Annotated in this window: 48 protein-coding genes and 1 pseudogene (1 of these 49 running past the window's edge); 31 read left to right on the forward strand and 18 right to left on the reverse strand. The window is 52.9% G+C overall.

Going from position 1 to position 57,671, the window contains the following annotated elements; translation table 11 throughout:
* The first annotated feature begins 767 nt into the window (after positions 1-767).
* On the forward strand, positions 768-3,341 hold the full coding sequence (locus tag KVT38_RS24785; protein WP_254639532.1) for an HD domain-containing protein: 2,574 nt from the start codon (positions 768-770) through the stop codon (positions 3,339-3,341).
* A gap of 973 nt (positions 3,342-4,314) precedes the next feature.
* Positions 4,315-6,237, forward strand: coding sequence for an AAA family ATPase (locus tag KVT38_RS24790; RefSeq protein ID WP_217596433.1), 1,923 nt, complete (start codon positions 4,315-4,317; stop codon positions 6,235-6,237).
* A 420-nt stretch (positions 6,238-6,657) separates the two neighbouring features.
* On the opposite strand, the gene purM is transcribed toward KVT38_RS24790, so the two are convergent.
* Positions 6,658-7,710 carry a phosphoribosylformylglycinamidine cyclo-ligase gene (purM, locus tag KVT38_RS24795; protein WP_217596434.1) on the reverse strand — a complete coding sequence of 351 codons (1,053 nt, stop codon included), beginning with the start codon at positions 7,708-7,710 and terminating at the stop codon, positions 6,658-6,660.
* 125 nt (positions 7,711-7,835) lie between these two features.
* Here purM and pdxR point away from each other — a divergent pair, with 125 nt between their 5' ends.
* Positions 7,836-9,275 (forward strand): MocR-like pyridoxine biosynthesis transcription factor PdxR, encoded by a 1,440-nt coding sequence (gene pdxR / locus KVT38_RS24800; protein WP_217596483.1) that lies wholly within the window; start codon positions 7,836-7,838, stop codon positions 9,273-9,275.
* Positions 9,276-9,316: 41 nt separating this feature from the next.
* Positions 9,317-9,439, forward strand: a pseudogene (locus tag KVT38_RS35625) (ATP-binding protein); the annotation flags it as partial.
* A gap of 113 nt (positions 9,440-9,552) precedes the next feature.
* Here the strand turns inward: KVT38_RS35625 and KVT38_RS24805 are convergent.
* Positions 9,553-11,472 carry a serine hydrolase domain-containing protein gene (locus KVT38_RS24805; RefSeq protein WP_217596435.1) on the reverse strand — a complete coding sequence of 640 codons (1,920 nt, stop codon included), beginning with the start codon at positions 11,470-11,472 and terminating at the stop codon, positions 9,553-9,555.
* A gap of 356 nt (positions 11,473-11,828) precedes the next feature.
* On the opposite strand from KVT38_RS24805, the gene KVT38_RS24810 reads away from it, so the two are divergent.
* The 7 genes from KVT38_RS24810 (at position 11,829) to KVT38_RS24840 (ending at position 18,484) form a co-directional block, all read left to right on the forward strand.
* A complete protein-coding gene (locus KVT38_RS24810; RefSeq protein WP_217596436.1) occupies positions 11,829-12,542 on the forward strand; it encodes a vWA domain-containing protein in 714 nt (237 codons plus the stop codon).
* Between the two features lie 22 nt (positions 12,543-12,564).
* Complete coding sequence (locus KVT38_RS24815) at positions 12,565-13,446, forward strand: PP2C family serine/threonine-protein phosphatase (protein ID WP_217596437.1); 882 nt, start codon at positions 12,565-12,567, stop codon at positions 13,444-13,446.
* Positions 13,403-14,737, forward strand: a complete 1,335-nt coding sequence (locus KVT38_RS24820; RefSeq protein WP_217596438.1) for a protein kinase domain-containing protein — start codon at positions 13,403-13,405, stop codon at positions 14,735-14,737. The genes KVT38_RS24815 and KVT38_RS24820 overlap by 44 nt, the downstream gene beginning before the upstream one ends.
* A 24-nt stretch (positions 14,738-14,761) precedes the next feature.
* Positions 14,762-15,850 carry a hypothetical protein gene (locus KVT38_RS24825; protein ID WP_217596439.1) on the forward strand — a complete coding sequence of 363 codons (1,089 nt, stop codon included), beginning with the start codon at positions 14,762-14,764 and terminating at the stop codon, positions 15,848-15,850.
* A gap of 146 nt (positions 15,851-15,996) precedes the next feature.
* The gene (locus tag KVT38_RS24830) at positions 15,997-17,082 is read left to right on the forward strand and encodes an AI-2E family transporter (protein ID WP_217596440.1); all 1,086 of its coding nucleotides are present in this window, start codon (positions 15,997-15,999) and stop codon (positions 17,080-17,082) included.
* A gap of 129 nt (positions 17,083-17,211) precedes the next feature.
* Complete coding sequence (locus tag KVT38_RS24835) at positions 17,212-17,694, forward strand: MarR family winged helix-turn-helix transcriptional regulator (protein ID WP_217596441.1); 483 nt, start codon at positions 17,212-17,214, stop codon at positions 17,692-17,694.
* A gap of 28 nt (positions 17,695-17,722) precedes the next feature.
* Positions 17,723-18,484 (forward strand): SDR family NAD(P)-dependent oxidoreductase, encoded by a 762-nt coding sequence (locus KVT38_RS24840; protein WP_217596442.1) that lies wholly within the window; start codon positions 17,723-17,725, stop codon positions 18,482-18,484.
* Positions 18,485-18,564: 80 nt separating this feature from the next.
* On the opposite strand, the gene KVT38_RS24845 is transcribed toward KVT38_RS24840, so the two are convergent.
* Both KVT38_RS24845 and KVT38_RS24850 read right to left on the reverse strand, forming a co-directional pair.
* Positions 18,565-18,858: a hypothetical protein gene (locus KVT38_RS24845; RefSeq protein WP_217596443.1), complete on the reverse strand. Its 294-nt coding sequence runs from the start codon at positions 18,856-18,858 to the stop codon at positions 18,565-18,567.
* A gap of 271 nt (positions 18,859-19,129) precedes the next feature.
* Positions 19,130-23,080: an Ig-like domain-containing protein gene (locus tag KVT38_RS24850; RefSeq protein ID WP_217596444.1), complete on the reverse strand. Its 3,951-nt coding sequence runs from the start codon at positions 23,078-23,080 to the stop codon at positions 19,130-19,132.
* A gap of 430 nt (positions 23,081-23,510) precedes the next feature.
* Here KVT38_RS24850 and KVT38_RS24855 point away from each other — a divergent pair, with 430 nt between their 5' ends.
* The 11 genes from KVT38_RS24855 (at position 23,511) to KVT38_RS24905 (ending at position 32,655) form a co-directional block, all read left to right on the forward strand.
* Positions 23,511-24,590 carry a BMP family lipoprotein gene (locus KVT38_RS24855; protein WP_217596445.1) on the forward strand — a complete coding sequence of 360 codons (1,080 nt, stop codon included), beginning with the start codon at positions 23,511-23,513 and terminating at the stop codon, positions 24,588-24,590.
* Between the two features lie 89 nt (positions 24,591-24,679).
* Positions 24,680-26,179 carry an ABC transporter ATP-binding protein gene (locus tag KVT38_RS24860; RefSeq protein ID WP_217596446.1) on the forward strand — a complete coding sequence of 500 codons (1,500 nt, stop codon included), beginning with the start codon at positions 24,680-24,682 and terminating at the stop codon, positions 26,177-26,179.
* Positions 26,172-27,239 (forward strand): ABC transporter permease, encoded by a 1,068-nt coding sequence (locus KVT38_RS24865; RefSeq protein ID WP_217596447.1) that lies wholly within the window; start codon positions 26,172-26,174, stop codon positions 27,237-27,239. The genes KVT38_RS24860 and KVT38_RS24865 overlap by 8 nt, the downstream gene beginning before the upstream one ends.
* Entirely contained in the window at positions 27,223-28,146 is a 924-nt protein-coding gene (locus KVT38_RS24870; protein ID WP_217596448.1) for an ABC transporter permease, read from the forward strand. The genes KVT38_RS24865 and KVT38_RS24870 overlap by 17 nt, the downstream gene beginning before the upstream one ends.
* 34 nt (positions 28,147-28,180) lie before the next feature.
* On the forward strand, positions 28,181-28,858 hold the full coding sequence (locus KVT38_RS24875) for a sulfite oxidase-like oxidoreductase (protein ID WP_217596449.1): 678 nt from the start codon (positions 28,181-28,183) through the stop codon (positions 28,856-28,858).
* Positions 28,859-28,860: 2 nt separating this feature from the next.
* Entirely contained in the window at positions 28,861-29,607 is a 747-nt protein-coding gene (locus KVT38_RS24880; RefSeq protein WP_217596450.1) for a nucleoside phosphorylase, read from the forward strand.
* A 486-nt stretch (positions 29,608-30,093) separates the two neighbouring features.
* Positions 30,094-30,402 (forward strand): PadR family transcriptional regulator, encoded by a 309-nt coding sequence (locus KVT38_RS24885; RefSeq protein ID WP_277533018.1) that lies wholly within the window; start codon positions 30,094-30,096, stop codon positions 30,400-30,402.
* Positions 30,399-30,746, forward strand: coding sequence for a DUF1048 domain-containing protein (locus tag KVT38_RS24890; RefSeq protein ID WP_217596452.1), 348 nt, complete (start codon positions 30,399-30,401; stop codon positions 30,744-30,746). Before KVT38_RS24885 ends, KVT38_RS24890 begins: the two co-directional genes overlap by 4 nt.
* An 11-nt stretch (positions 30,747-30,757) precedes the next feature.
* Complete coding sequence (locus KVT38_RS24895; RefSeq protein ID WP_217596453.1) at positions 30,758-31,108, forward strand: DUF1048 domain-containing protein; 351 nt, start codon at positions 30,758-30,760, stop codon at positions 31,106-31,108.
* Positions 31,109-31,122: 14 nt separating this feature from the next.
* Positions 31,123-31,881, forward strand: a complete 759-nt coding sequence (locus KVT38_RS24900) for an ABC transporter ATP-binding protein (protein WP_217596454.1) — start codon at positions 31,123-31,125, stop codon at positions 31,879-31,881.
* Positions 31,882-32,655 carry an ABC transporter permease gene (locus tag KVT38_RS24905; RefSeq protein WP_217596455.1) on the forward strand — a complete coding sequence of 258 codons (774 nt, stop codon included), beginning with the start codon at positions 31,882-31,884 and terminating at the stop codon, positions 32,653-32,655. It abuts the gene before it with no gap.
* A gap of 36 nt (positions 32,656-32,691) precedes the next feature.
* Here the strand turns inward: KVT38_RS24905 and KVT38_RS24910 are convergent, their stop codons facing one another.
* The 3 genes from KVT38_RS24910 to KVT38_RS24920 are packed head-to-tail and all read right to left on the reverse strand — an operon-like array spanning position 32,692 to position 35,699.
* Entirely contained in the window at positions 32,692-34,794 is a 2,103-nt protein-coding gene (locus KVT38_RS24910; protein ID WP_217596456.1) for a carboxypeptidase-like regulatory domain-containing protein, read from the reverse strand.
* On the reverse strand, positions 34,772-35,104 hold the full coding sequence (locus KVT38_RS24915) for a hypothetical protein (RefSeq protein WP_217596457.1): 333 nt from the start codon (positions 35,102-35,104) through the stop codon (positions 34,772-34,774). Before KVT38_RS24915 ends, KVT38_RS24910 begins: the two co-directional genes overlap by 23 nt.
* Entirely contained in the window at positions 35,076-35,699 is a 624-nt protein-coding gene (locus KVT38_RS24920; protein WP_254639531.1) for a sigma-70 family RNA polymerase sigma factor, read from the reverse strand. The genes KVT38_RS24915 and KVT38_RS24920 overlap by 29 nt, the downstream gene beginning before the upstream one ends.
* Before the next feature lie 92 nt (positions 35,700-35,791).
* Between KVT38_RS24920 and KVT38_RS24925 the strand changes: the two genes are divergently transcribed.
* Both KVT38_RS24925 and KVT38_RS24930 read left to right on the forward strand, forming a co-directional pair.
* Entirely contained in the window at positions 35,792-36,187 is a 396-nt protein-coding gene (locus KVT38_RS24925; RefSeq protein WP_217596458.1) for a VOC family protein, read from the forward strand.
* Positions 36,188-36,292: 105 nt separating this feature from the next.
* The gene (locus KVT38_RS24930) at positions 36,293-37,099 is read left to right on the forward strand and encodes a TIM barrel protein (protein ID WP_217596459.1); all 807 of its coding nucleotides are present in this window, start codon (positions 36,293-36,295) and stop codon (positions 37,097-37,099) included.
* 115 nt (positions 37,100-37,214) lie between these two features.
* Here the strand turns inward: KVT38_RS24930 and KVT38_RS24935 are convergent, their stop codons facing one another.
* Positions 37,215-37,769 carry a TetR/AcrR family transcriptional regulator gene (locus KVT38_RS24935; RefSeq protein WP_217596460.1) on the reverse strand — a complete coding sequence of 185 codons (555 nt, stop codon included), beginning with the start codon at positions 37,767-37,769 and terminating at the stop codon, positions 37,215-37,217.
* Between the two features lie 192 nt (positions 37,770-37,961).
* Between KVT38_RS24935 and KVT38_RS24940 the strand changes: the two genes are divergently transcribed.
* Positions 37,962-38,705 carry an SDR family NAD(P)-dependent oxidoreductase gene (locus KVT38_RS24940; protein ID WP_217596461.1) on the forward strand — a complete coding sequence of 248 codons (744 nt, stop codon included), beginning with the start codon at positions 37,962-37,964 and terminating at the stop codon, positions 38,703-38,705.
* Positions 38,706-38,976: 271 nt separating this feature from the next.
* Positions 38,977-40,245: a mechanosensitive ion channel family protein gene (locus KVT38_RS24945; protein ID WP_217596462.1), complete on the forward strand. Its 1,269-nt coding sequence runs from the start codon at positions 38,977-38,979 to the stop codon at positions 40,243-40,245.
* 17 nt (positions 40,246-40,262) lie between these two features.
* Here the strand turns inward: KVT38_RS24945 and KVT38_RS24950 are convergent, their stop codons facing one another.
* The 4 genes from KVT38_RS24950 to KVT38_RS24965 form a co-directional block, all read right to left on the reverse strand.
* On the reverse strand, positions 40,263-41,294 hold the full coding sequence (locus KVT38_RS24950; protein WP_217596463.1) for an ABC transporter substrate-binding protein: 1,032 nt from the start codon (positions 41,292-41,294) through the stop codon (positions 40,263-40,265).
* A 95-nt stretch (positions 41,295-41,389) separates the two neighbouring features.
* Positions 41,390-43,027 carry a helix-turn-helix domain-containing protein gene (locus KVT38_RS24955; protein WP_217596464.1) on the reverse strand — a complete coding sequence of 546 codons (1,638 nt, stop codon included), beginning with the start codon at positions 43,025-43,027 and terminating at the stop codon, positions 41,390-41,392.
* Positions 43,028-43,232: 205 nt separating this feature from the next.
* Positions 43,233-48,917, reverse strand: a complete 5,685-nt coding sequence (locus tag KVT38_RS24960; RefSeq protein WP_217596465.1) for an S-layer homology domain-containing protein — start codon at positions 48,915-48,917, stop codon at positions 43,233-43,235.
* Positions 48,918-49,283: 366 nt separating this feature from the next.
* Positions 49,284-49,643, reverse strand: coding sequence for a MerR family transcriptional regulator (locus tag KVT38_RS24965; RefSeq protein ID WP_217596466.1), 360 nt, complete (start codon positions 49,641-49,643; stop codon positions 49,284-49,286).
* Between the two features lie 105 nt (positions 49,644-49,748).
* Here KVT38_RS24965 and KVT38_RS24970 point away from each other — a divergent pair, with 105 nt between their 5' ends.
* Entirely contained in the window at positions 49,749-50,459 is a 711-nt protein-coding gene (locus KVT38_RS24970; protein WP_217596467.1) for an SDR family NAD(P)-dependent oxidoreductase, read from the forward strand.
* 90 nt (positions 50,460-50,549) lie between these two features.
* Here KVT38_RS24970 and KVT38_RS24975 read toward each other — a convergent pair whose 3' ends face one another.
* On the reverse strand, positions 50,550-50,846 hold the full coding sequence (locus tag KVT38_RS24975; protein WP_217596468.1) for a type II toxin-antitoxin system RelE/ParE family toxin: 297 nt from the start codon (positions 50,844-50,846) through the stop codon (positions 50,550-50,552).
* Positions 50,834-51,016: a hypothetical protein gene (locus tag KVT38_RS24980; protein ID WP_217596469.1), complete on the reverse strand. Its 183-nt coding sequence runs from the start codon at positions 51,014-51,016 to the stop codon at positions 50,834-50,836. The genes KVT38_RS24975 and KVT38_RS24980 overlap by 13 nt, the downstream gene beginning before the upstream one ends.
* A 424-nt stretch (positions 51,017-51,440) precedes the next feature.
* Between KVT38_RS24980 and KVT38_RS24985 the strand changes: the two genes are divergently transcribed.
* Positions 51,441-51,845 carry a hypothetical protein gene (locus KVT38_RS24985; RefSeq protein WP_217596470.1) on the forward strand — a complete coding sequence of 135 codons (405 nt, stop codon included), beginning with the start codon at positions 51,441-51,443 and terminating at the stop codon, positions 51,843-51,845.
* Positions 51,846-52,080: 235 nt separating this feature from the next.
* Positions 52,081-53,232, forward strand: coding sequence for a S1C family serine protease (locus tag KVT38_RS24990; RefSeq protein WP_217596471.1), 1,152 nt, complete (start codon positions 52,081-52,083; stop codon positions 53,230-53,232).
* Positions 53,233-53,327: 95 nt separating this feature from the next.
* Here the strand turns inward: KVT38_RS24990 and KVT38_RS24995 are convergent, their stop codons facing one another.
* From KVT38_RS24995 to KVT38_RS25010, 4 genes are all read right to left on the reverse strand, one after another.
* Positions 53,328-53,912 carry an RDD family protein gene (locus KVT38_RS24995; RefSeq protein ID WP_217596472.1) on the reverse strand — a complete coding sequence of 195 codons (585 nt, stop codon included), beginning with the start codon at positions 53,910-53,912 and terminating at the stop codon, positions 53,328-53,330.
* A gap of 399 nt (positions 53,913-54,311) precedes the next feature.
* Complete coding sequence (locus KVT38_RS25000) at positions 54,312-54,830, reverse strand: hypothetical protein (protein WP_217596473.1); 519 nt, start codon at positions 54,828-54,830, stop codon at positions 54,312-54,314.
* Between the two features lie 563 nt (positions 54,831-55,393).
* Positions 55,394-55,675, reverse strand: coding sequence for a DUF6809 family protein (locus tag KVT38_RS25005; protein WP_217596474.1), 282 nt, complete (start codon positions 55,673-55,675; stop codon positions 55,394-55,396).
* A 179-nt stretch (positions 55,676-55,854) separates the two neighbouring features.
* Entirely contained in the window at positions 55,855-56,661 is an 807-nt protein-coding gene (locus tag KVT38_RS25010; protein WP_217596475.1) for a helix-turn-helix domain-containing protein, read from the reverse strand.
* A 128-nt stretch (positions 56,662-56,789) separates the two neighbouring features.
* Here KVT38_RS25010 and KVT38_RS25015 point away from each other — a divergent pair, with 128 nt between their 5' ends.
* Together KVT38_RS25015 and KVT38_RS25020 are read left to right on the forward strand one after the other, a co-directional pair.
* Entirely contained in the window at positions 56,790-57,611 is an 822-nt protein-coding gene (locus KVT38_RS25015; protein WP_217596476.1) for a phytanoyl-CoA dioxygenase family protein, read from the forward strand.
* Between the two features lie 26 nt (positions 57,612-57,637).
* On the forward strand, positions 57,638-57,671 hold the 5' end (the start) of the coding sequence (locus KVT38_RS25020) for a GrpB family protein (protein ID WP_217596477.1). It continues 485 nt past the right edge of the window; only the first 34 of its 519 coding nucleotides appear in the window; its start codon is at positions 57,638-57,640; its stop codon lies off the right edge, out of view.

The following is a 57,671-nucleotide window of genomic DNA, read 5'->3' on the forward strand; positions in this document are numbered from 1 at the left end:
GACTTGATCCGCTGTATCAGCGAGCGGTCAAAATCATGGTTATCAGATTGGAGTGAGTGGATTAGTTACGAGGGGAATCCGGTGGCAGTAGGGGAAGAGAAGTAGCGGAAAGATGGATAACAGTATTTAATCAAAAAATACATCACCAAGTAGCTCAGATGCCCTGGTGATGTATTTTTTATGCTCCGAAGTCAACACGAGGTTAACAACGGGTCTCTAATAATTTTTACCTGGGACTCCCCATAACGGGTTAGAAACCTGTCCATATCGTATTCATAAATTGACGAGTCAGCGATTGTGATGAATAAAATGTTAGATCAACATATGATCAACAATGAAAATGGTGTACTACTCTATTACGAAAAGCAATCTCCTCTTCGCACGAAGATCTTCCTTCGTCTCTCATATTCATGACGACTTGGTCTCAGGTAGGCCGGGTAGTTTGTCGTCTGAGTGAACCAATGGGCGTAAACCCCGCAACGTGGATGTTATGTGACGATACTCTTCCCTAAAAAACTCCAAAAAATCCCATGTTATTGCAAATATATGTGGTAAAATAGAACCATTCTATTACTTGGAGGTTCAAAATTAGCATTAGTTTGCGGTCTATTTCACCTAAATCGGCGCTCATTTCATTACACATATACTTAGCAAGTACAAATTATTTTATAAAATTTTCTCGGAATGTTATACACCTACTTCTAATGTTTCAACCTGTAAATTACATTTACTTCAAGCTGCAAATACAGGGAGGTCAAAAAGTGACAATGGAAATCGAGGAAGCAAAATTGGGGAAGTCGAAATTTGAACTAAATCCTCCTTCACTCTTTAAATATTTGGAGGAAAAGAAAAGTGAGTTTGTGAATCGAATATTAGAGGTAGCTCGTCTTGCAGAAAAAATGCTCAGCTTGATTCCCTCTACGTTTAAAGAGTACACATTACACGACATAGACCATTCGATACGTATGATTGACTACATGTTTCAGTTGATGCCGAATATAGAAGAATTAAGTGAGCTTGAAATAACAATTCTAATTTATTCAGCGTTACTGCATGACATTGGCATGTATTGCTCTGATGACGAAAGGAACAGGATAACTAACAATGACTATTCCTACTCTGAACTGCATTTCTCCTCAATCCTTCATAAGTATGGGGGGGATGAAACGGAAGCAATAAAATATTTTGTAAGAGTAAATCATGCCAAGCGGTCCGCAATTTATATTAAAAATGAATTGGTTAACTTAATGAATGTACCTTCGCACGAAACTTCATATTTTGCAGACGACGTGGCCTTAATTTGCGAGAGCCACAATGAGGGGATAGAGTGGGTATACGAGAACTTACAAACCTATATGGAAAAAGGAAAGTACTCATTTAATCCACAATTCTGTGCTATTTTGCTTAGACTCGCAGATATATTGGACTTTGATGGACAAAGGACGCCTCCCGTTCTGTACCATTTAATAAACCCTAAAGGTTTCAGTATGGGTGAGTGGCAAAAGCATTTTGTCATTGACAATAAAGATAAAGTTAAGCATGATGAACATTTGAAAATAAAGAAAATCACATTAACTGGTCAGTGTTCCGATGTTGAAATACATAGAAAGGTGTTGGATTACATTGGATGGATGAATAAGGAGATAAAAAACGCAAATTTATTCACGGAGGTCTGGAAGGAGAAATATTTACTACATTTTAAACATCCTGTCGAAAATAATATTAAGACTTTTGGGTTTTCGGCTTCTAACTTATCCCTTTCCGTAAATTACAAATCCATAAGCAAGCTTTTGATGGGTGAGAATCTTTATGGAGATAAAAAGTTAGGATTGAGAGAAATAATTCAGAATTCTATTGATGCCTGCCAAGTTAAAAGGGCATTGTACAATACCAAAAAAAGATTTGGAGATGAAGAATATTCGCCTTCAATACGTATAATCCTTGATAGAAATGAGGATACTATAACAATTGAAGACAACGGCATAGGAATGACCAAGAATATTATTGAGGAGTATTTTCTAAGCATAGGCAATTCTTACTATCGTTCTGAAGATTATATTTACAGTGGAATGAATTACACTGCAATAGGCAGTTTTGGTATTGGGTTTTTAGCGACATTCATGCTGTCTCGAGATGTAAAGGTTCATACTAGGCATATGAATGCTAATAAAAAAATTACTCTTTTGTTATCAAGTGATAGCGAGTTTGTCTGTATGGAAGAAACAGTTGACTTGTTATTTACTGGAACTAGAATAGAACTTAATTATCGTGAATTTATGAGGGTTTTTGATAACCGAATAGAAAATTTAAAAATTTTTTTAAGTTCTTATTTTATTACTGATAGTATTTCACTTCGTTTTATTGATCGGGATATATTAGAAGATATTTATATATTGAATGAATTAAAAAAACAAGATATTGATTTAAATCATGCCTGGATAGATGCTTCCAAATATTTAAAATACATTACAGGATTTGTAAAAATCGAGGAAAATAGCATTCAACTCACATGGCCCCAAGTTGTTTCAGGGGATACGTTTTATTTTTTTAATGGTATACAACTGGACTTGGTTGACGTAGACAGTTTCAATTTCCATCAGGTTTACAATAATGAATCAAATGAGATCAACGGTGTAATGATTTACTACTTGACTAAAGAAACATTACCAATTTATCAGGAATTTTTAAAAAGCAATAAGGACGATCAATATTTTCATGAGTCACAACTTGATAAGGTAATGATACTCTTGGATACTGAATGTACTGAAAAGTTCTTCTTTGATTCATATATGACTACTGGATGTATTTCTCAGGATATGCACAATGTTGTCATTAAAGAGTATGCTCCCGATGCTGTTGTATATGAAATGATTCCAGATTTGAAGCAGCGCCATATAAATGAAGTTATTAAATTGGATGGATCGCCGGTATTTATTAAAAGGGTCAAAATGAGACTCATTCTCTCTTCTAATACAAACGAGTTCCTCCCGCTAAGTGAATATCGGTATTATGCAGGGCATAATGAATCTTATGACAATGATTTATATTTAAGAGATATACTTGTAGACAAATGGCGGTTGTCTACGATGCTAGTCAGCTGGCTTGTGATAGAGGACTTTCGACTCAATATTATTAACAAGAGTATTGAACCAGACATATCTCGCAGTCGATTGAGTGACGATTCCGATGCAATATTAGAGGACGCACTATATGCTTTACCTTATGTTTGGTACTTGGATAAAAATCTGAACATCTCCAGTAGCATTAAAGATCTTATTAATAGATTTCTAGATTTCAATTATCCAAAGTATAAAATGCTGATGCGGGATCTTACTTCTTAAGACCTTAATGAATTTGAACTGACGCCGCCTACTGTAGCTTTCATTAATCGAAGTACCGGCGAACAATTCAATAGCAGCTGGTGACGAAGAAGAACGGAAAAACGTATAGCAGTACTTTTCTGCAGTACTTTTCTAATGAATACATCACCATACGGCTTTTACGCCACGGTGATGTATTTTATATTTTCGGCCTCAATTGGAGTCAACTTGCGCTCCATGAAGCTATTTACCGATCGGTTCGGCCAAACGCTCAATCGCATACATCTACAACATATCAAATAAACAGAAAAGATCCGAAATACCTTGCCAACTTGCGACGTTGTAAATTCGATCCCATTACGAATCAAAAAACTATTCAACAAAGAATCCATATATGCATTGAAGGTTCTGGGAGTATTTTGTTGAAATAGAAACTCAAAGATCAAACGTTTGTCCTTTACAGCATGATTAGTTTCCCCTGAAAAAATTAGACAAAAAAGAAAGAGAATTGAGGGACTCAATGGGAATCGTTTTGTCGAGATAACAAACCAATATGAGGGGACTGAATTCCTTAGGTTATGAATTTGGCGTCGCCCCTCAAACTCCTTTTGAGGTGAATAAATGTTGAAAATCGAAAACAACCAATTGACTCTGTGGAAGCCCTGTTGCCTTAACCACTTCGCAAGCTGCAGAAGAGCTGGTCTTCGTTGACGAGTTACTGGATAACCGGCTTTTCTGTCGCCGTTCATTGAAGCTGGTCAGTCCCGCTACTAAATCAACAACGAGCCAACAAGGTTTAAGTCCAACTTTGATCCATTCTGTTTTTATTCATCACATACGTCCGTATAGGCCATGAGACACCTAAAAGATGGATAATTTTTCATTTAAGAAGGAGGAATTAATTTTTAATAGTTTGAAGTTAGTAGGAGGGAATTGGGTGGATAAGCCGAAATAAGTCGAGTGGAAGAACATGGTTGGGAAAGGGGCTTTTTCAATGTTGAAGAAACTTACTTTGAGAAGATTTAAAAAATTTTACGATACAACAATTGACCTACAACCATTTACAATTCTAATGGGAGAAAATAGTTCCGGTAAGACAACCATTATCCAAGCAATTAACCTAGCTCATAATATTTTTGCGCGTACAGATATGTTGTATGTTAAGAATGGGAGAGTAAGCGTTAGAGAAAAAGGGATAGGGATGACAGAACTTCCTGGTGTAAGCATCTCTGATTTCCGTGAGCTTTATTACGCTAAAATTTCGCGTACAAATCAACATACTACTCTTGGTGATGGTAGCATTGGTGCGTATTTAGAACTAACAGATACATTTGATAATTCTTATAAACTTCAAATCTCATCTTTATTTGGTGGCTTCAACTTAAAATGTATTTCTAAACCATCAGAACTCGGTAATAACCCAACATTACAAGATTATAAGCCTTTGTATATTTCTGGGTTTATCGGATTAAGGTCGACAGAAGAACGATCTTTTCCGGTAGCAATCCAGGATAGACTACTTTCCGGTGAAGCGAGTACGATTATAAGAAACTTGTTGCTTGATGCAAAAACATATTCTCCAGACGGGTATTTAAAGCTGAAGAGTCGACTTGAAAGAAATTTTGGTTTTTATCTTGATGATGTAGTATTTAAGGAGGATCAAGATCTACATGTTAAAGCTCAATATAAAGAAACGTGTGAAAAGAATAAGTTAATCTTAGACTTCACCTCTTCTGGAAGCGGGTTTATGCAGATTCTACAAATACTTACACCTATTTATAGGTATTGTCCCGATAAGTGTAAAGTTGTGTTGTTGGATGAACCGGATGCACATTTGCACCCTAATCTTCAGGCTACACTAGCAAAAACACTTAGAGAAATTCAAGAAGAGTTAGGGATTCAGATTATTATATCTACACATTCGACCTCAATAATACGTGCAGCCAATCCTAACGAGGTAATTCCTGTATCATCTAGTAATCCTATAAATTCACCATTAACATCTAAAGCAGACGTCGAACAGGAAATTTCGGGAAAAATAGATACATACGAGCTCGGGAAGACGGTTATTAGTGGCAAGTTAATATTTTTTGAGGACAGTAATGTAGATATCTTTGAAACTTTTGATATGGTTGCGGGAACAAATTGTTTCAATGGAGCTAATACAGTTCCGGTAATTACCGGAAGAAGTAAAGATGATAAAGTTCCATTTCAACTATCCAGAGTATTTGAGAGTTTTCTTGATAAGAAAGTGGAAATTCATTTTATTCGAGATGGGGATGGATTAAACAATCAGTGGAGAGATGAGTTGCGTAAATATTCAGAGGCGCAATTAGTTAAACTACATCATTTACAAAGACATGAGGCTGAAAATTATTTATTAGTTCCTGCTCTGATCGAAAGAACTTTATTTAGGAAGTTTCAAGGAAGGACAATTCCTTCAATTAAGGAAATAGAGACGATGATAATAGAAGCATTGAGAAGTACAATAATCTATTCAAAATACCGTTTTGACGACCTATTAGAAGATAGTATTTATAAAACAGCAATGTTAATGTCCAAGTCCGAATATCGTAATCCTCAAATTTCCAAATCAGAAGCAATAAAAATACGGGAGCAATATGACCAATTAAGTTCTATTGAAGAATTAGTTTTAGTAGGCATGGGGAAGGAATCTTTGAAAATAGTTTTTCAACAGTTGAACGATGACTTTAAGTTAAATATATCTAAAGCTGATTTACTCCGAAATGTTGAAATCGGAGATATTACACCTGAAATGTTAGAGATGTTAAACGTACTGAAATCGAACGCACAGAAGATATCTCCTGAACCATTAGTAACTATGGAAAGTGTATCAGTTACTAGTGAAGAGCAGGCAGGTGATTTAGAAATAATTGGACAGTTAAGGTTATTCTAATTTTCTAATTTCTAATTATTTCCAAGTCGAGGACAACAAAACATACACTCAGTTTTGAAATTCTTTGGCTGGTCTTATTAAATTATTTACCCGGACAACGCCATCGCTACAGGAGACGAGTAACAACCAACCGCGTCGGGCGTGCATTCGTGGGTTTGGTATAGAGCATAAATTCGCATTAATGATGAATACACCGCCAGCATGCACAAAGGCTCTGGCGGTATTTTTTATTGCCTGAAGCCAGAACCGAATCAACAAGTTGTTTTGAATACATAATTTCAAGATAGGTTGAGACAAACGCCTGCTCGAACGCTCTTATACGCTTTAGAACAACAAGAGACCGGGTACGACGGTTGAGATGAGAGCACGGCTAGATAAAAGACGGTGCTCTGTATTTTTTAAGGAATCAACATGCAGCATTCACCATCTCAAATCCCCTACGAACCGCACCGGTTCGCTCCCCCGCTCGATGACACCGATTGGATACCCCTCATAGCCGAGATCGCTGCATGAGGATAGGAATGCAGATTCGGCATCCGGACGGACGACAGCGACCATGCCGACTCCCAGATTGAAGGTGCGAATCATATCCTCATCCGATAGCGAAGCAGCGGACCGTATGATGCGAAAAATCTCAGGTATCCTCAGCGTCGGCAAACTAACCTTCGCGCTTAACCCGTTCGGAATAATACGATTCAAATTCTCTGAAAGTCCCCCGCCCGTAATGTGAGCGAGGCCGGTAATATTCCCGTTGCCTAGCCACGGAACCAATGCGGGAAGGTAACAGCGGTGAGGCAATAATACCGCATTCAGAAAAGTATCGCCGCCCACTTTCCGCTCCGCAAGCTGTGGAACTTGTTGCAAGAGCTTTCTGACGAGCGAGTATCCATTCGTGTGCAGTCCATTCGATTCAAGCGCGAGCACGATGTCGCCAGGCAGGATGGCAGAGCCGTCAATGACGGCCGATCGTTCCACGACGCCGATTGCCGAGGCTGTCAGCAGATAGGTGCCCTCCGGTATTACCCCGGGTTGCTCGCTTGTTTCTCCGCCACTGAGCGTGAACCCGAGTCTCCTGCATCCATCGGCCAACGACCGCACGATTCGAACGACAATCTCACGGTCCAGCTTGCCGCATAGGATAGCATCCTGCATGACGACCGGAACGGCCCCCATAGCCAGCATATCGTTGGCGAGATGGTGCAAGAGATCCTCGCATAACGACTCGATCCGATCATGGGCGAACGCCAACTGCTGCTTCGTTCCGGGCTCCTCCGTTTTGAATGCAAGGATCGGCTCCCGATAACCCGGAAAACTAGGCACGAACAAACTTGCAAAAGCCCCGAGTCCGTTCAGAACCCGAGAATCCCCGCTGTCATTCAGAATGCCGCCCATCTCTTGTTTCGCCAACTCCGATTGGTGTCGATCGACCCCTGCCGATCGATAGGTAAGGGGTATGACATTTTCGCGATCCATCCGGCTTGCCTCCCCGCTATTGTGATACACTCAGTTTAGAGGTTCATTGACATATGAAAAATGTACAGATTCGATATTTTGTTCATGTCAGATCGAACGGATAAGGTGGGATCCTTTTGAAGCTCATGCCGCACCTTAACGAAACGCTGGATATTCCGCTCTATATGCAGCTCTATCAATATATCCGCGACACGATCAGAGACGGCCATCTCGCAAGCGGCGAGAGGCTTCCTTCCATCCGGGAGCTTTCGGGTTTTTTGTCGATTAGCCGTGCCCCCGTCGAAGAAGCCTATCGTCAGCTTCAGGCCGAAGGCTACATCTATTCGCGGCCGAGAAGCGGTGTATTCGTTGCCGAATTGGACGATCTGCAGAGTCGTTCCGCACTACCAGCGGCAGGGAAAGCCTCAAGTTCGGCTCGTTCCACGCCGCACGTAGAAGAAGATCCCCCGCTCGCTCCTTTGATGTACGACTTTGAGTATGAGGGCGTAGACCTGGCTTCTTTTCCGTTCGAAAAATGGCGGCGTCTGTTCGCCGAATGTCTATGGCCGGAAAATCGCAGCTTGTTCATGTACGGCGATCTGCAAGGGGACATCGGACTGAGAGAACAGATTGCGGTTTATTTGCGCCGCATGCGCGGGGTAATCTGCGAACCTTCGCAAATTGTAGTCGGCGCCGGTACCTACCACTCGCTTACGTTCTTGTGTCAGTTACTGCAAGAGGACCACCGTGTTATCGCGACCGAGAGAGCGATGAACGACGGGGTGCGTGCGGTTTTCGATGCCCATGCGATTCGGCTGGAACCGATTCCGCTCGACCAGGACGGCTTATGCGTCTCCGAAATCGATCCTGCCATAGCCAAAGCCGTATATGTAACCCCGGCGCACCAGTTCCCGTACGGCATGATTATGCCTTATAATCGGCGTTCGCAGTTGCTCGCATGGGCCAGCCAGCACGATGCGCTCGTCATTGAGAACGATTATGACGGCGAATTCCGCTACGGAGGGCGACCGATCCCGGCGCTGCAAAGCTTGGATACCGACGATCGGGTTATTTTGATGGGGACGTACTCCAAGGCGCTTCTGCCCGCATTTCGGTTAAGTTATCTCGTCTTGCCGCGGCGATTGCTGGCCCGATTCCATAGCCGCAAGCACGGGTTCGATCAACTGGCTTCCCCTCTTTTTCAGCGAACGCTCGAACGCATGATGGAGAGCGGCGAATTTGAACGCCACATGCGGCGGATGCGGCGAATCTACAACGATAAGTACCAAGCGATGCTAACCGCTATCCAGGAGTTCTGTGGCGACCGAGTGAAAGTTATAGGCGCGGGGTCCGGCTTACACCTTGTGGTTGAAATATGCGGGAAAGAGGAAAGTCGACTTTTGACGGAAGTAGAATATGTGCGTTTAGCCGCAAATGCGGGGATCGGCGTGTATTCGACGCTGAAATATGAACTGGCTCCGCCGCTCGAACGAAATCCGGCCTTGTTGCTCGGTTTCGGGGCTTTATCGAAATCTGCGATTAGGGACGGGATCAAGCTCCTTGGGGAGGTCTGGTTCAATAAATGACAAAGAGGATACGGACATGCTCATCAATGGCGATGAAGATCGGCGCGGGTCTAGGCTTATCCATTGCACGCTGGATAATGGAGCAGCATCATGGGACTATTCTGGTTAGTAGTGAGATGGAGCGGGGTACGATGGTTGAGATGAGGTTTTTGGCGGTGGGTTAGGTAAAGATAATCGTATCCGTACAACAAACAAGCCGTCAAAGCCCTCGGGCTACATGGCGGCTTGTCCTACATCCCCGGAATTCAACATCAGGCCAACCTTTTACCCTGCCTACCTAGCTATAAAACTCCCAGAATACAAGCTGTCCCACCAGAACAACCATCATCGCAGCAGGCAGAATGGCCGACCATTTGTATAGTGCCGTCGAAGCCGCGTGTCTGTTCCTCCAGGATAACAGCAGCGCACCCAGCAAAATGGCAGCCAGCCCAGTCAGACCGTAGTTGACGATAATCTGCGGATAGACTTCGGCATAGGCCCGCTCGTTGTTGCTGAGCATCCGCAACGCGAGAATCAGATTGTTTGCCACAATACCGGTACCCGTCAAGGTGAGGCCGGCCACCAGCTTGCGGCCCACGGTACGAGGCGCCGGGCTGCGTTTTCGGGCTCTCAACGCGTTCAGGACCGCCCGCACCAGCAATACGAGCGGAGCGATTATAAAATAGACGATGGCCAGTACCGCCAGACCGGCGCTCAGAATCAGAACCGGCATGGATTTACTGGCAGGCAGCGGCAAATAATCGGAGGTATAGACCGAGATCGCCTTAACCTCGCCATCTTTGACGGTAGCATACAGCATGGGCCAGGCATCGAGCGCCGAGTCTCCGCTCACTTTCTCATATAGGTAAGGCTGCACCTGCTTGTAGCTTCCGATCCTGCCAGCTAACGTCATCTGGAGCTGATCGGCTCCAAGCGGTTTAAGCTTCATCATCGTCAGATAGGGGAATAGCTTCATGAAGCCATGTTCAGGGCGGCGTGCAGCCACGAACTCGCCTCGAACCTCCGATACATCCGGCAGATTGACCGCTTCCGCCTGCTTTTGCGTGCCCACGATCGCTTTAGTCAGACCATGAACAATGTTGGTTTCGCCAGCCTGATTGGTCATAATGACGATTGCAAACCGATCTTCGGGCACAAGCTGCAGATTGGAGGAAAAAGCAATCGTGTTCCCGCCATGTCCAAGTGTCCGGTGCCGTCCGGGATATTCCCAGAATCCATGGGCAATACCCGGCATGCCTTCAGCAGAGGTATGACTCTGCGTCAGCATCGTACCCAACGTCTCCTGTTTCTCGAACAGAGGGGACTGCTGTCCGGCAGGCGGGAGGAAGGCAATCGCAAACTTGGCCAGATCCTCCGCGGTGCCGTTATTGCCGCCGTTCGGGTACATGGACATATAATTCCACGATCCGGGGGTAAAGGAGCCTTCTCCTTTGAAGAAATAACCTTTTGCTTTATGCTCCAGCAATTCCGGCCGATCCTCTACGATGGAATACGCAATGGAATCGCTCATGCCCAGGGGATCAAAAATATGCTGCTGAACGTATTCGTGAAAGGGCTGACCGCTAATTCTCTCCACGATATACGCAGCCAGCGAGTTACCATAGTTCGAATAGGCCACAACCTCGCCGGGTCTATAAATCTGTGCGGGCTGGGCAAGCTGCAGTCCTTCTTCCAGCGACCGTACTTCCTCCGGGGATTGATAGGCCATATCGAACATATACTCTTCAAACCCGGCATTGTGGTTCATCAGATGGAGCATCGTTATAGGATTATCGTATTTCAGTTTGGTCAGGAAATTCACCGGCAAATAGCTGCGAATATCTTCAGCCAGATCGATTTTCCCTTGTTCAGCCAGCTGCATCACGGACGCCCATACGGCAAGCTTGCTGATGGAGCCCCATTCCATGACCGTATCCGTCGAGACAGGAATCTGCTGCTCCACGTCTGCGTAGCCGTAGCCCTTGGACAGCACCACCCGGCCATCCTTCACGATAACAACCGACGCGCCTACAGTTTGTTGCCCGATATACTTTTCTACATAATCGTCGACAAAAGCTTCCAACCCGGTTAACGGAATCCCGGAAGGGGTTTCTTCACCCGTTCCCTCGCCAGTGTCCTCTGCTGCAAATGCTGCGATACTACTGCAAAGAAACAGTAGCATGGAGAAAACAAGGATACAGCCTCTTCTTAACAACAAAACCTCTCCTCCAGGTAGGTAAATTCCGGCAACCTTCCTATTTTAACAAAAGGGCAAGCAGCTGCATAATTTATATCAACCAAAAATATGCATTTCTTACTATAATAGAAGCGTGAAGCGGTACTTAAATGATGAATACATCGCCCTGCGGCTACCCTGGCGATGTATTTTTCTATTGAGGAATTAACACGGATAAAAATATACATTCTGCATGGCTCGAATTGAGCGTGTGGTTGTAGTGGGAGTTGCTCGTCAATCTGATGGTCGGAATCTGTAGGAACAATTACCCAATCTATGTATAATAGCTATATATGGAAATTTCATTCTATCTCTTCAAAAGCTAAGGAGACCTAACAATGGATATCCCTGTTATGGAAGGCACAATTGCCAAGAGAACACTTCACTTTTTCTGGATTGTTGATTGTTCTGGCTCTATGGAAGGCAAGAAGATTGCGAGTTTGAATCAAGCGATTCGCGAAACGATCCCGGAGATTAAAAAAGTCGTTGCCTCGCATCCAGAGGTACAGATCAAAATGAGAGCCATTCAATTCTCGGACACGGCTAGTTGGCTGATTGGGCCTGACGCAGTGCCCGTCGAGGACTTTATATGGTCCGATGTCACCGCGCACAGCGAGACGGCCACAGCGAAAGCAATTAGAATGCTCGCGGGTGAATTGGAGATTGAAAAAATGAGCAGAAGAGGATATCCCCCCGTCTGCATTCTTCTATCCGACGGCTTCTGTACGGATCCAGTGGAAGAATATGAAGCTGCTATTCAACAACTGAACTCTCTGCCTTGGGGAAGAAAAGCGGTTAGGCTCGTCATCGCCATCGGCAACGAAAGCGAGTATGATGAGGAGCAACTCTTGAAGTTTGTCAGCCATAAAGAGATCGGCGTGCTCCATGCCGATACCCCCGAGAAACTGACAGAATACATCAAGTGGGCGAGTGTGTCCGCTTCGGTAGGCGCCTCCGTCGGCAAGAGTAACACCAACTCCGATCTTGAACAGAACGTTGTCCTTCCCGCTCCTCCGGCAGTGACAACGACAAATCAAACGGATGTCTTCTGACTACTTATACGGCTCTTCCTCAGTGAGCGAATATTATGCATGCAAAGTGACAGGAGCATCACATCTTAGAGATCAAGCGCATTGCCAAGACGCCTACGGAGCCGTTTATTTAAATAAAGCCAATGAAGAAGCAACTTTTCTGGCTGTTGCCGATGGACACGGGTCGGAACGGCATGACTTAAGCGAGCATGGGTCCAAGCTCGCTGCGAGAGCCGCCTTGGAAATTATGCAAGAATTTTATCAGAAGTTTGCTTCCATGCCAATTGAGCTCGCACGGAGCTTTAAAAGGGATCTACCAAGATTAGTAGTCCGTCGTTGGCAAGGCTATGTCAAAGAAGATGCCCTGTCTCGGCAACTGACTGGTATTGAAGATCTTCGCAGCTTGTACTCTCGTTATGGGACAACATTAATCGCTGCCTTGTGTACGCCTCAATTTATCCTGTTCGGTCAGATTGGAGATGGTAACATCGTTCTCATCGATTCGGACGGTCAGATCGACATGCCATTTGTCCGAGCTTCAGATGAACTGATCGGGAACGCTACATATTCCCTGTCGAATGGGCAGGCCCACCTGCTATGGTCCACTGCACAGAGAAGTCTCAGCAAACCATCCCTGTTTATTATGAGCACGGACGGACTGGCGAACAGTTTCGATAGTGACCAATCTTTTCAAGCCTTTTCCCTGAGCTTATGGAATACCATTCGCGAGAACAGTGTGGGTTCTTTTAAAGACTTTTTCCCTGATATGTTGCGCGACTTCACATCTCGCGGAAGCGGGGACGATATTACAATAGCCTTACACTATTCGGTTGAACCAAAAACTACCAGAAGTCCTGGCGTGAAGGAAGGGGACCCCCTAGTTGCTACAGATCGGCCAAACAGTGAGAGCGGAGATTGCGAATGAGCTGGTAACCGTCCTTAAGAAGCTAGGAGAAGGCGGACAGGGCGCGGTCTATTTAGTCGAGAGTAAATCTTATGGACGGAAAGCCTTAAAATGGTACAACCTCAACCAATCCACTCCCTACCAGAAAAAATCCATTATGGAGCTGATTCAACACGGGATTCCCGATGGAGAGGCAGGGCGTCGGTTTATTTGGCCAATAGAACTGGTTACCTCCAATTCCTCCAACCAATTCGGATATCTCATGGACTTGATAGATACCTCGAGATTCGCAGAACTGGGAGAAGTCTGGAGCCGAATCAAGCCGGCTCCTTCTATGAGAACGATGTGTGTGATCTCCAAGCGGGCAGCCGAGTCCTATCGATCGCTGCACTTGGATGGCTTCTGCTACCGGGATATCTCAAAAGGCAATATGATGTTCGACACCCAGAACGGGGATGTCTTGATTTGCGATAATGATAATGTCGGTGTTAATCTTCAGTCTGAGTCGCAGGTATGGGGAACCTTGGAGTATATGGCGCCGGAACTCATTCTTGAAAAAGCGCCACCTTCGACACGCACCGACCTCCATTCGCTGGCTGTGCTGTTGTTCCAGCTCTGGGTTTGGCACCATCCTTTTCATGGACAAATGGAGTACCGGATTCGGTCATGGGATCTTCCAGCCAAAAAACAAATATACGGCGAAGACCCTGTGTTTATTTTCGATCTAAACGATCGAAGAAACGAATTACCCAACGATCCGGAGTATGTCACCCCGCAACGCCGGTGGGACTGTCTCCCTCTGAATCTAAAAGAGATGTTCACCCGGGCTTTCACTGTGGGGCTTCACAGCCCGAACCAACGAGTCACTGAGGGAGAATGGAAAAGGCTATTTGCAGAGCTGGAGGATTGCATCGTGTCCTGTCCTCATGACCGTGCAGAAAATTTCTGGTACGAAGGTGCCGTCTCTCTTCATTGCTGGTACTGTACAAGAGAAATATCTTCGCCACCCAAACTACTGATTCATAATTCCGCTGGCAGAAAATTTATTGTCTTAAACAACGATACCATTGTCCTTAACCACCACTTCAACCCATCCGCCGATCCGGGATCTGCAGAGCAGCTTGTAGCGAAAATTGTTCAGAACCCGAACAATCCAGGCGTATGGGGGCTTCGTAATCTAACCGACCGGCCGTGGATCGCTGAGCATGGACAAGAAGCACCAAAAGAGGTGCCTCCTCAGAAAGCCATCCCGCTAGTGGCTGGGCTGAAGATTGAATTCTCTCCTTCCGTTAAAGGCGAGATTTATGCGTAACGTGGCGAGAGAAGGGAGAAGACAATGCCGGAGACTAAGTTAAGCTGTAGAGATGCCATCAAGTTAATGCTGGAGAAGCGTGGACCACAGCTGCTCGATGACAAACGACTTTTCCGATCCATACTAATGGATTACTTGCCTCAATCCGAGAGAGAAACGAATTTAATCCTATTCGGGCTGCAAATCAATATAATGAAGGAGCTCAGCGGGATTACAGAGGATATCGTTCCTAAAATCATGGTTGAACGGCTTCGTTTCAAGCTCTATAGTGTGTTTGGCGTTGCTGAAGAGCTAGCCCTTTGGATCATTCAGGAATGGGCGGGAGTTTTGGACAAGCAAGTGGAGACTCCAACCCCTGAACAGCCAGAAGAACAACCTATCCAGGTTCAAACGGGTTATGTGCCTGCTCCCGTTCCTCGGGCGCCGAAGCCTCGATATATACGCACTGTCTTTTCGACGCTTCTAGTCGTAGTAGTGATTCTATTTGTGATTTATGAAGGGAAGCCGGATTGGTTAAGGGCAGTTTTAATTAATGATTCGGATGTGAATAACGCTACACCCATCCGGGAAGTCCCCGCCACTCAGCAGGCATCCGCTGCCACTCAGCGAGCATCCGAAGAGCCAGAGCAAGTAGGCAAAATGACTGTTACGATTGGATCAGTCGAAGTAGGGCAGCCTTATGTAGCACAGAACTCGGGCGATTACTTTTCGGATAATCTTGTTAGAACTGTCGAGGTTTTAGACGCTCAATTAAAAAAAACCAAGTCTCTTTACATTTTTCCCGATAGTCTAGTAGAGGACGAAAATGAATCCGATCTGGCCGAACAAATACAACCTCGAGCACAAACCGTCAGAATCTATTTTGAAGATGACAACGGCTATATAACTCTAACTCAACCTTTTTTATTGAAGCTTGTAGAAGACGGTAAACTAGAGACGGTCTTCACCTCACAAAAAAACAAATCTGTTGTAATCTTTAAATCTAGGAAGGTCGACGGACAGAACGCCGTTTATACTTTGTATCAATTCAGCAATAACGAGTTGGTATACATCGATACGTATGAGACTAATTTGTTTTCCGAGGATCTCGTCCCGGATAGAACAAGTAAATGAATAGAAGCCGTCATCAGCTAACTCCTTTTATAAACCACCAATTAAATGTAATTGGTAGCTGTCTTATTTTGGCGTAATTCTCCGGCAGTCCTCCTCGTTTCTGTCCCTTCCTCCGGCGGGTAATAGAGCCAAAAGGAGGAGCTGCCATGCCGCATGCGAAGTTTTTTCGAATCATTCTCAGCGTTATTTTTGTGCTGCTGGCGATCTTTCTTCTCTTCCTTGATCGCTTCATGTTCGCGCCGATCGTTCGAATGTTCGAAATTTTGATTTTGCCGATCTCGCTGTCCGGCTTTCTCTATTACCTCCTCCGCCCGATCGTCGGATTTCTACATAACCGGGGGATGAAGCGTTGGCTTGCCGTCACGCTGCTTTATGTGGTGTTCGCTGGTTTAATCGCCTTGTTCATCTGGCTGGTGTGGCCGTCGTTGCGCGATCAGACGAACAACTTTATCAACAACGCGCCCGAAGTCGTGGAGGACCTGAGCGATCAGGTTCAGGATAAGACGGATGACGGGAGCGTGGTCTCAACGGTCCTGCCGGAGTCGTTTGATTTGGAAACTCGAATGTCGGAGTATGCCCAGAAGGCTGGCGCCTGGGTTTCTACGTATCTGACGAACATCATCTCCGTCATTTCCCGTGCCGTCGTGCTGATCGGGGTTGTGCCGGTCATTCTCTTCTTTATGCTGAAGGACGGGCGCAAGCTTGAGGATTCCCTTTTATATCTGGTGCCGCGCAAGTACAAGGCTGAAGGGCATGCGGCCCTGACGGAGATCGACGAAGCGCTCGGTTCGTTTATCGTCAGCCGGGTCGTGCTGAACATCATTCTAGGCGCTCTCATGTATGTCGGTTTCCTGTTCATCGGGCTTCCGTACGCGCTGCTGCTGGTGCTGATCTCCGTCGTGCTGAACTTTATTCCGTACATCGGCGCCATTATGGCGGCTATCCCGGTCCTCGTTGTCGCTTTTATGGAATCTCCCATGATGGCGCTCTGGTCGCTGCTCATTATTCTGGCTGCGCAGCAGATTCAGGACCATATTCTGACGCCGATCATCTTCGGACGGACGATGGCGATTCATCCTGTGACCGTTATCGTGCTTCTGCTGCTTGGTGGGGATCTTGCCGGCGTGCTGGGCATGCTGCTGAGTATCCCGGCGTATATTGTCGTTAAAATTTTGCTGACGCACATTTACAAGCTGTTCTTCCAGGAGAAGGTGGAGGAGATCGTGGAGTAATGCCGCGGTCTCCGTGCCTTCACAACAATTTAGTGGACGATCTGACTATATGCGTATATACTTAGGTAACCAATTAAATTGGTTACCTATTTATTAGGTTTCCTATGTAAGTCCTGGGGAGTGAGCGGATTGTCCGAGGAGCGGAAGGAAATCGCAAAGCAGTTAATGGAATCGTACTTTCAATCGCAAGTCAGCGGAAATATGATGCAGAATCGCGCGGTGCACAATCAGAAGCCAGGCGAGATCATGGTTCTCTACTTCATCAGCATGAACGTTCAGGATGGCGATTCGGGATTGATGGTGTCGGAGATCAGCGGAAAATTAAATGTGACTTCGCCGACGATTACGCAGCATATCAACAGTCTGGAAGCGCAGGAGCTGGTCAAGCGTCATGCCGATCCTGCCGATCGGCGAATCGTCAGAATCCGGCTTACGGATCAAGGCAAAGCGTATATCCAACGTATTAATGAAGCCCGTCTTAACATGTTCGTTGACTTGGTCAACCATCTTGGAGCGGAAGAAAGCAAGCAATTCGCAGATATGATGAAAAAAGCCTCAGATTATATGCTCAAGCAACAAGCGTTTTACATTCGAAGCTTCTCTGCGGAGTAGTTCAATTGAAGGAAGGGGGAGAACGGATATGAAATATACGGTGATAACGGGGGCAAGCTCGGGAATCGGGTATGAAGCGGCTCTTGCTTTTGCGGCACGCGGAAAGAACTTGATTCTGGCAGCCCGCAGAACCGGGGAATTGGAACGTTTAAAATCAAAGGTGGCCGACCTTAACCCCGGCCTGGATGTTGTCCTGCGAACGGTCGACTTGTCCGTTGCCGCCGAAGTTTATGAATTTTACGAAAGCCTTGCGGATTATCCGATCGAGACCTGGATCAATAATGCGGGAGCCGGAAGCTTCGCCTCCGTCGGAGAGCAAAATTTAAACAAAGTGACGACGATGCTTCACTTGAATATCGAAGCCTTAACTGTGCTTACTACCCTTTATGTTCGCGATTATGCAGATGTCGAAGGGACGCAGATCATCAATGTTTCTTCGGGAGGAGGCTACCAGATTGTCGGCAATTCCGTAGCCTACTGCGCGACAAAGTTCTATGCAAGTGCCTTTACGGAAGGCATCGAGCAGGAATTAAAGGAACGCGGCGCTGCGCTCCGAGCCAAAGTGTTGGCCCCCGCGGCGACTGCGACTGAATTTATAAAAAGCGCTTTGGATTTAGAAGCGTTTCATTATGAAGGCGTCGTTCCGAAGTTTCATACCGCCGAAGAAATGGCCGGGTTTATGTTGGATCTCTACGACAGCGAGAAAGTCGTTGGCATCGTGAACGGAAGTACGTACGACTTCGAATTAAGAGATCCGATCTACCCGTATGTGGGAAGGGTGAGAGGGTAGGCCTCAAACCGGTTCTATTAAGGGGCCCTCCGCCTGTACGGCGGAGAGCCGGTTGCTGGAATGGTGCGCGAGGCTGCAAGCTACAGCTTCGCCTTGATATCCTTCAAATACTTGATGACGACGGCGAGGGCGCCGATATAATAAGCCGTCTTGACGATCCAACCCGTCTCGTCCATCAGCGCGATCCCTGCCAGTATGAGCAGCGGCAGCACATGGACGACGATCCCCCTCAGGTAGACGAGAACCGCTTCGTTCGCGTTAACAAGCTTGTTGCCTTGGAGCGATTGGAAAAGTCCGACCAGGAAGTCGACCGCCATCGAGCCAAGAACGACCCACAGGGCAACCTCCATCCAATGCGTCGGTGAACCAATCATACCGAATCATCCCTTCCTGCATAGAGTAAGGTTCCATTTGCAGGATATTCGGGAGAGGACAGGCGGGTGCGGGCACGGTTAAAAAGCAGGCTTATGAGACGACTCGGGGCGCGATGCCGTTGATGAAGCTGCGGCATGTGGTCGACATGGCGCTTCGGCTATGGCCCGGCTCATCGGAATATACAGGGTAGAATTTAAAACGCCTCCCGCCCACAGCATCGTGGAATAGGAGGCGTTTTTGTTCATGCTTCTTCTGTAAATCGAATTCCCTTTAAATCAAGTCCGCCTGCTTGAGCAGCCGTTCTACGATAACCGCAACCTCGGCTCTCGTGATATTGGCTTTGGGAGCGAGCAAAGATGCGCTTCTGCCCCGTATTACGCCCGCTTGAATGCTGCTGGCGATACCCCTGCGCGCCCAGGGGGCTGCTTCGTCCGCGTCCTTGTAGGAACGCAGCGTCTCTTCTGCCGCGGCTCCCGTAACCGCTGTAGCAGCCGATCCATTCGTAATATTCATAGCTTTGGCGAGAATCGCGATCGCCTGCTCGCGCGTGAGCTTGTCGTTCGGCCGGAATGTCCCGTCCTCGAAGCCGTTGATTAACTGATAGGCGTATGCTGTTTGAACGGCTCCGCTGTACCAGTCGGCCGAATTGACATCGGAGAATGCGCCTTGATCCTGGTTAAGACCGATGCCCAAGCCGCGAACAAGGATGGCAGCGAATTCCGCGCGCGTAATCTCGGTGTCGGGACTGAATCGATCATTGTCCGTTCCGTTGATGACCATCCGCGAGCCCATGTTGTTAACGGACTTTTTGGCCCAATGACCGTTCATATCGGCAAATTCGAGCGGATGCCAGACGATCGCATACGTGCTGTTCGTCAAGCTGCTGATATGCGCGGTGTAGCTCCCGTCGACGACTTCGACTCGGGTCGGCACATGGCGCAACGTTCCGTCCGGCTCGATGACGACGCCTGTCGTCACTTTGTCCGGATCCGTGCCGGCCGGCAGCGCGATCGTCCGTTCGACGTAAGCGCTGAACGTGGTGAGCTCCGTGCTTGTCCCCGCGTACACCGCGCTTACCGTGAAGCTGACCGGGGATGCGACGACGGTAAACGATCCTTGGTCCGCGGCATGCGTCAGCAGCTTCGTCATCTCTGCGGATGGAGCTGCAATCTCGATCAGAATGGCGATGTCCCGCAGGTTGACCGAGCTGCCAAACTTGTTGGATAACGCGTCAACGTTGAGTTGCTTCGCAGACAACGTATACGTCGCTTGTTTGGTTTTAAGCTCTACGACGGCGTTCATCTGCGCCAGGCTTTTAATCATTTGAGCGTTCAGTTGTCCGATCAGAACGTCGGAGTTCGCATTAAACGGCAAGGTAAGTACTGCGCCGGATCCTGCTTCCGCCAGCAGCTTCTCGAGTTCGCGCTGATCGACCGAGAGCGTCGTCGCGGACCGGCCGTCTTTCTGACCGGCGGTCAGCTTGCCGATCTTGCTCGGACGTCCATTGATCAACACATCCACAGTATTGTCGGGCACAGCGACCTGCTCCGTGTATATCGTGATGGAGCGTTCGGCCTGAACCTCGCTGTGATTGCCGGCCGGATCGATCGCATCGACCGTGATGGTGTACGCACCGTCGATCAGTGCGGCGGCTGGCTTGAACGTCCATTTTCCGTCGCTGCCCGCCTGCGCTTCGCTCGCTTCGCCGTTAATGGCGATCTTCACCGTACTGCCGGGCTCGACTGTTCCTTCGATCGTCGGCTGCTTGTCGGTTAATCGCGCATTTTCGATCGGGCTTGCGATAACAGGAACAGGGGGCGTCTTGTCAAAAACAACCGCGCTCGCATCCGTCGTCTGAACGACCGTCACGCCTGCATTCCCCGCCGGATCGCTAAATGCGATTTGCAGCGGGACAGCGCCCTCGGCATCGCTAGCGGTCATCGTATAGACTGCCGTGTATACGCCGTCGGCTTCGACGGCAGCTACAGCGTGTCCTGCGATCGTCACCGCAGGCGAAGCCGCCAGCCGTTCGCTGGCGCTGAAGGTTAACGTCACGGTATCCCCGACTTTGGCAAGGGATGGCGTCGCATTATCGCTCTCGATGCGCACATCGGTCAGTTCGGGCGCCGTCGTGTCATAGACCGTGCTGTAAGGCGTTGCCGCCAAATTGCCGTTGCCCGCCGCATCGGCTGCCGAGCCGGAGGGGAGCGTCACGACAACGGAGCCGTCCGCTGCCGGCGTAATGACAGCGGTATAAACCCTATTGTCGGAAGTGCTAAGGTTGCTCGCGGTCCCGTTTGTGACCGTGAGGTCGCCGACTGCGAATCCGGTGACGGCTTCGCTGAACGTGATCGTGACATCGAACGTAGACTGATTCGTCGGATTCGCTGCAGACGATGAGATGCTCGCCGTCGGCGACGTGCCGTCGTAAACGGTGCTGACCGAAGTAGACGCCGCAGTGTTCGCATTGCCCGCCGCGTCGGTCACGACGTTCGCGTCCAGGCCAACCGTCACCGGCCCGTCCGCTGCCGGTCTGATGACGGCGGTATAGGTCGTGCCGTCTGCGGATTGCAGCTGGCTCGCGGTCCCGTTCGTCACCGTAATATCCGTCGTCGAGAAGTCGAGCGGCGGCTCGTTAAACGCCAACGTTACGATGAACGAGGACTGGTTCGTCGGATTCGCGACCGATGAAGACAGACTCACAGTCGGTCCGGTCGTATCATAGGTGACGATATGCGGCGTTGCAGCCACATTTGGATTGCTATAATTGTCCATCGCTACGCCGGCCGCTACTTCGATGGTCACGGGACCTTCGGCTGTCGCGGTGATGTCCGCGGTGTAGACGAGACTGCTGACCGCCTGAAAATGGTCTAGACTACCGTTAGCGACGCTGACGCCCGCTTCCGTAAATCCAGTTACCGGCTCGCTGAATATAATCGTGATGCCAAAGTTAGCCTGAGCCGTCGGTCTGTTGATGCCCGACGAGATCGAGACGGTCGGCGAAGTGACATCCTGGACGACGACGTGAGCGGTATTGCTGCGCACGCTGGCCGGATGCTGACCTGCGACCGTGTTCGTGACGACGACATAATAATACGAGTCATGGGCTCCGCCTGTCGGCGCCAGATAGGTGTCTTGCGTCTGGCCCGTCAGCATAAAGCCGCCCGCATTGCTGTCCGTCGTATTGCGATACCATTGGTAGCTGAGCGTTCCGCCGCCCGTCACGCTCGCCGCTACGCTTAGTGTCGGGCTGTCGTCGCCCTCGCTAAGATCCGTGTACGATAAGGGCTGCGTGTCGATCGACGGCGCCGGCGCGTCCGGCAACGCGTTCACTTGGACGTGGGCGGTAGCGCTATTCGTGCTTGTCGGATGCTGACCTGCGACCGTATTCGTGACAACGACATAGTAATACGAGTCGTGCGCCGCGCTCGTCGGTACCACGTAGGAGACTCCAGTCTGGCCTTGCAGCATAAAGCCGCCCGCATTGCTGTCCGTCGTATTGCGGTACCATTGGTAGCTGAGCGTTCCGCCGCCCGTCACGCTCGCCGCGACGCCTAGCGTCGGGCTGTCATCGCCCTCGCTAAGATCCGTGTACGATAAGGGCTGCGTGTCGATCGACGGCGCCGGCGCGCTCGGCAGCGCGTTCACTTTGACATGGGCGGTAGCGCTATTCGTGCTTGTCGGATGCTGACCTGCGACCGTATTCGTGACAACGACATAGTAATACGAGTCGTGCGCCGCGCCCGTCGGTACCACGTAGGAGACTCCAGTCTGGCCTTGCAGCATAAAGCCGCCTGCATTGCTGTCCGTCGTATTGCGGTACCATTGGTAGCTGAGCGTTCCGCCGCCCGTCACGCTTGCCTCCACGCTTAGCGTCGGGCTGTCGTCGCCCTCGCTAAGCTCTGCGTACGCTAAGGGCTGCGTGTCGATGGACGGCGCTGGCGCGCTTGGAAGCGCATTCACCGTCAAGTGCGCGAAGCGGCTCGTTACAGTGTCCGTACCATCAGACACTTCAACATAGTAGTCGGATTCGAAGGGCGACGACGTGGGAACTTCCAAAGAAGGATCCGTTTTTCCCTCGAGCCGTACCGTATTCCCGCCGGAAGTGCGATACCATTGATAGCTCAACGTGCCGCCGCCTTCCGCTGTGACAGTGAACGTCCGGGTCGCGTACAGCCCTTCATCTACTACGATATCCTGCGGCTCCGTAGTAATGGTCAAGGGCGAAACTGCATACGCGCTTCCCATGGTGGATAGTGCGCCGCCGGCGATAATGGCGAGAACTAACATGGCGGCCAACACGCGCTGCAACAATCTCCGCTTGTCTCTGATACCTTTGGTTTCTCTTACTCTCAAGCGAGACATCCCCCCTCGATGAATATGCCAAATTACATCATATTTTGACATCTCTTATATGGTACCATGTTGCATTGGTAATAGATAGAAAAATGATCGTTATGTAGGTCTTTAAAACTATCTGAAAGGGAGAGGAGCGGGTTGCAGGATGAGAACAGCTTGTATGCCCGCTAGGCGTAAGGGATAGTAGGTATCGAAAATTGTCGAATCCAAGCAAAATCAGTTTGACATATCCCCAGTGATCTTCTAGGATATAATGGAGCCTATTTAGCATCTAATCAGGGGAGAGAGACAGTTGAAAAAGACATTATCGCTCGTTATGATGTTCGTCCTGATCGCAGGCGTGCTGGCGGCATGCGGATCGACGAAAAACAACAATAGCAACAACGCAGGCAGCAGCGCTGGCGCCAGCAGCAGCGCGCCGGCAAGCGGAAGCGCGTCCGCGCCGGCCGCTTCGAACGGCAAGCCGAAGAAGATCGCGCTCATCACGCCCGAGCCGATCGGCATCAACGCGTTTTTCGTACTGATGGACGAAGGCCTGAAAAAAGCAGGAAAGGATTTCGGCGTAGAAGTGAAGACGCTCGAGTCCACGGACCCGGCTTCGATCGAGCAGAACATTCGTACGGCGGCGGCAGGCGACTACGACCTGATCATCACCGCGACGTACCAGGTTGAAGACGCCCTGAAGAAGATCGCGCCGGAATACAAGGACAAGTCGTTCGCCGTCATCGATACGGTCGTCGATCTGCCTAACGTTCGCTCCATCGCGTTCCGCGAGTACGAAGCTTCGTACCTGCTCGGCGCCGCTGCGGCGCTCGTTTCCAAGTCCGGCACGGTCGGCAACGTCGTCGCCATGGACATTCCGCTCCTCTCCAAGTACACGAGCGGCTTCGAGCAAGGCGCCAAGTCGATCAACCCGAACATCAAGATCCTGGTCGGCTACGTAGGCGGCTACACCGACCCTGCGAAGGCGAAGGAACTGGCGCTGCAGCAAAACGGCCAAGGTGCGGACTTCATCGCCGGCATGTCGGCCGCAGGCGACCTCGGCGTGTTCGAAGCCGCAGGCGAGAAGGGCTTCTACACGTCCGGCCAAGATACGGACAACACCGACGGCAAGCAAGTCATCCTGGCGCAGCTTAAAGGCACGGACGCCGTTGCCTACGAGACGGTCAAGGATTTCGTTGAAGGCAACTTCTCGTACGGCGTTCGCGACTACGGCCTCAAAGAAGGCGGCGTCGGCCTGACGTACGTCAACAAGGACAGCAAGTCCCCGCTGAGCGACGCGCTCGGTCAAGAAAATGTTGACAAGCTCAAGAAGATTTCCGATGATATTATTGCAGGCACGACCGTCGTCAAAAATCCGTTGCAACAATAAACGTCGCTTTTACCTATAATTATCCATAACCGGCTGCCTCGAGCAGCCGGTTTCCTATGCTTATAAGGACCGCAGACAGGAGGGCTCGCATGCTGCTCGAGATGGAGCGAATCACGAAGAGCTACGGCAGCGTCGTCGCGAACAAGGGAATCGACTTTAACCTGAAGGCAGGGGAAGTGCATGCGGTCGTCGGGGGGAACGGCGCGGGCAAAACGACGCTCATGCGCATTTTGTACGGCATGGAGCAGGCGACGTCCGGCACGATTAAGTTGAACGGGCGCGACATGCGCTTCGCCGACCCGAAGGACGCGATCGGCAGCGGCATCGGCATGGTGCACCAGCACTTCATGCTGTTCCCGGACTTCACCGTGGCGGAAAACATCGTGATCGGCCGCGAGCCCGGCGCCGTCCGGTTCGATCGCAAGAACGCCGTTGCGCAGGTGGAGGCGCTCTCCAAGACATACGGCATCCGCGTCGATCCGCGGGCCAAGGTCGGCGACTGTCCGCTCGGCGTGCAGCAGCGTGTCGAGATCCTGAAGGTGCTCCATCAAGGCGCGGAGATCATCATTCTGGACGAGCCGACCGGTGTGCTGACCCCGCTCGAGGTCGGCGAGCTGCTTGAAGCGATCAAGAAGCTGGCGGGCATGGGCAAGAGCTTTATCCTGATCACGCACAAGCTGAACGAAGTCATGAGCGTCGCCGTCCGGCTCACCCTGCTGCGCGACGGCGAAGTGACGGGCACGCTGAACGCCTCCGATACGAACGTGGAGGAGCTGTCGAGGCTGATGGTCGGCCGCGAGCTGGCTCCTTCGACGAAGAAGCCGGCCAACCCCAAAGCGAACGTGCTGGAGCTTAGGGACGTCTCCCTCGCCGGAAGCGGGCCCAAACCGGCGCTCAGCGGGATTAACCTGACCGTCCGCGAAGGCGAGATCGTCGGCGTGGCGGGCATCTCCGGCAACGGTCAATCGGAGCTGATCCAGTCGATCGCGGGCCTTATGAAGCCGGACGCCGGCACCATCTCGCTGCTCGGCAAAGATGTGACGGGCAGCGGCGCGCGGGCGGTTCGCGATGCCGGGCTGGCGCATATTCCCGAGGACCGATACATCTGGGGCGCCAGCAAAGCCGCGACCGTCGCCGAGACGGGCATCATGGGCCACCAGAATCGGCTGGGGCGCTATGGCATGCTGCGCGGCAAAGGGATGAGGACGCTCGTCTCGGATTGGGTCCAGCGCTTTGCGATCAAAGCCGGATCGCTCGACAACAAGACGCAGAACCTGTCCGGCGGCAACCTGCAGAAGCTGATCGTCGCCCGCGAGATCGCGCATAACACGCCGTTTCTGATCGCGGCGGAGCCGACGCGGGGCGTGGACATCGGGGCGATGGAGACAATCCATGAGGAGCTGCTGCGAAGGCGCGCCGAAGGCGGAGCGATTCTGCTCGTCTCGTCGGAGCTGTCGGAGATTCTGAAGCTGTCGGACCGGATCGTCGTCATGTACGAAGGAAGCATCGCGGGAGAGCTGCGCGTCGAAGAGGCGAGCGAGGACAAGCTCAGCCTGCTGATGGCGGGAGGAGGGATGAGGCATGCCTAAAATCGGAGCGTGGCTGCTGTCGCTTCGCGGACCGCTGATCGCGATCGTGATCGGCCTGCTCGCGGGCTCGACCGCGATCGCCGTCGCCGGCGGGTCGATCGCGGAGACGTACACGGAGATGTGGAAAGGCGCATTCGGCAGCTTTTACTTTTTCACGAGCACGCTATCCCGCGCGACGCCGCTCATCCTCGTCGCCATGGGGGCCGCGGTCGCCTTCCGCTCGGGCTTCTTCAACCTCGGTGCGGAGGGACAGATGGCGTTCGGCGGCTTGAGCGCGGCGCTCATCGGCCTTCACGTGCCGGGACCGGGCTGGTTCGTCTGCATCGTGGCGATGCTTGGCGGCATTGTCGCGGGCGGGCTTTGGTCGGCGATGGCCGGGTACTTCGACGTCCGTTTTCGCGTGAACCTGCTCATCACGACGATGCTGCTCAACTACATCGCGTCGTTGTTCGCTGGCTATCTTGTCACCTATCCGTTCAAAGACAAGACGGGCGCCGGCGCGATGGCCCAGACGCAGATGCTGGAACATGCCGTATGGCTGCCGAAGCTGTTCAAGGGCATGACGGTGCACGCCGGGTTCGTCATCGCGATCGCGGCCGTCATCATTTTGTATGTCTATTTGGCCCGGTCGGTCAAAGGGTACGAGGCGCGCATGCTGGGCGGCAATCCGCTGTTCGCCGTGTACGGCGGGGTGCGGCGGACGTCGCTCATGCTGACGACGATGTTCGCGAGCGGCGGACTCGCCGGTCTTGCGGGCGCAGCCGAGGTGCTGGGCTCGCAGTATCGCTACATCGACGGCTCGTTCGCTTCGGCGGACTATGCCTGGACGGGCATTATGGCGGCGCTGCTCGCGAACGGCAATCCGATCGGCTCGGCCGTCGGCGCCTTTTTCCTCGCGGCGCTTCAGACGGGCGGCATGGGCGTAGAGCTCAATACCGACGTGCCGCTCGAGATCGGCGCGGTCATTCAGGCGGTGCTCATTTTGTTCATCACCGTCAAATTCAGCTGGCGTTTTGTGCGGCGCAAAAAAGGAGCGATCGTCGATGGATCAGCTGTTTGATCTGGCCCTGTTCAATTCGGCGCTTCGCATCCTGACGCCGATCCTGCTCGCGGCGCTCGGCGGCGCGCTGTGCGCGCGCGTCGGCCTGTTCAACGTCGGCCTCGAAGGACTGATGCTGATCGGCGCGTTTACCGCCATCGTCGGCAACCATTACTTTCAGAATACGTTTTTGGCCATCCTGTTCGCCATTGTCTGCGTATGCGCGTTCTCGCTGCTCTTCGCGTACCTTAGCATCCATCTGCAGGCGAACGTCATCGTCGTCGGCATCGCGATGAACTTCCTGGCGCTCGGCTTGACGACGTTCAGCTTGCGGACGATCTTTAATGTAAAAGGCGCATACTACGACAAGGAAATGGTCGGCTTGCCCAAATGGAACATTCCGCTGATTAAGGACATCCCGGTCGTGGGCGACATTTTCTCCGGACACTCTCCGCTGGTGTACTTGTCCATCGTGCTGGCGGGGCTGATGTGGTACTACTTCTATCGCACGGTGAACGGGTTCCGGTTCCTGGCCGCGGGCAGCAATCCGCTCGCCGCCCGGACGATCGGCATCCACGTTCGCCGCTACCAATACGGCGCGATGATCGCCTGCGGTGTGCTGTGCGCGCTCGCCGGCGCGCAGCTGTCGCTCGGCCAGGTGACGATGTTCACCGAAGGGATGACGTCGGGCCGGGGCTTTATCGCGCTCGTCGCGACGATGCTCGGCCAATCCGGGCCGCTCGGCGTGCTCGGCGCAAGCGCGCTGTTCGGGTTCATGGACGCGTTCAGCATCCGGCTGCAGGGCGTGTCGTGGCCGTCGCATTTTACGCAGATGGTGCCTTACGTCGTCACGATCGTCGCGATGTTCTTTTTCAGAGACAAGGGCTTCATCAAAGACGCGCAGAATGCCGGCTCCAGCTCCAGATAACGGCGCGGAACGCCAGAGGAGGTTGACACCGAAGATGCACAACAAAGCGGATCGTCTGAAAAAAGCAAAAGTGCCGGCCGCGGCGACGGGCGTCGATCCGTCGATTCGCCACCGGGTGCCCCCGGGACAGACCGTCACGGAGAAGTTTCCCATTTTGCACGAAGGCGATGTGCCTGTTTACGATATGAACGAGTGGCGGCTGACGGTGTGCGGCGAGGTGGAGGCGGAGCGTTCCTTTACGTTCGAGGAGATTCTGTCGCTGCCCGCGACCAAGGTCGTGCGGGACATCCACTGCGTGACGCGCTGGTCGAAGCTCGATACCGAGTGGGAGGGCGTGCTGTTCAAGGACTTGCTGCCGCTGCTCGGTGTCAAGCCCGAAGCGAAGTACGTCATGTTCCATGCCGATCCGGACTACGAGACGAACGTGCCGCTCGAGGACCTGCTGCGGGACGACGTCATGCTCGCTTATCGCTTTGGGGGAGAGCCGCTGACGGACAAGCACGGCTGGCCGCTGCGCACGCTCGTGCCCCATCGCTACTTCTGGAAAAGCGCGAAATGGATTCGCCGCATCGAGTTCATGCGTGAGGACCGGCCGGGCTTCTGGGAGCGCAACGGCTTCCACAACGAAGCCGATCCGTTCGCCGAAGAGCGGTTTTCCGGCGAGGCGCTGCCGATCCCCGAGGACGAATGGACGAAGAAGGAGTTCGATTAACGATGTACTTGCCGATCTTGCAAATTAACGCCGAAGACATTCCGGAATATGCGATCGTCTGCGGCGATCCGCGCCGCGCCGAGGTGATCTCGCGCAGGCTGGAGGGCGCGCGGGAGCTGGCGTTCGCCCGCGAATATCGCACGTTCGTCGGCGACTACCGGGGCGTGCGCCTTGCGGTCGTCAGCCACGGCGTAGGTTCGCCGGGCGCGGCCATCTGCTTCGAGGAACTGATTCGCGCGGGCGTGAAGACGCTCATCCGCGTCGGCACCGCCGGCTCCTACTCGGAGCGGACGCCGGCCGGCAGCCTGATCGTCAGCACGGCGGCCGTTCGGGCCGACGGGCTGACCCGGTCGATCGTGCCGGACGGATTCCCGGCCGTCGCGGACAGCCGCATCGTCGAGGCGCTGGACGCGTCGGCGCGGGAGCTCGGCGGCGTGGTCGGGCGAGGCATCACCGTGACGGTGGACGCCTTTTTCCAGGGCGCGCTGGACATTCCGCACAAGACGTACAAGCAGGCGGGCGCGATCGGCGTCGAGATGGAGATCGCCGCGCTGTACGTCGTCGCGAGCTTGCGCGGCGCGCGGGCGGGCGCGATCCTGGCGGTGGACGGCTACGCGGACGCCGACCTGGCGGCCGAGTACGATCCGCACACCGATGCCGTCGCGCAGGCGGTCGAGCGGGAGATCGAAGCCGCGCTTCGCGCCGTCGCGAAGCTGGCTGAGCAGGATGCGAAGTCATCGGCATCATAGGATACGCAGGGCGCTCCGAGCGGGACTCGGGGCGCTTTTTTAATTTTCCTGGCTTGGAGGCATGCTTGAGCCGCTAGCTGTAAGCGAGAAAAGCAACGTTACAGGAGCGGCGAGGGCGCTAGAGCGTGCTGTAAGCGAGAAAAGCGCGGTTACAGAAACGTGGCTCCGCTGTAAGCGAGAAAAGCAACGTTACCGGAGCGATGAGGGCGCTGTTGCGTGCTGTAAGCGAGGAAAGCGCGGTTACAGAAGCGCGCCGCCGCTGTAAGCGAGAAAAGCAACGTTACAGGAGCGGCGAGGTGGCTGTTGCGTGCTGTAAGCGAGGAAAGCGCGATTACAGAAGCGCGCCGCCGCCCGTTTTTAGAAAATCAGCATGATGACCGTTGACAACGCCAGCTACTACGTGATACTTTATAGCAGTAGTAAGTAATACTGCATACCAGTCATACAGAATAGCGAAGGGTGATTGCCTTGGATAACTTGACGGAAATGCTCAAAGGCGTGCTCGAGGGCTGTGTCCTTGAAATTATTAGCCGCAAGGAAACATACGGCTACGAGATCACGCGACAGCTGAACGCCCTCGGCTTCGCAGACGTTGTTGAAGGAACGGTGTACACCATCCTGATCCGTCTTGAAAAGAACAAGCTGGTGGAGATCACCAAGAAGCCTTCGGAATTGGGGCCGCCTCGCAAGTTTTTTGCGATCAACGACGCGGGACGCGCGGAGCTTCGGAAGTTCTGGGAGAAGTGGGAGTTCGTCTCCTCCAAAATGAACGAGTTAAAGGAGAAATCGCAATGAACCTTTGGGAAAAGATCACCGGAAGCGACATGACGAAGGAAATGAAAGCATTTGATGCGCGAGCCAAAAAGCTGCCGGCCGAATATCAGGCGGCATGGGGAGAAGTGAACGCCAATCTGTGGTCGTACTCGAGCTTCAGCGGTCGCAACCTGATGCCAATCCTCGATGGCGTGCTCGGCCTGCTCGAAGAATCGGCGACGGAGGGACAGCGCGTCGAAGAGGTGCTGGGCGACGATATCAAAGGCTTCTGCGCGGCGCTGGCGGGCGAAGAAGGGGCAAAGTCCTACCGCGACAAATGGCGCGAGCAGCTCAATCAGAATGTGGCCAAAAAACTAGGCAAATAGGGGGATTTCAAATGAACATTCGCGATATCATCGAGGGCAAAAAAGTATGGCGCGCGCACGTGGCGCGCGTCAAAGCGCTCCCGCAGGATTACCAGATCGTTTACAAAGAGATTCAAAAATATCTCTTCAAGGTTGGTCCAGTAGAGCTGTCCGAGGAGAATGGGGTGCTGTCGGGCATCGTCGATCTATTCGAAGAGGGCGCGGCGTCGGGCAGAGGCGTGCTTGAAGTGACGGGAAGCGACGTGGCCGCCTTCTGCGACGAGCTGATCAAGGACTCGAGGACGCACACGGACATCGCACAGGAAGCGGCCAATCAAGCCGTCAACAAGGCCATGAAAAAAGTGACCGACAAGAAAAAGTGAAGGAGGAGATCGGCATGGAAAAAGCGATCGAAGTGAAGGGTCTTAAAAAGGCCTTCAAGGGCAAGGAAGTGCTGAAGGGCGTCGATCTGGAAGTGAAGCGGGGCGAAATCTTCGCCCTGCTCGGCTCCAACGGCGCGGGCAAGACAACGATGTTCCGGATCCTCGCCACACTGCTCAGGCCGGACGGAGGCGCCGCCATCGTGAACGGGTTTGACGTCGCATCAAAGCCCGAGCAGGTACGGCATGCGATCAGCCTGACCGGACAGTTTGCGGCGGTCGACGAGGTGCTCACCGGGCGGGAAAACCTGATCATGATCGCCAAGTTGCGGCATCTCGCTCAGCCGCGCCAAGTGGCGGACGATCTGCTGAAGCGTTTTGGCCTGACGGACGCCGCCGACCGCAAGCCGTCCACTTATTCCGGCGGTATGCGCCGTCGGCTCGACATCGCCTTGAGCCTGGTCGGCAAGCCGAACATCATTTTCCTCGACGAACCGACCACCGGGCTCGATCCGGAGGCGCGCATCGAGGTGTGGAAGATCGTCAAGGAGCTGGCCGACAGCGGCACGACAGTATTCCTCACCACGCAGTATCTGGAGGAAGCGGAGCAGTTGGCCGACCGAATCGCCATTTTGCACGAGGGCCGGATCATTGCCGGCGGCACGCTGGCGGAGCTGAAGAAGCTTTTTCCGCAAGCGAAGGTCGAGTATGTGGAAAAACAGCCGACGCTCGAGGAAATCTTCCTCGCCATCATCGGCAAAAAGGAGGCCGTCTAAATGGAAACGGCAAAAAGCCACTTTTTCAGCGATATGAGCGTCATGCTCGGTCGTTCCATGCGCCATATTTTCCGCAGCGTGGACACGATTTTCACGGTCTGCCTCACGCCGATCGCGATGATGCTGCTGTTCGTGTACGTCTTCGGCGGCGCCATCGAGACAGGCACGGACAACTATGTGAACTATCTGCTGCCAGGCATCCTGCTGATGGCGATCGCCAGCGGGGTTGCCTACGTCGCCTACCGCCTGTTCCTGGATAAGCAGCGGGGCATCATCGAGCGGTTCAACTCCATGCCGATCGCGCGTTCCACGATGCTGTGGGGGCATGTACTGACCTCGGTCGTATCCAACGTCATTTCGATTGCCGTCATCATACTCGTAGCGCTCGCGATGGGCTTCCGTTCCTCGGCAGGGATCCTGTCCTGGCTCGCCGTAGCAGGCATCCTCGTACTGTTCACACTGGCGCTCACCTGGATTGCGGCCATCGCCGGACTGTCCGCCAAGACGGTCGAAGGCGCAAGCGCCTTTTCCTACCCGCTGATCTTCCTGCCGTTCATCAGCTCGGCGTTCGTGCCGACCGAGTCGATGCCCGCCGTCGTTCGCGCCTTCGCCGAGAACCAGCCGGTGACCTCTATCGTCGAAACGATCCGCGCGCTGCTGTCGAACCAACCGGTAGGTAACGATATCTGGGTTGCGCTGGCATGGTGCATAGGGATATCGATCGTCGCCTACGCATTCGCGGTGCGGGCCTATAATCGCCATTCCGCGCAATAACACAATTGTTGCTTGAAGCCCGCCGCAGTTGTCACGCTAATCGGCCATCGACAGCGCCAGGACGAACGCCTCCATGGCCGCATGCTCCGACTTCGCCCTCCATTCCGCCACGCGAGTCTGATCGCCGCTGAACCCGACCCGCAACGCATCTCTCAGCTGTGACAAGTAGGCATCTCCATTTGCATCCCGGCTTTCTTCCGCTAAATCATGCACCAGCTTGCTCCAATCCGGATTGGCTTGATCGTAATAGGAGCGTTCAGGGTACTGGCGCGCAAGTGCTTCGGCCTTAACCAAGTCGCCTGACAAATAAATCACGCTTGCGAGATAACTACCGATAAACCGGTTCGAGGAATCGTTCTCCTGTGCCTGCCGGAGCTGCGCCTCGCCCTCCCGCACTCTTCCTTGCTTGAGCAGCAGCGTACCATAGAGAGCCTGCGTGTAGCTTTCCACCTTTCCTTGCCGGGCTTCCTCGAGCATGCCGTAATACCGGTCTACCAGGGGCCAGTTCCCGACTTCTCCATAATGTGCGATCAAGGTGGCCAGCGCACTTCCACTATTGTCGACGCTTGCGAGCTTTTCCAGGTACGTTAATGAAGCCACGTCAAATGTCTCTTTCTGGCCCAGCTCATGAATCCCGAACAGTTTAACGATCATCCGCAGACTATGATGGTCCTGCTCATCCCGCGCGTAGTCCGCCTTGTACGCGGATAACGCTTCGTCCATGCGCCCCTCGAGCAGCAGACGGTCGGCTTCGGTGAGCGTGCGTGCCTTCAGGTAGAAAAACGGAAGATGCCCCATCGTCTGCTCGTTCAAGCGGTAGCCGTTGCTGCGCGTCAACAATTTCCCATTGGCATCGTAGGCTTCTACGCTCCAGGAAAACCGGCTGGACGGTTCGGCGAATCCCAGCAGAGTGGAGGGGTCCGGCAACTCCTTGTCGCCGAACTTTTTGTAGGAATAGCCCGTTGCGACGCCGTAGAGCGTTTCGAGCGGCAATTCGATGGCGCTGTCCTCGATATGGTCCTTGATCTGGAATCCTACCGAGCCATTCTCGACAGGGAAGGTTCCGTTCAGCCTGTAGTAGGCGGCGCCTTCGACGGGCTCCCATTCGAATTGGACCGTCTCGCCTGTAATCACCTGCTGATCCACGGGGGCGCGCAGTTGAATTAACCTTTGCAACGTAATGTCGTGGGTCAGCCGCTCGCCTCTCCGAACGTCGATCCACTCCTCGTCACGGTTCACCGGTCTCGTCCAGCCGTCAAGTTGCTCGAAGTTCAGGCCGATGTAAATGACGTAACTGCCGGGGGCGACGCCTTTGAACGCAAAGCGGCCTTCGGCATCGGTCATCGTCTGGTAAGGCTCGCTATCGATCAGGCTGTGATAGATATCCCTGCTGCTCCGCAAGTACACGCCGATGCCTGACATGCGCGTGCCGTCGCTTTTTTTAATCGTTCCGGATACGCTTGAAGCCGTAGGGTCGCGCTGTTCCGCGACCCGGGTCTTGAGCTTTGCGATCTTGTCGGTCAGGTACGTATCCTGCCGGTTCGGGCGGTCGTTCAGCTCATTCAGCAATCGCTCCGCCGCCTCGGGTTTATCTACATCCGCATAAATTTTTGCGCGGGCAAACTTAAGCTCGCTTTTCTGATTAACGTATGGACTCGAGAGCTTCTGCTCCATCCGCTCTAACGCGCGAATCGCATCTTCATTCCTGTCGAGCAATAAATATTCGTATGCCAACTGCTTCGCCGCCCGCGCCATATAGCCATCGACCGGACCGCCTTCCACATAAGCATTCAAGTACTTGAGCTTCTCTTCCCCCGTCCAGCGCGGCGTGCCCGGCAGCGAGGTCACCGTGCCGGATTCAAAAGTCCCGTCTCCCGCGATGACTTCAAATCTTGTCGCGCCCAGGTCCGAGCCGTTCTCGATCATATAGCGCCGAATCAGCGCCCACTTGTCGTCTCCGGACGCGGCATCGATCGCGCGAATCAACTCACGCTTGCCGTTCGGTGCCCCTTGCTCGAAGTGCTTTTTCGCAAGCGCGACCTGGACGCTCGGCATTACGAAGACCTGGAGCAAGACGAACGAGGCGAACAGGACGGTGACAAGCGCAAAGAGATGCTTAACTTTGATCTTTACCTTCAACGCGCTTCACCGCCTTCTCGAAGTCCTCTTTCCAGTACGTATTGCCTCCCGCTTCGACGAGCTGCCGATCCGCGCGCGGCATGTCTCCCGCCAGGTCCCCCGGATCCGAGTGCTCTTCAAACTGCGTCGCGAGCACGATCACCAGCAGCACGGCGAAGCCTGCGCCAAGCGGGATCAGCGGCAGTTCGATCTCGTAATTCCACAAAGCGCGCAGCTTGGCCGGCAAGGAACGGGGATGGGTACGATTCAACACTTCCACGCTTTTTGAAAAATGAATTTCTTTAAGCTCTTCCTCCAGCTTTGCTCTCATGGACGTTTGCGCCTGCTCCGGTTTCATTCCCATCCTCCTGTTCCTCCAGCATGAGCTTCAGCTTCGCACGGCCTCTCGCCAGCCTGGCCTTCACCGTATTTTCGTTGCCGCTCGTCTGTTCCGCGATCTCGGCTACGCTTAGTCCGTTGTAATAAAACAAAACGATCGCTTCGCGATATTTGTAATCCAGCTTCAGCAGCGCCTCGCTTAACATCTCGTTGCGCCATGCATCCATGAGGAGCGCCTCCGGGCCCGGTTCTTCTTCCGCCACCAATGTCTCCACCTGGGATAAAGGAAAGATTCGGCTCCAGCTCCACGTGCGCATCTTCATCCGGCACCGGTTGACCGCGATGCGCAGAAGCCAGCTTTTTAGCCGATCGGGGTCCTGGAGCTGGCCGATCTTGCGGTACGCCTGGATGAACGTATCCATGACGGCTTCCTCCGCGGCTTGCTTATCTTTGACCAGCAGGAACGCCGTTCGCATCAATTCATCGCCGTACCGCTCCATTAACGCTCGAAGCGCGGCTTCGTCTTTTTCCCTCAACCCCTGAACGATATCCAGACCGCTTCCTCCTCCCCCATATGTAAGATGCATCTCGCCTGCATCCGGTTGCATGCCAGTTCTATTTACTTTACGATTATAATCGTATAGCATTTTTTTACAGTTCAATAAATGGGGGTTCCAGAATGAGGATGGAATTAGAAGGATTTACTGTATTGTCCGATGATGTTTCCAGACTAGCCGCCTTTTATCGCGATGTGCTTGGTCTTCGCACCGCTGTCACGGAGGATCATTATGTCGAGTTCGCAAGTGGCGGCACTCGCTTCGCGATTTGCTCCAAGTCTTTAATGGCTGATAACACAAACGGGCATCATTCCTATAAAGAAGCGCATATGGGGCAAGCCTTCGAACTGAATTTTCAATGCGAATCGCCTGAAGCTGTCCGGATTCTTTACGATGTCATCGTCTCCAAGGGGGCCAAGCCAATTGCGGAGCCCAAGTCGATGGATTGGGGCCACACGACCGGATTCTTCGCCGACCCTGACGGTAATATCCATTCGCTGTTTGCGGTGAACCCGTAATCGAGAATTAAAAATATATAAACAACGTACGCCCTTTGATCGGAAGCCCGCGATAACGCCCCTTTAACACGAGTGTGATAAGATGGGAGCGGAGGTGGTATTCTGGTGAAGTTTATACGCTTGAAAGGGAATCTTGATCAGCGCAACTTGGACAATCGCCTTTCTTACGAGCCGGATATTATCGAATTTTACTTGACCGAACGCGATCTGAACGATCAGGAGCGCATTCGGGACCGCATCCGCCAGCTTCATGACCGGGGCGTCAAGCCGTACCTGCATCATCCGCCGACGTACCGCGGGACGTACCTGGACATCTTGAGCGAAAATCCGGATGCGCGCCGATTTTACCATGAATCGTGCGAAGCGCTCGCACGCATCTGCGCGGAGGAGCGGGCCAAATGCGTCGTGCATGCTCACTACGTCCATACGGCCAGCTGCGGCAACGTTACCCGTGAGCGAACCGCGCTGCTGCGCGAAGAGATTCGCAAGGTCATGGCGTATTCGCGGGACGTGTTCGTCTGGGAGGATTCCACCGAAGGGCTGTTCTCTTACGGCTGCAATCCATATCTCATCGAGGATCTGATCGAGCCGCTGGAGCTGCCGCTGACGGTCGACGTGAGTCACACCTTTATCAGCTATCGCGGGGACAACGAGCGGCTGCGGGACATCCTCAAACGCACTGCGCCATACGCGCAATATTACCATCTCGTTGACAGCATGGGGCTTGTGCACGATTCGCTGCAGCTAGGCCTCGGGAAGATCGATTGGCGCATGGTGAAGCCGCTTGTGCAGGGCAAGGACTTTATCTTCGAGATCACGCTGAGCGGGGATCACTCGGATTGTACGCCGATGGTGGAGAGCGCGCGTTATTTTGCGGACATCGAGGCGGAGGAACGCGTCGCGGCTAAATAGAATAAAGCACATGCATCGCCGGGCATACGCTTGCTCTGGCGATGTATTTTTTTGTGCGTAAGAAAAGCTTTTGTGCGTAAGAAAAGCATTCGTCATCAAATGAGGTTCTGGGCCGTCAACGCATGCTGATGCCGTCGAGGAACAAGCTGACCAAATGAGCAATGCGAGATTTCGGCGAGTCATCGCCTTCAGCAGCCAGGGAGATCGCGGTTACGACGTACACCAGATCATCGAAGGTGATATCGGGACGAATAGCCCCCGCCTTCTGCGCATGGTCCAGTAATCGCAACCCCTCCTCGCTTGTCGCATGGCAACCTGGCGTGCCGACTTGAAGAACAGTGCCTAGCGAAGCGGCAAGGCCACGATAAACGCTCGTGTGCAGGGCGAGTTCTTCAAGATAGGCACGTACCCCGCTTGCCGGATCAAGTCCGGCAGATCTTTCCCGACTGGCTTGCGCGAATGACAAGAAACGGTCGCTGTAGGTTGCAGCCAAGAGCGCGTCGCGCGTAGGAAAGCGCCGATAGAGCGTCCCGATTCCAACGCCGGCCCGCTTTGCAACGTCTTCAAGCGAAGCGCCGGCACCCTTTGACAAGAAGACATCTTCAGCTGCAGCAAGGATACGTTCGCGGTTTCGTTGGGCGTCTGCCCGCAGTGGATGGATGTCAGTCAATGCGGTTCCCCCCTACGTTTTTTCACCGATATTTTCTTTGTTTTCTTTAGTGTAGTGAACGTCGGAGAAAGTGTCAAAAGGGATGTGGAGGCTAAAAACAATCGTATTTTTAACTGCCGCTTGAAAAGTGGAGGGTTCCTCCGTATAATAAGTGGAGTAATCCTCCACTTATAAGGAAAGAGGGCAGAGGAAATGTCGAATCGATTTGAGAACAAGGTCGTCGTGATCACGGGCGGCAGCGATGGCATCGGCTTGATGACGGCCAAACTTTTTGCGACGGAAGGCGCGCATGTGTACATCACGGGGCGTCGGCAAGAACGATTGGATGAGGCGCTAAAGGAGATCGGTCACGGTGCCGTCGGCGTCCAGGGAGACGTCGGCAACTTCGCCGACCTCGATCGACTTTACGAGCGGATCCAACGTGATCATGGCAGGGTGGACGTCTTGTTTGCAAACGCAGGTATTTCCGAGTCTGCACCGCTCGGCGGCATCGAGGAAGCGCACTTCGATCGCGTGTTCAACACGAACGTAAAGGGTATGGTCTTCACCGTTCAGAAGGGGTTGCCGCTCATGAAGGATGGAGGCACGGTGATCCTTACAGGATCGGGGTCGGGCAGCAAAGGGCTTCCCAGCTTGTCGATCTATAGTGCCACGAAGGCCGCGATCCGCTCGTTCGCGCGTACATGGACGACCGACCTTAAAAGCCGGGGCATCCGCGTAAATGTGGTGTCCCCCGGCGTGATCCTCACGCCGGCACTCGAGACGTATCTCCGAGACAACGAAGGCGCCGAGGAGGCGATGAAGCAGATGACGCCATTCGGGAGACTCGGCCAGCCGGACGAGGTCGCCAAAGCGGTGCTGTTCCTGGCATCGGACGAGAGCAGCTTCATCGCAGGCGACGAACTGTTTGTGGATGGCGGATTTATGGCGGTTTGAGTGCAGGAGTCGAATGCCGCGATTGCTCAAATTTTTCAAAAAAAGAGCGGGCCTGTCCTGGCCGAAGCTCCCGCTTGCCGGGATCGATGATGGCGGCGCTGGGGGCGCGTATCTCGCGCGGAGGAAAAAGAAGTGGTCAGCAGGCCGCCAATAAATCCCGGCCCCGTCCGGTTGACGGATCGGTCGACATCCGGTAACATCGGACAAAAAGCTCCCTGGCGCACGGGCAATCGCGCCAGGCGGGCCTTTCTTTATTTTTGGGGAGGAAGGTATGAAAAAAATCCAAGAGCTGCTCGCCGACCTGGGCGTCGCGTCCGGCCTGTCCGTCTACCTGGCGAATGCCATCCTCATCGTCGGCATCGCGGCCGTCAGCTTGCTGGCGTACTATGTAACCAAAAAGGTCGTGCTTCGCATTGCCGCTCACTACATTCGGCGCAACCGGTTCAAGTGGGACGACTACATCCTGAAGCGCAAGGTGTTCCAGAGACTGTGCCACATCGTACCCGCCATCATCCTATATTCCTTCTCGTACAGCTTCCCCGGCTATCAGGGGCTCATCGCGCAAGGCGTGGCCGTCTACCTGACGATCGTGGCGATCGTCGTGCTCGACGCGCTGCTGAACGCCCTAAACGACATCTATACGACCTACGAGGTGTCCAAGGTTCGCCCGATCAAGGGCTATATTCAAGTATTCAAAATATTCATGTTCATCGTCGGCGGCATTCTGATCGTGTCCAACCTGATCGGACAGAGCCCGCTCATTCTGCTTAGCGGGATCGGCGCGCTGTCGGCGGTCATGCTGCTGATCTTCAAGGATTCGCTGCTTGGCCTCGTCGCGGGCGTCCAGCTGACGTCCAACGATATGGTGCGGGTCGGCGACTGGGTCGAGATGCCCAAGTACGGCGCGGACGGCGACGGGATCGATATCTCGCTGAACACCGCCAAGGAGCAGAACTTCGACAAGACGATCACGCCGATCCCGTCGTACGCCCTTATCTCCGACTCTTTTAAGAACTGGCGGGGCATGCAGCGCGCGGGCGGGCGGCGCATCAAGCGATCGCTCTATATCGACATGAACAGCATCGGCTTCTGTACGCCCGAGATGCTCGAGCGGTTCGAGCGCATCCAGTATCTGCGCGATTACATCCGGGAGAAGGCAGCGGATATCGAGCTGTTCAACCGGGAGCGCGAGATCGACCGCACCGTCGCGGTCAACGGCCGGGCAATGACGAACATCGGCGTCTTCCGCGCCTATGTCGAGCGGTATCTGGCGCTGCATCCGAGGATTCGCGGGGATATGACGCGCCTCGTCCGACAGCTGGCCCCGGGGGAGAACGGCCTGCCGCTGGAGGTCTACGCGTTTACGGACACGACCGTATGGAGCGAATATGAGGGCATTCAGTCCGATATCTTCGATCATCTGCTCGCGGTCGCGCACGAGTTCGGGCTGGTCGTCTTCCAGAACCCTTCCGGCCACGATATGCGAAGCATGCTGAAGCCGGAGGCGGAGCGCGAAGCGGTCGCTTTGCGGGGGTATTGAGCCGGCCGGGCGGCCATTTATGGCTTGAACAGCGCTACGGCATCCGTGAGCAAGGCGTCCGCGGAGAACAAGGTATATGACCACCATTTGTCGTACGGCACAAGGTACACATGGTTTTCCTTGACCGCCTTCAAGTTCTGCCATAAGGCCGACTTCTGGAGCTGCTTGAAGTTGTCTTCCGCAGCGGGATCGTTGCCCAGCATTACAACCAGCCGATCGGCATCGTATTGCGGCAGAACCTCCAGGTTCAGCTGGTCCGCGGCATAGACCATCGTACCGTCGGCGTATACCAGCTTGCCGCTGCGGTTGTCGATGGCCTGCTGTACCAGCGGGTACGGTTTTAAACCGAGCAAATCATACAGCACATGGCCGATCGCCCGATTGGCGTACACGCTGAAGGTCGCTTTGTCGATGCGAATGGCCGCCACTGTCTCATCCGCGCCTACCAGTCCGGCGATTTCCGCTTTCGCGGCAGCGGCTTTCTCACGATGATGGGCGAGCCAGCTCTCCGCTGCATCGCGTTTGTCAAAGAGGTCGGCCACCTCCAGCAAATGGTCGTATAAGCCGACATCCGCCGGTACGACCGTCGGCGCGATTTTCGAGAGCTGATCATATATTTCTTGCGTTAACAGCGGCATGTCAAATGCAAGAATGAGATCGGGCTCGGCCGCAGCTACGGCTTCGTAGTTGATCGGCCAGTCGCTGATCTTGGGGATCGGGTTTTTGTAGCTGTTAAGGTAATAGTCAGGCTCGACCTCGTATTTCATCGCCCCGATCGGCTGCATGCCTAGTGCGAGCAGGTCGGTCGTACTGGAGATCGAGACGATTCTGCCGGGATTTACCGGAATGTTTTTCTCTCCGAACTTGTCCTTATATGGCTTCATCGCCGGTGCGGTTGTCGTCTGACTGACGGAAGCCGAGGGCGAATTCACCGCGGCTGTCGATTCCGCCCCCGATTCCGTGCGATTCCCGTTACTGCAGGCTCCGAGCGCGATTATCGTCAGGCCGACTACCATCCATAGCGCGAGCCCCTGTTTAAGCTTTTTCATCTTTATCCTCCTGCGTAATTGATAATGGTTCTCACCACTAAGTCAGGAGTATATACGATATGGCTCCGGTTAAACATGCAGCATCCTGCAGTCGTCTATGGACGATCCTGCACAAATAGCTTTTGCAATTCGTCCAGCAGACACAGATGGTTGAAGGCTGCGTATTCCATCCATGGAAATCGCTGCACCGGATAAGTCCGTCTGCTGCGAACTGCCGTCAATCCCTGCCATTGCGCCGACTGCTTGAGCGTTCGCCACTGATCCCGGTTGCCCGGATGGTCGTCGGTAATCAGCACGATATGATCGGCGTCGATATCGGTGAGCATATCGGCGGACGCCTGCATCCACCATACGGGTTCTCCGGCCGGACCGGCGGGTTCAACCGCCAGATCGTCATAGAGCACGGTGGCGAATTTGCGTCCGTAAATATATGGCGTTCCTTTATAAATGTCGAGCACGAGCACGGTCTCGTCGCGCAGCGCCGCCTTTACCCGGTTCCGGATGTCCGACGCCTTGCGTTCATATTGGGCCAGCCACGTTTCGGCCGCCTCCGTCTTGTCGAGAAATTGTCCGATCATGCGCAGATGCGCACGCCAATCCACCGTTTCCCACGGCAGGAACAACGTCGGCGCGATGGCCGACAATCTTTGACGTTGCTCAGGCGGCACGTAGAAATCAACGGCGACAATATGATCTACGCCCGCTTTTCGCAATGCCTCCATGTTGGCGTCGTAGCTGTGGCTTAACGGAACGATCACATCGGATTGATACTTGCGCCGGTAATGGTTCGTCCAGTAGTGGTCGATCGGCGCGGCGTGAGGGATAATCTGCAAGGCCAGCAGTTGACCGATGTTGTCCCAGCTATAGGCCGCTACCTTCAGCTGGCGGTTTTTCCAGTAGACCGCAGGAGGCACGCCTACCTGTTTCTTAAATGAACGCCGGAAATAAAACTCGTCGTTGTAGCCGACCTGATAAGCAATCTCGCGAACGGAGCGCTCGCCTTCCATCAACATTTGTCGCGCTCGCACCATTCGCAGCTCTGCCAGGTAATCCATCGCGCTGCGCCCGTATATCTTTTTGAAAGAGTGCATGAAGTGCGAGGGGCTGATCCCTGCCATGTCCGCCAACTTGCCGGCGGTGATCGCTTCCTGAAAGTGAGCCTCCATGTAGCTTTTAACGCGGTTGAGCACGGCCCGCAGGCCTTGCTCAGGCGAAGCGGTCCTCTCGAGAAGCACACGGTAGGCCAGCTCGTAAAAAGAAGCGCGGCTGCGCAGGCGTTGAAGCCGATTCGCCGCTTGCCAGCAGGTATGGATGTTCTCGCAAAGCGAGACGATGCCGGTGAACGAAGCGGGCGTTAAGGAGACGGTGGCCGAAGGCGACCACAGCTTATCTGCAGCCGGCCCGTCGTCGATCGCTGCGGATATCGCGAATCTGTAGATATATACATCGCCGCACTGCCGGGCGGATGGCATGAATTCGATTGGCTGACCTGGCCCGCAAATGAATATCTCTTCGGCGCTGACCACATGGATCTGATGGCGGACTACGATATGAGCCTCGCCTTCTTTTACGACAATGAGCCAATAATCGTCCGAACGATACGACTCGAATACCTCGACTTGTGGCTGCGCCGACCGTCTGAACAAATCCCGCAGCTCTATATGCATGTCCGCATCGGCATGTGTCTCGCCGACAGCAGATGCCTCAGTCTTATGCTGCAATTCGATATGCATGATCCACACCTCAATTCAGGCAAACGGTTAATCTCATCTTATTGATAATTATTCTCAACGTCAACGTTGGTGTATCAATGAATGAGCCGATTGAGGTCGCCGCGAGGCTCCTTGAGATCCCCTTGACGCTCGGCGGCATGCAGCCAAAAACGCCTTGCGGTCATCTCGTCGATGGCCGCAAGGCGTCTTATATGGCGCCGCTTCTTTATTGCCGCTCGAAAAGCCTGTAGATCGCCGTCGCGGCCTGCGCTCTCGTCGTAGAGGCCGCCGGATCGAAGGCTCCTGCGCCGGTGCCTTGAAGAATGCCGGCACGCTGCATGGCAGCAGCCGCATCCCGTGCATACGGCGCGATCGCGTCCGCGTCCGTGAACGCCGCGGCCTGCGCGGCCGCCGAAGCGTTCAGGTCAAGCTTCAGCTGGCTTGCCGCGCGGTACAGCATGGCAGCCATCTCTTGGCGCGTGATCGGCGAATCGAGACCAAAGGAGCCGTCTGCACGCCCGGTCACGATGCCAAGCTTAGCCGCCGAGGCGACGGCGTCCGAATACCACTGGCCTGCCGCAACATCTGTAAATGCTTGTGCGTCGGAGCCCGTTTCGGATGCCAGCCCGAAGGTATTCGCCAGCATGGTTACGAATTCCGCCCGCGTCACGATGCCGTTCGGACGGAACGTGCCGTTGCCGTCTCCGCGAACCGCGCCCCGAGCAGCGAGCGCTTCGACGGCGGGAATCGCCCAAGCATACTGCTGCAAGTCGTTGAAGAGGGTCTTCGCATACGATACCGCATAAAGGCTGAAATGCGCCGGCGCGAACCGGACCGTGCCCGTCGCCGAATCGTATCGGCTGTTAACGACCGGCGTCAGGCGTCCTGCGTCATCGATGGAATAGACGACGACCTGCCCGGCCTGCTGTCCTGCACTCAGCGAATAAGGAACGGCAACGCGGACAACGCCGCTCTTGCCGAACTGCTCCACACGACGCCCGCCAACCTCGAGCTTGAAGTCGAAGACGGGACGTCCGGCCAGTTGATCCTGAATCGTCTGCGGCAGCTTCGATGTGTCCGCCTTGGCGACCGTCAGCGTGACGGTCTCGCCGGCCTTGGCTTGCGTCGCCAGCCATTTGGCGTCCAGCGTCACCGGCGCCAGTCCGTTGTCGATCACGATCGACGAAAGTGTGCCGGCGGACGAGGCCGTGAGCAGTGCGTCGGCCGGCAGCGCGACGCGCACGCCGGATGCCCCGGTGTCCGGCTTCACCGCGATGCGAAGCTCGGAGCCTCCCAGCGCTTTGAGTGCGCTATCGAGATCTGCTGCGCTGAGCGTTGCGCTTGCCAAGCCGGAAGCGTCCGATTTTGCTTCAAGCTTGAGTCCGCTGCTGTCGACGACCGGCTTCGAAGGATCCGGCGTCGGCGAGGAAGGCTGCGGAGTAGGGATGTACGGCGCAGTCGGCGTTCCTTCGACGGACACGGCCTCGGATTCATGGCCGGCCGCGTCGACTGCTGTAAGTGTCAGACGATAGCTTACGCCGTTCGTCAATCCGTCCAGCTCGGCCCGGCGAACGCCAGCATCCACCTGGCGCTCCGCGATTGGCTTGCCGTCGGCGGATTCGCCGGCAATGCGAATGTAGGCCAGATCTGCATCTGCCGGATCGTTCCAGGTCAGTATCAGCTTCCCGTCCGAGGAAGCGACGTTGGCGCCCGATACCTTGCCAGGCGCTTCGTTGCCGCCATTGCCCGGATCAGTGCCTGGGTCCGTGCCCGGATCGGTCCCCGGGTCGGTCGCTTCCTTCACGACGAACCGATACTCGGCCTTCGCGCCGCCATTCCCCGAGGTCGCGGTTATGACGCCGTCGCCAGCCTTCAAACCTGTGATCTTGGCGCTCGTAGTTCCGGTCGCCGCGTCGTACACGACGTCGCTCACCGAGGCGACCTTGTCATCCCCGGACGCGAATACGACGGAGGATTGGAGTGCCGCTTCCGCAGGGCTCACCGTCGCGGTCAGCCGGAACGATTCGCCGGCCTTGATCGACGATTCTTCCGCGTCGGACGTCAGCGTGATACCCGTGACGGCAGGCACGCCCTTAAGCACCAGATCTGCAAGATATTTCGGATTTTTGTCGCCGCCGATGCCGCCCATATACTGGATCCAGCCGCGGCGTGCCCCGCCGTCGCTGTCGTTGATCAGGAACGAGAATCCGATGTCCGATCCGGACTTGGCGGTCATGCCTTCAGGCATAATCTCCGCCCACGGAATCGCCGCTTCATAACTGGTCGTCTTCTCGTCCTCGTTCCGCTTGATTGCGACTTTCATATCGTCGAATGCACCCGAGAACTGGCCCGGAACTGCGATCCAACGATACTTCTGCACGGTGCCGTCATTGTTTAAGGCGAAGCCGATCTCGTTGTAGCCGCGGGAGCCGGCACCGTAGATTCTGCCCGGATCGATCGCGAGCTGAATGCCGTCCGCCTGCCAGGTGCTTCCGTCCGTGTAAGGCTGGTTATGAACATTGTCGGTCGCTTGAATCGCCAGGTACAGATAGTCGTCATCCCACTTCGTGCGGAACTTCGCGCTCAAGTCGCTCGGGCCGCCCCAGTCGGTGATGCCTTGAACCTGCGAAGCCTGATCGATCACGGTTGACTGGGCATTGGCCCATTCGTCGTCCGTAATATCCCCGTCCACGGTCATCGGCGCCTGCGCGTACGTCGCTACGGACAGATCGTTGATGATCTGATCGATCAGAATCGCGTCGCCGGAATCGGGCTGGATGTTCAATTTAACATGCGTGCCTTCCTTGATCGCGCCCTCGGGAATCGGCAGCTTGATGACGCGCGACTGACCGGGGTCGATCGCGGCGTAAGGCACGGCTTGCGTATTCGCCCAGTCCGCAGGCTCCGTCAAGCTGAGCGTGCCGGCCGGCATAGCCAGCTTCGAATAATTGTTCTGAATTTCCACGAGCAGTTCCCAGTTTTTGCTGGCATCAGCCGAATCCACCAGGTTGGCGGTTACCGATACGACGATCGGAACCACCTTTTTGACGTTGATCTTCACGTCGCCAACCTTGTTCCCGCTGCTGTCGCTTGCGACGATCGTGATCGTATCCGACTCGTTCGCATAATCGGCGGGCACCGTGAACGTCAGCGTATCGACGCTCTGCCCTTCCTGGAACGAACCGTCCTCCGCCCAGGTCCAGCCTGCCGGCAAGCTCACGCTGTATTGGCCGGACATCGCGGCAGCGGCAGCCGAACGACTGATATTTACCGTGACGGTATCGCCGGCTGCGACGTTAATCTCATCGCTTTGCGCTTTAAAGCTCGGCGTTGCGAGCGACAGTTGGTCATTGAAGTTGCCGACATAATAAACGGGGGTGCCCGTTACGGTCGTCGACAGGATGTTTTGAGCCGCTGTCGTATCCGTCCCGTTGCCGAACAGATCGACGGTCGTCAGCTGTTCGGTCCCGAGATTGAGGCCGATCGTTTGCGGTTTGCTCTTCGTCCACACGGCGAGGATGTCCTTGTCCTTGGCCGCGCTGTGGAACTTCAGGATCCGGATATTGTCGTCCAGCTTGTATTCCTTGACGAAGCTCGCGTCGCCAAGCAGGTTCTCGTTGGCCGAGAGCGCGACGTAAGCCGGCTTCGCCGAATACGGTCCTCTTTGGCTGAGCAAGCCGAAGTTGCTCTCGTAATCCTCTTTGTTCATGCCGTCATTGAGCGAGTCGTACCAGAGCACTTTATCGAGTACGCCCGGATTGGCGAGCACCAGCGTCTTAATCTGCGTAGCGAACGCCGCCTGCTCGACTTCGGAGTGGTTGCCCGAGCTCCAGCCGATCTCCGTAGCCCACATCGGCTTTTCGAAGCCGAGCTTCTTGAACGATTCCTTGACGCGAACCATCGTCTCCGCGAACTTCGCGCCCTCCGGACCGGCATTCGTATAGGGGTGGAAAGAGATGACATCCATATAATCCCCGCCGCCTGCCTTGAGCAGCGATTCGAGCCAGCCGTAATCGGAAGCGGCGACCGCGCCGCCCAACACAACGGCATCCGGATTGGCTTCTTTAATCGCCGTATAGGCTTCTTTCAGAAGCGTATAGTATTCCGAGACGCCAAGCCCGTTGCCGAAGCTGCCGTTCCACTCGTTCCAGATCTCGAAGTACTTGACCTTGCCCTTCAAATGCGCGACGACCGCCGCACAGTATTTCGCATAGGCTGCAACGGCTTCAGGCGTATGAGGCGCTTTGCCGCCATCGTAAAAGTTGTTGCCGAAGTTCAGCTCGATCAGCGGCACGATACCGTTTTGGATTTCCGTATCGATGTATTGGTCGTAGCCTGCGGGGAACGTATAGACGCCTTTCGTCGTTTCAACGTTGCTCCAGTAGTATTCGTCACGCGCATACTTGGCTCCGATATTCTTGAAGAGGGGCGCGATTTTTTCCGCGTTGTAAATACCGCCCCAGGCCAGATGCGTCTGCGCGCCGAATACGCTGTTCGGGAGCGTATTGCTCGGGTCCAATTTTTGAATGACGCTGAACGGAATATCTTGATGGATATTCGTCGAGCCGTCCGCATCCTTAGCGTCGACGATCAGCGTATAAACGCCTTTATCCTTGATATCCAGCTTCAGCTTTTCTATCGTCTTTACGCTATTTGGAGCCGCTTCTACCGAGACCGAGCCGGTCTTCAGCAATCGGCCGTAGGCGGCGTCGAACACCTGATAGTCAACCGACAGCGTATCCGGCTGGTCGTATTCGTTGACAAATTCCAGATTAATCGTCGGATCTTCATTCACGTCAAAAATATTGCCGACTTTATCGGAAGTGCCGGTCATCGAAACTCGCTTCAGCTTCTCGACGGAGATGGACCCGATCACGACCGGCTTCGGACTCTTGCCCATCGACTGCGCCCAATAGGCCACCCGGAAGTCGTTGCCTTCGGATTCGTTGGCGAACTTGGCATCCTCCAAGACGAACTTATGCACCAGCCACTTATTCGTTCCCGTCAACTGTACGGTCTCCGCTTCCTTGAAGGTTGCCTCTACCGAATTGTAAGCGATGGTAAACTTCCCTGGCACACCGTCGTCGGACGACTCGTCGAAATACTCGACATCGACCTCCACCCGGTTGTTGCCGCCGAAGATATAGGAGTCGTCGACGTTGACACGAATAAATCCGGGCCATTCATCCGGCGTGAGCTCCCAACCTTCTCTACCGGCTTTGGTGACGACCTTGGCGACATCATTGTAGGGAAAAGCCTCTACGCTCATTAACTTCTTCTCGACTTGGGACCCTAGTATCGCATAGCTAGGCGCTGTCGGGGCGCTCATCAGCTTCTCGACCGAGATGGATCCGATCACGACCGGCTTCGGACTCTTGCCCATCGACGGCGCCCAGTAGGCGACCCGGAAGTCGTTGCCTTCGGATTCGTTGGCGAACTTGGCATCATTCAGGATGAACTTGTGAACGAGCCACTTATTCGTTCCCGTCAACTGAACGGTCTCCGCTTCCTTGAAGGTCGCATCTACCGAATTAAAGGCGATTGTAAACTTCCCTAACACACCGTCGTCGGCAGACTCGTCGAAATATTTGACGTCGACCTCCACCCGGTTGCTGCCGCCGAAGATGTAGGAATCGTCGACGTTAACCCGAATAAATCCGGGCCATTCATCCGGCGTGAGCTCCCAGCCTTCCGTACCGTCTTTGGTGACGACCTTGGCGACATCGTTGTAGGGAAAAGCCTCTACGGTCATTAACTTCTTCTCGACTTGCGACCCTAGTATCGCATAGCTAGGCGCTGTCGGCGTATCGTCGGCAGCAAAGGAGGTCATAGGCAATACCGACGCCAGCAGGCTCGCCACGACGATTCCGACTAAACTCCGTTTCGCTCGGTTTACGATCGATTTTTTCATTTTCCGTTGCTCCTCCTCAATTGTCGTTCGCAGCTGCTGTTAACTTTGCGACCACCCATTTTTACAAATCAGCTTTTCACCTCCGCCATTTTCCTCTTTAACGCAAAGTCGACCATGCTGATAACGCTTACAAGGCGTTCTTTATTACAGGCTCATTCGTGTTGCCTTGATGCCTTGAAGTTATATTTATAGTAAGGCGAGTCGATTAGAGGTGTCGATGACCGATCGACCGATCATGATGACGTTTCCGACGATCAAGTCCAGACATGCGAAAAAACCTCCGATACCGCGTAGATGCAGCGTCGGAGGTTTTTGTAATTGGTAACAACTCACACGGAAGAAATGAATGTCATAAAGAGTGCGCCGCTAATAATTTTCCCCGCGGTAATATCGCTCCAGCTTCTCCTCCAAGCGAACAAGCTGAGCCTGCTTCTCCTCGATATCGTGCAGCAGCTTCGCTTTCTGCGCCTGAATCATATCGATCCGCTCCGGCAGGGTGGAGGTGCCTTCCTTCACCTTATCATAATACGTTTTGATGTCCTCCACGCTCATCCCGGTCTCGCGCAGACATTTGATGAAGAGCAGCCAATTCCGGTCATGCTCCGTATAAAGACGGTTATTCTGCTCGCTGCGGGCGGCCGGCTCCAGCAGTCCCTTTCGCTCATAAAAACGGATCGCTCCGATGTTGATCCCGACGTCCTTCGCGACTTCTCCGATCGTTAGCATGCGCGCCCCTCGCTTATATAAAATTCAGGGTTGACCTACACTAAGTGTAGCATAGTAACGTATCAATCATGAAAGGCAATCAACCTTACGGAAAGAGGGATTCGCATGAAAAAGACCGCATTCGTCACGGGCGCCAATAAAGGAATCGGATTCGAGATTGTAAAGCAGTTAGGGGAGGCAGGCTGGAAAGTTCTCCTTGGCGCGCGCAACACCCAGCTGGGGGAAGCGGCCGTCGCACAGCTGACGTCCAAGGGGCTGGACGTCGAATTCGTGGCGATCGACATGACTGACTTGAAGTCCATCGAACAGGCCGCCGACACGATCAACAAGAACCATCGGGAGCTCACGCTGCTCATCAACAATGCAGGCATGCCGGGCGCGTTCTCCCGCTCGTTTACCGATACCAAAGAGGAAGACCTGCGCAACGCCTTCGAAGTCAACTTCTTCGGCACCTTCCGACTGAACCAGCGCCTGTTCCCTTTGATCAAGGCGAACGAAGGCACCGTCGTCAACGTCTCGACCGACATGGCGTCCCTGGACCATATGCAAAATGCCGCGTTCACGTTAAACGCCTTCGACTACAACTCCTCCAAGACGGCGAACAACGCCATGACGCTGTCGATGGCTTATGAAGTCCGAGACAACGGCGCGCAAGTATTCGCGGTGACGCCTGGATTTACGACCACGGATCTGAACGGCAATGCCGCGGGCGGGAAGTCGAAGGAAGCCGCTGCTGCGATTATTGTCGGGTATGCGACGGACGGGAAACGGCATAATGGCGAGTTTTTGGATGAGAAGGGCGTATTCGCTTGGTGATCGTATGAAAGCATGAGCAAAACGCTTGTCCTGCACGCAGGCAAGCGTTTTTGTGTAACAAAAAACACCATGTCTCTTCGAGTCATGATGTCATTTAAATTCATTCCGTATTAGTCTTCTCGATTGATGTAAAAATGTAATTAACTCGATCTGTTCCCCTTTAATTCGATAGATGATTCTATAGCTCGAATAAATTCTTTCTCTTACTGCCTCTGTTTGCAGTTCAGGCACGCCTCTCCCTGCGTATGGAAATTCCGTAATTTTAACCGCTTCTTGAATAAGCCTATTCACAAATTCTCGCGCAAGCTCTATGGATTCCTCTTTCAAGTATTCATGAATCAATTCCAGATCCTTTAACGATCTTGGTGACCAAATTAATTCAGCCATTTATTTATATGCTCCATTGCTTCCGAATGGGCTAGTCCCTTTCCAGCATCCAGCTCTGTTAATCCTTCATCGATTCTGGCCCGTACATACAAACGATATAAAATATCTTCGACCGTCACATTGTCAGGCAGGTCTTGAATTAACTTAATGACTTCGTCTTTAACGCTCATTCCGTTCACCACCTCGTTTAAGGTACCCTGGCGTTGCTTGCTTACCTGAATAAAAGAAAATGACCCGCCCTATGTTGCTCGCCACGGGATAACGGGTCATTTCTTCGGTCAATCGACTGGAGGCACCCCGCCGAAGCAGTTGTGCAGGAAGTCAGTGCTGGCGGCACTGGCTTCTTGTTTATCTTATACTTATTATACACGTCTTATACTGTTATGCCACCTGTAATTGGCAGCGATGTTGTAATCACATACGCCATGTAATCTTCTGATGAACAAGTTAATCCTTGCCGCATCTGCAACGGGCTAAACTTAAAATCATAGGGATCGGTAGTAAATTAATGAGTATATATGGTAATTTAGTTCTATCAACAACATCCCTTTAGACGACTAGGTGAATATCAACGTAAAATTGGAGGGCGGGAAAGTGAAAGGATTCAAAAGGAGTTTTTTCATATTTGCTGTAGTAATCGCATTGATATCGTTGTCGTCCGTTTCAGCCGTTGCTGATTCTCCATACACTGACATCTCAACTATTGATAATGCGGATCTCAATAATGGTAGTGGTGGAAGCTCCTGGTCCCAGCCATCTGGATACGATTATGCCCAAGTATATATCTCCAATTCACAATCCCAAACACTAAATGTCTACTTATCATACGATTTAAATGGCAGCAAACAACAGATCTATAGTGGAACCGTTGGCGCCAATAGCACTTTGACTATTAATGTTACTCACGCAAGTGGACATGTTTTTTATGTAGATTATAATACAGCTAATGGTAACGTGAGTGGGAAAATCAGCGTACGAGCATCTGACGAAACTCTTTAATTCAGTTTCCCGTTTTTCAAAGCAACTCAACTCTAGTTATAAGTATCAGTTTGAATGAGGCCTGTGGATTTGCGCATTCCATAATGGAGTGTGCGGACCCACAGGCCGTTATTGTTTTTGGTACGCTGAGCTAGAATTCAATTCTTTCAGGAACCTTTTAGGCTCATTTAAGCTCAGATTTAGGTTCGAGGTCCATGATAGAGTCATAGGAAGCAAGCATGGGAGGATGACTCGAATGAATGAGCATAATGAGCATAATGAGCAAAACGAGCAAAACGAGCAAAGCCATGAAATAAATAACCATCTCGAGCCTGTGTCAGCCTATCGTTATGACTCCGCTAACCGAGTTGAATCGCTGCGAACGCTTTACCAGGAAGAACTGAACGCAGCAGAGCGAACGGCTGCTGCAGATAATGGCGGCAACGGTCGCGGCGGTCGTGGCCACAGGCGCGAGAATCGCCAAAAGGGCGGCTCACCCAAGTCGCTCCTCGCCTCGTTCCTGGTCGGCGCCCTGTTCGTCGGCGGCCTGAGCGTCATGTCAGACCGGATGAACCTGTTCAGTGGAGACAAGCCTGCCGCCGTCGAGTCGGCAGCGGCCGGCAGCGCGTATTCGGACGCATCGGGACTTACGATGGCGTCGGTGTCCGCTTCCTCGAACGTAGACGAGAAAATCTCCGCCGTGTTCGCCCAAGCGAACCCCGCTGTCGTGGAGATTGCGAACTACGGCGTCGAAAGCCAATCGTCGGCGAATAGCCTGTTCGGGGGTCGCGGCGGATGGGCGAACCCGCGCGGACAGTCGATGCCGCCGCAGCAGAGCGGCGAGCCAGAGTTGATGGGTACGGGCACCGGCTTCTTTTTTAACGAAGATGGCTACATCTTGACCAACGAACACGTCATTGCGGACGCGACTGCGCTAAAGGTGACCGTGCCCGGCTACGATGAGCCTCTCACGGCAACGGTCGTTAATTCGAACGAGCAGCTCGATCTGGCCGTGCTTAAAGTCGAGAGTCCCGACCGCAAGAAGTTCCCGGCTCTGACGATCGGGGATTCGGACCAGGCCAGCATCGGAGACTGGGTGATCGCCATCGGCAACCCTTACGGCCTGGATCACACGATGACCGTCGGCGTACTCAGCGCCAAGGAACGACCGATTACGATCGCCGAAGAAGACGGTACCGAACATCAGTACAAGCATTTGCTGCAGACGGACGCTTCGATCAACCCCGGCAACTGCGGCGGACCGCTGCTCAACGATAAGGGGAAAGTGATCGGTGTGAATACGGCCGTGAACGCAGAGGCGCAAGGCATCGGATTTGCCATTCCGGCCTCGGTTATCCGGGATGCGTTAACCGATCTGATGGCGGGAACGTCGGTGACGAGCCTCTAACACGGAGTTAGCGATGGTGCGGTACAGAAAAAAAGAGGGCGGGTCCGTTCACGAAAGGTGAACGCCCGCCCTTGGTTTTTAAAATACTGTGCCCGCTAGCTCTTTATCTCTCCAAAGGCATAGTCCCGCCCACCGTTTAACGGTCGTTTTTTCAACGAAGCGCGATCCTTTTTTTGAATGAATGGCTGCTTGATAACCACGCTGCCTGCGATATAATCATGCAAAGCTTTCTTCCTGCGATTAAACAAAACAACCAAATCCGATGCTATCGTTACGACTCCTATGAGGTCGGCGATGACGTCAAATGGCGCATTTATAGGTTTGAAGTTCGAGCTGCTAAATGCAAAAATCATGATTACCGCATATAAAATATAAAATACGCTTCTGAGTAGCGATTTATGAATCGATAGTTTATTCCCTGAATGATCTACAACCTTGGCCTTCAAGATTAACTTTCCCGGGGTTCCTCCAAAGATTGAAAGAGTCAGGACATAATATGCGGATGTAACGATCCACATCAGGATATACGGCACAATAGAATTCAATTGAATGGATTCATGAACCGCAAAACGGTATAAGAGACTGAACGGAATGAAGATGATTCCAATATCGATGATTCTCATTAATACGCGTTTCCAAAAGCCGAAGTAAATAAAATCGTTTTCCAGGGTTCGTTCCATCGGATGTTCCTCTCTAAATTGGTTTTTCATCATTTTGAATTGATTTTATTTTTTGTCCGTTCAAGTAAATGTCTAGGAAGCTCCAGTAAACAGACAATTGATTGGAGCTGGGATCGAACTCAAAATCCATCCAACCGTCTGCAACGAATTCATTGTTTTCATCATAAATACTGATTCCTGAATATCTGTCTAAAGAACCGTCTAGAAAATGTAACGACTTTCCTTCTATACAACTGTCGGACCAGTCAAAATACAATTTATTCTCAAACTTATGGTGAAAAAGCAATTCCTTCAACAGCTGACGCTCTACTTCACTTCGAAGTTGTGGGCCCATTGTAATAGACAGACCAAGATCATTATAATTAGGTTTGATTGATTCCCACCTCTTTAAGAAAAACATTATTCTACGAGAATCAGATCTCTCTCTTCCAACTCATCATTACTCTTTATATAGTCTGCCGATAGCCATTCGTAGTGAACCAATCCGATTTTTTCAGCTAATTGATAGGCCGGAGAATGTTCATAATCGAACTCATCCATTTCAAAAATTTCTTCTAAGTCACTCGCTTCTTTGCCTTGAGAGGATATCAATTCTTTAATTACATCTAAGTTGTAGACATTTTTTTCGATATGGATCTCATCCGTCCAATCGCAGGTGTACTCAAAAACGACGCGATCCTTTTCAAATACTCTAAACTCCCATCCATGATCCTCTGCGTAAATATAATGAACGAGCAGTCCGGGATTACATTGAATGACGGATTCGCTGATATCAAAAACCTGTCCTTTTATGAGGAAAGTAACCCATCCTTTCGTTTCGTTAAATACAAATCCCTGATGGCCAGCGTCCTTAATGAGCTTTATCGCTTGTTCCCTGTCCTTAGTTTTTAAATGATAGCTTGCACTAAACTCACTCATCTGGAGCACCTCATCATATTATATGTATTGGATTTCATGTAATGCAGTAGGAAGTCCTTCATCCTGGTCATTGTGATCTGACTTCCAGCCAAAGGAGAGTGATAATATAAAATGAATAAAAATCATTAGTAAAATGGCTGCTATGAAAAATAATCTTTTTCGTTTTTTCTTGTCTTTCAGAAAAAACAAATTATAGAAGATGAGCACGATTGCGCTTGTAATCCAGCTAAAGAAGAGAGCCAAGAGTTGACTCACTAATACTCCAAGATTTATTGAGTTCGTATGTAACTTATACATGATGGCTTCAAAAGATAAAGCTATGATGACTAAAACGAGGGTTTCTGCAAGTGCAATAATCAGCTTGTACTTAGGAGCTGTTTTTAGTTTCGCAAGAGATAGAAGAATGGAAATAAAGATGATGATCGCTAAAACAATAAAAATTTGAATAAGTGTCTGTATCTTAATAGCTCCTTTAGATGTTTAATAAGTTGGCTAAGACTTATTTACACAACATATTCGTTGAATGCGGAAATAATCCTGTCTGTAATGAATCTACGTGATAACTATTCTGCATCTTTCAAACTCGTCGCTGAATCCAAAATCAGAGAAACACCGAGCTGAAAGCCATATACAAACGCGGATAACATGCCTGCTTCTTCCAGCTGGGAAAACAAGTCTAGCAGCTGTTCTAGATCTTCATACGCTGCTCCATCCAGTCTTTTTTGCCATACTTTCATCGCTTCGGTGATCTGTTGATTGACTGCGCGGTATGCTGGATCATTGGAGACAATCTGTTCGACGGGAATGAGTTGCCCATTATACAGCTGCTCAAGCGGTTTGCGCACGATCCTCTCCTCCGTACACACTTCATTCTTATGCCAATAACTATGAAGTATAGATTAGTGAAGGGACGTTAACATGATTTTAGCGATAATATCGCTAAAAAAGTGCTAGTGGATACATTGAAGGTGCACCAACAACAAAACCCGCCGCAGCTTCCCAGCCCCGGCGGGTTTTCCTCGCTCTACAATCCCCGCCGATATGCGCTCGGCGCCATTCCATACCTTCTCTTGAACAGCCGCGAAAAATGGAACTCATCATAAAACCGCAGTGAAGCGGCAATCTCCTTGACTGTCGCATTGGTGGTCTCCAATGTCGCCTTGGCGGAGGCGAGCTTCAGCTCTTGCACGTACTGAGTGGGCGACATGCCGGTGCGCTCGCGGAACCTAACATAAAAGGCGGTGCGCGACAGTCCGCTCAGCCGGACGTACTCGTCTACCGGGACCGACGTGCCGATCTGCTTGTGCATCCGGTACAGGATGTCGTCGAGCTCGGGATGGCGGCTGCGGCCGTAGGCGGCGCGTTCCTGCGCGAACAGGTGCAGCAGCTCCTGTGCGGTGAGGTGTACGGCCATGCCGTAGCCGGCAGGCTGAAGAATGAGGCTGTCGATCAGGCGCTCGCACAGTCGGACGGCATCGGACATGCGCCCGGTCGATACCGGCCGCCAGGCGGCAAGTCCGAGCTGGTCGGCGACGTCCAGCGGATCGAAGTGAAGGAAGTAGAACTTCCAGTCGCCGCCCAGGCAGCGATATGAGCAGGGTACGTCGCCTGAGACGAGGAGCCAGGTGCTTGCCTCCATGAATTCGCTTGTATCCCCGTACATGATGCTCCCCTTGCCTTCATAGGTGACGAAGAGGCCCGCGCTCATGAAGCCATGGGGCTTGAATGCATGGTAGGTATCGTTGGCCTCAACCTTCCAGATGGACTGGAAGCGAAAAGCCGGCGCAACGAAGTCCTCGTCCAACTCGTAAGGAACATCCATCGTGGCCATCGTCCCGCCGCCTCTTTTCACATGAACATTTTGTACGATTATACATGGATTCGCAACGGTCTTCAATGGAAGTCGCCGCGGTCTCTCCCTATACTGAAGCTACAATCGACGACAGGAGTGAGACGCGCATGATGGTAAAGGTAGGGAGCCGGGAGCTGGAGCTCGGCGGGGAGCATCTGACGGAACTGAGGGACTCGAACGATATCAGGCATGACTTTGACGCCCTGCGCGCCAGAATGGCGGAGGACGGCTATTTGCTGCTGCGCGATTTCCACGATCGGGAGGAGGTACTGAAGGCCAGGCACGCGGTGCTGCGCAAGATGGAGAAGATGGGCAAGCTCGACAGGGATACCCTGCTTGAGGACGGGGTTATGGCGGACGGCAGCAGAACGCTGTTTTTCGGCGGGACGAACGAGGATCTGCCGGAGCTGCTGAACGTGCTGAACGGGCAGCGGATCATGGGTTTCTTCGATGAGCTGTTCGGCGAGAAGTCGATGACCTATAATTACAAATGGCTGCGCGCGGTCGGCAAGGGCGACTATACGGGCGCGCATTATGATATCGTGTATATGGGCCGCGGCACGCACAATCTGTACACCGTCTGGTCTCCGATCGGCGACATCAGCTACGCGATGGGCGGTCTGGCGATGTGTCTGGGCTCGCACCGGTTCGAGGAGCTGAAGCGCACCTACGGCACGAAGGATTCGGACTGGGACAAAGTGAACAATTACACGGACGATCCGCTCGTCATCACGAGCAAGTACGGCGGCAAGTGGGCGACGACCGAGTACCGGGCGGGCGACGTGATGATCTTCGGGATGTACCTCATGCACTGCTCGCTGGAGAATACGACGAACCAGTATCGGCTGAGCGTGGACACCCGGTATCAATCCTCCCTGGAGAAGGTCGACGAACGCTGGGCCGGGAAAAAACCGCGCGGGCATTTCTAGGCCCAAGCTGGCAAGGAGCGTGTCGGATGAAGGTTAGGCTGAGCGACTACAGCAATGAAT

Source organism: Cohnella sp. GbtcB17, assembly GCF_019091135.1.
Lineage (GTDB): Bacteria > Bacillota > Bacilli > Paenibacillales > Paenibacillaceae > Cohnella.

What these genes read in the sequence shown, in the direction of transcription:
- KVT38_RS24885 (WP_277533018.1), top strand. Translation starts at nt 30,094, where the DNA reads ATGCTCAAAGGCGTGCTCGAGGGCTGTGTCCTTGAAATTATTAGCCGC.
- KVT38_RS24960 (WP_217596465.1), bottom strand. Translation starts at nt 48,917, where the DNA reads ATGAAAAAATCGATCGTAAACCGAGCGAAACGGAGTTTAGTCGGAATC.
- KVT38_RS24895 (WP_217596453.1), top strand. Translation starts at nt 30,758, where the DNA reads ATGAACATTCGCGATATCATCGAGGGCAAAAAAGTATGGCGCGCGCAC.
- KVT38_RS24790 (WP_217596433.1), top strand. Translation starts at nt 4,315, where the DNA reads ATGTTGAAGAAACTTACTTTGAGAAGATTTAAAAAATTTTACGATACA.
- KVT38_RS24825 (WP_217596439.1), top strand. Translation starts at nt 14,762, where the DNA reads ATGCCGGAGACTAAGTTAAGCTGTAGAGATGCCATCAAGTTAATGCTG.
- KVT38_RS24925 (WP_217596458.1), top strand. Translation starts at nt 35,792, where the DNA reads ATGAGGATGGAATTAGAAGGATTTACTGTATTGTCCGATGATGTTTCC.
- KVT38_RS25010 (WP_217596475.1), bottom strand. Translation starts at nt 56,661, where the DNA reads ATGGCCACGATGGATGTTCCTTACGAGTTGGACGAGGACTTCGTTGCG.
- KVT38_RS24875 (WP_217596449.1), top strand. Translation starts at nt 28,181, where the DNA reads ATGCACAACAAAGCGGATCGTCTGAAAAAAGCAAAAGTGCCGGCCGCG.
- KVT38_RS24845 (WP_217596443.1), bottom strand. Translation starts at nt 18,858, where the DNA reads ATGATTGGTTCACCGACGCATTGGATGGAGGTTGCCCTGTGGGTCGTT.
- KVT38_RS25015 (WP_217596476.1), top strand. Translation starts at nt 56,790, where the DNA reads ATGATGGTAAAGGTAGGGAGCCGGGAGCTGGAGCTCGGCGGGGAGCAT.
- KVT38_RS24860 (WP_217596446.1), top strand. Translation starts at nt 24,680, where the DNA reads ATGCTGCTCGAGATGGAGCGAATCACGAAGAGCTACGGCAGCGTCGTC.
- KVT38_RS24900 (WP_217596454.1), top strand. Translation starts at nt 31,123, where the DNA reads ATGGAAAAAGCGATCGAAGTGAAGGGTCTTAAAAAGGCCTTCAAGGGC.
- KVT38_RS24870 (WP_217596448.1), top strand. Translation starts at nt 27,223, where the DNA reads ATGGATCAGCTGTTTGATCTGGCCCTGTTCAATTCGGCGCTTCGCATC.
- purM (WP_217596434.1), bottom strand. Translation starts at nt 7,710, where the DNA reads ATGGATCGCGAAAATGTCATACCCCTTACCTATCGATCGGCAGGGGTC.
- KVT38_RS24965 (WP_217596466.1), bottom strand. Translation starts at nt 49,643, where the DNA reads ATGCTAACGATCGGAGAAGTCGCGAAGGACGTCGGGATCAACATCGGA.
- pdxR (WP_217596483.1), top strand. Translation starts at nt 7,836, where the DNA reads ATGCCGCACCTTAACGAAACGCTGGATATTCCGCTCTATATGCAGCTC.
- KVT38_RS24840 (WP_217596442.1), top strand. Translation starts at nt 17,723, where the DNA reads ATGAAATATACGGTGATAACGGGGGCAAGCTCGGGAATCGGGTATGAA.
- KVT38_RS24950 (WP_217596463.1), bottom strand. Translation starts at nt 41,294, where the DNA reads ATGAAAAAGCTTAAACAGGGGCTCGCGCTATGGATGGTAGTCGGCCTG.
- KVT38_RS24915 (WP_217596457.1), bottom strand. Translation starts at nt 35,104, where the DNA reads ATGAGAGCAAAGCTGGAGGAAGAGCTTAAAGAAATTCATTTTTCAAAA.
- KVT38_RS24945 (WP_217596462.1), top strand. Translation starts at nt 38,977, where the DNA reads ATGAAAAAAATCCAAGAGCTGCTCGCCGACCTGGGCGTCGCGTCCGGC.
- KVT38_RS24980 (WP_217596469.1), bottom strand. Translation starts at nt 51,016, where the DNA reads ATGAGCGTTAAAGACGAAGTCATTAAGTTAATTCAAGACCTGCCTGAC.
- KVT38_RS25000 (WP_217596473.1), bottom strand. Translation starts at nt 54,830, where the DNA reads ATGAGTGAGTTTAGTGCAAGCTATCATTTAAAAACTAAGGACAGGGAA.
- KVT38_RS24905 (WP_217596455.1), top strand. Translation starts at nt 31,882, where the DNA reads ATGGAAACGGCAAAAAGCCACTTTTTCAGCGATATGAGCGTCATGCTC.
- KVT38_RS24785 (WP_254639532.1), top strand. Translation starts at nt 768, where the DNA reads ATGGAAATCGAGGAAGCAAAATTGGGGAAGTCGAAATTTGAACTAAAT.
- KVT38_RS24990 (WP_217596471.1), top strand. Translation starts at nt 52,081, where the DNA reads ATGAATGAGCATAATGAGCATAATGAGCAAAACGAGCAAAACGAGCAA.
- KVT38_RS24810 (WP_217596436.1), top strand. Translation starts at nt 11,829, where the DNA reads ATGGATATCCCTGTTATGGAAGGCACAATTGCCAAGAGAACACTTCAC.
- KVT38_RS24970 (WP_217596467.1), top strand. Translation starts at nt 49,749, where the DNA reads ATGAAAAAGACCGCATTCGTCACGGGCGCCAATAAAGGAATCGGATTC.
- KVT38_RS24940 (WP_217596461.1), top strand. Translation starts at nt 37,962, where the DNA reads ATGTCGAATCGATTTGAGAACAAGGTCGTCGTGATCACGGGCGGCAGC.
- KVT38_RS24955 (WP_217596464.1), bottom strand. Translation starts at nt 43,027, where the DNA reads ATGCATATCGAATTGCAGCATAAGACTGAGGCATCTGCTGTCGGCGAG.
- KVT38_RS24920 (WP_254639531.1), bottom strand. Translation starts at nt 35,699, where the DNA reads ATGCATCTTACATATGGGGGAGGAGGAAGCGGTCTGGATATCGTTCAG.
- KVT38_RS24890 (WP_217596452.1), top strand. Translation starts at nt 30,399, where the DNA reads ATGAACCTTTGGGAAAAGATCACCGGAAGCGACATGACGAAGGAAATG.
- KVT38_RS24830 (WP_217596440.1), top strand. Translation starts at nt 15,997, where the DNA reads ATGCCGCATGCGAAGTTTTTTCGAATCATTCTCAGCGTTATTTTTGTG.
- KVT38_RS24975 (WP_217596468.1), bottom strand. Translation starts at nt 50,846, where the DNA reads ATGGCTGAATTAATTTGGTCACCAAGATCGTTAAAGGATCTGGAATTG.
- KVT38_RS24995 (WP_217596472.1), bottom strand. Translation starts at nt 53,912, where the DNA reads ATGGAACGAACCCTGGAAAACGATTTTATTTACTTCGGCTTTTGGAAA.
- KVT38_RS24865 (WP_217596447.1), top strand. Translation starts at nt 26,172, where the DNA reads ATGCCTAAAATCGGAGCGTGGCTGCTGTCGCTTCGCGGACCGCTGATC.
- KVT38_RS24880 (WP_217596450.1), top strand. Translation starts at nt 28,861, where the DNA reads ATGTACTTGCCGATCTTGCAAATTAACGCCGAAGACATTCCGGAATAT.